Origin of the sequence: Alteromonas sp. MB-3u-76, assembly GCF_002831605.1 — a bacterium.
In the GTDB taxonomy this organism is placed as follows: Bacteria; Pseudomonadota; Gammaproteobacteria; order Enterobacterales; family Alteromonadaceae; genus Alteromonas; species Alteromonas hispanica.
Genome location: NZ_CP025115.1, coordinates 2,825,217 through 2,882,887, shown reverse-complemented (window position 1 = coordinate 2,882,887; position 57,671 = coordinate 2,825,217). Strand labels below are relative to the sequence as shown.

At 44.6% G+C, this 57,671-nt stretch carries 51 protein-coding genes, 10 tRNA genes, 3 rRNA genes and 1 other annotated feature (2 of these 65 cut by a window edge); of the genes, 29 read left to right on the top strand and 35 right to left on the bottom strand.

Annotated features, from left to right (window positions below; genetic code table 11):
* Window positions 1-346, top strand: the end of a protein-coding gene (dld, locus tag CW735_RS12875; RefSeq protein ID WP_442857511.1) for a D-lactate dehydrogenase. The gene continues 1,361 nt to the left of window position 1, outside the view; 346 of the gene's 1,707 nt are visible here — the last part of the coding sequence; its start codon lies off the left edge, out of view; the stop codon is at window positions 344-346.
* A 36-nt stretch (window positions 347-382) separates the two neighbouring features.
* Here dld and prsT read toward each other — a convergent pair whose 3' ends face one another.
* The 3 genes from prsT to xdp1 (CW735_RS12860) form a co-directional block, all read right to left on the bottom strand.
* Window positions 383-3,196 carry an XrtA/PEP-CTERM system TPR-repeat protein PrsT gene (gene prsT, locus CW735_RS12870; protein ID WP_100972506.1) on the bottom strand — a complete coding sequence of 938 codons (2,814 nt, stop codon included), beginning with the start codon at window positions 3,194-3,196 and terminating at the stop codon, window positions 383-385.
* A gap of 102 nt (window positions 3,197-3,298) precedes the next feature.
* Window positions 3,299-4,150: an exosortase-dependent surface protein XDP1 gene (xdp1, locus tag CW735_RS12865; protein ID WP_100972504.1), complete on the bottom strand. Its 852-nt coding sequence runs from the start codon at window positions 4,148-4,150 to the stop codon at window positions 3,299-3,301.
* A gap of 155 nt (window positions 4,151-4,305) precedes the next feature.
* Window positions 4,306-5,253 carry an exosortase-dependent surface protein XDP1 gene (gene xdp1 / locus CW735_RS12860; protein WP_071980062.1) on the bottom strand — a complete coding sequence of 316 codons (948 nt, stop codon included), beginning with the start codon at window positions 5,251-5,253 and terminating at the stop codon, window positions 4,306-4,308.
* Between the two features lie 358 nt (window positions 5,254-5,611).
* On the opposite strand from xdp1 (CW735_RS12860), the gene pssA reads away from it, so the two are divergent.
* The 6 genes from pssA (at window position 5,612) to rrf (ending at window position 12,868) form a co-directional block, all read left to right on the top strand.
* Window positions 5,612-6,421 carry a CDP-diacylglycerol--serine O-phosphatidyltransferase gene (gene pssA / locus CW735_RS12855; protein ID WP_100972502.1) on the top strand — a complete coding sequence of 270 codons (810 nt, stop codon included), beginning with the start codon at window positions 5,612-5,614 and terminating at the stop codon, window positions 6,419-6,421.
* A gap of 484 nt (window positions 6,422-6,905) precedes the next feature.
* Window positions 6,906-8,438: ribosomal RNA gene (locus CW735_RS12850) — 16S ribosomal RNA — on the top strand.
* An 80-nt stretch (window positions 8,439-8,518) separates the two neighbouring features.
* Window positions 8,519-8,594 (top strand) — tRNA-Ala (locus CW735_RS12845).
* 127 nt (window positions 8,595-8,721) lie between these two features.
* Window positions 8,722-8,798 (top strand) — tRNA-Ile (locus CW735_RS12840).
* 639 nt (window positions 8,799-9,437) lie between these two features.
* Window positions 9,438-12,536: ribosomal RNA gene (locus CW735_RS12835) — 23S ribosomal RNA — on the top strand.
* 216 nt (window positions 12,537-12,752) lie between these two features.
* A 5S ribosomal RNA gene (gene rrf, locus CW735_RS12830) occupies window positions 12,753-12,868 on the top strand.
* The 16S, 23S and 5S rRNA genes sit together here with 2 tRNA genes alongside, the layout of an rRNA operon.
* Before the next feature lie 175 nt (window positions 12,869-13,043).
* Here the strand turns inward: rrf and tnpC are convergent.
* From tnpC to CW735_RS12810, 4 genes are all read right to left on the bottom strand, one after another.
* Window positions 13,044-14,546: an IS66 family transposase gene (gene tnpC / locus CW735_RS12825; protein WP_100971755.1), complete on the bottom strand. Its 1,503-nt coding sequence runs from the start codon at window positions 14,544-14,546 to the stop codon at window positions 13,044-13,046.
* Window positions 14,547-14,632: 86 nt separating this feature from the next.
* Window positions 14,633-14,983 carry an IS66 family insertion sequence element accessory protein TnpB gene (gene tnpB / locus CW735_RS12820; RefSeq protein WP_100971818.1) on the bottom strand — a complete coding sequence of 117 codons (351 nt, stop codon included), beginning with the start codon at window positions 14,981-14,983 and terminating at the stop codon, window positions 14,633-14,635.
* On the bottom strand, window positions 14,980-15,300 hold the full coding sequence (gene tnpA / locus CW735_RS12815) for an IS66 family insertion sequence element accessory protein TnpA (protein WP_100971820.1): 321 nt from the start codon (window positions 15,298-15,300) through the stop codon (window positions 14,980-14,982). The genes tnpB and tnpA overlap by 4 nt, the downstream gene beginning before the upstream one ends.
* Window positions 15,301-15,737: 437 nt before the next feature.
* Window positions 15,738-16,499, bottom strand: coding sequence for an IS5 family transposase (locus CW735_RS12810; protein ID WP_100970740.1), 762 nt, complete (start codon window positions 16,497-16,499; stop codon window positions 15,738-15,740).
* A 120-nt stretch (window positions 16,500-16,619) separates the two neighbouring features.
* Between CW735_RS12810 and CW735_RS12805 the strand changes: the two genes are divergently transcribed.
* The 13 genes from CW735_RS12805 (at window position 16,620) to CW735_RS12750 (ending at window position 29,517) form a co-directional block, all read left to right on the top strand.
* On the top strand, window positions 16,620-17,360 hold the full coding sequence (locus tag CW735_RS12805) for a hypothetical protein (RefSeq protein WP_157812690.1): 741 nt from the start codon (window positions 16,620-16,622) through the stop codon (window positions 17,358-17,360).
* 224 nt (window positions 17,361-17,584) lie between these two features.
* The gene (locus CW735_RS12800; protein ID WP_100972498.1) at window positions 17,585-18,076 is read left to right on the top strand and encodes an HvfA family oxazolone/thioamide-modified RiPP metallophore; all 492 of its coding nucleotides are present in this window, start codon (window positions 17,585-17,587) and stop codon (window positions 18,074-18,076) included.
* Between the two features lie 77 nt (window positions 18,077-18,153).
* A complete protein-coding gene (locus tag CW735_RS12795) occupies window positions 18,154-19,005 on the top strand; it encodes an HvfB family MNIO-type RiPP peptide maturase (protein WP_100972495.1) in 852 nt (283 codons plus the stop codon).
* Entirely contained in the window at window positions 19,002-19,763 is a 762-nt protein-coding gene (locus CW735_RS12790; protein WP_071979331.1) for an HvfC family RiPP maturation protein, read from the top strand. Before CW735_RS12795 ends, CW735_RS12790 begins: the two co-directional genes overlap by 4 nt.
* Window positions 19,764-20,110: 347 nt before the next feature.
* Window positions 20,111-20,647: an adenine phosphoribosyltransferase gene (apt, locus tag CW735_RS12785; protein WP_071979330.1), complete on the top strand. Its 537-nt coding sequence runs from the start codon at window positions 20,111-20,113 to the stop codon at window positions 20,645-20,647.
* Between the two features lie 60 nt (window positions 20,648-20,707).
* A complete protein-coding gene (gene dnaX, locus CW735_RS12780) occupies window positions 20,708-23,677 on the top strand; it encodes a DNA polymerase III subunit gamma/tau (RefSeq protein WP_100972493.1) in 2,970 nt (989 codons plus the stop codon).
* Between the two features lie 38 nt (window positions 23,678-23,715).
* Window positions 23,716-24,042, top strand: coding sequence for a YbaB/EbfC family nucleoid-associated protein (locus CW735_RS12775; RefSeq protein ID WP_071979328.1), 327 nt, complete (start codon window positions 23,716-23,718; stop codon window positions 24,040-24,042).
* A 119-nt stretch (window positions 24,043-24,161) separates the two neighbouring features.
* On the top strand, window positions 24,162-24,293 hold the full coding sequence (locus CW735_RS20025) for a hypothetical protein (protein WP_269748015.1): 132 nt from the start codon (window positions 24,162-24,164) through the stop codon (window positions 24,291-24,293).
* A gap of 104 nt (window positions 24,294-24,397) precedes the next feature.
* Window positions 24,398-25,339 carry a hypothetical protein gene (locus tag CW735_RS12770; protein ID WP_100972491.1) on the top strand — a complete coding sequence of 314 codons (942 nt, stop codon included), beginning with the start codon at window positions 24,398-24,400 and terminating at the stop codon, window positions 25,337-25,339.
* Window positions 25,340-25,346: 7 nt separating this feature from the next.
* On the top strand, window positions 25,347-25,946 hold the full coding sequence (gene recR, locus CW735_RS12765) for a recombination mediator RecR (protein WP_071979327.1): 600 nt from the start codon (window positions 25,347-25,349) through the stop codon (window positions 25,944-25,946).
* A 106-nt stretch (window positions 25,947-26,052) separates the two neighbouring features.
* Complete coding sequence (gene htpG / locus CW735_RS12760; protein WP_071979326.1) at window positions 26,053-27,975, top strand: molecular chaperone HtpG; 1,923 nt, start codon at window positions 26,053-26,055, stop codon at window positions 27,973-27,975.
* A gap of 284 nt (window positions 27,976-28,259) precedes the next feature.
* Window positions 28,260-28,904, top strand: coding sequence for an adenylate kinase (gene adk, locus CW735_RS12755; protein ID WP_071979325.1), 645 nt, complete (start codon window positions 28,260-28,262; stop codon window positions 28,902-28,904).
* A 217-nt stretch (window positions 28,905-29,121) separates the two neighbouring features.
* The gene (locus CW735_RS12750; RefSeq protein WP_071979324.1) at window positions 29,122-29,517 is read left to right on the top strand and encodes an MAPEG family protein; all 396 of its coding nucleotides are present in this window, start codon (window positions 29,122-29,124) and stop codon (window positions 29,515-29,517) included.
* A 96-nt stretch (window positions 29,518-29,613) separates the two neighbouring features.
* Here CW735_RS12750 and hisIE read toward each other — a convergent pair whose 3' ends face one another.
* From hisIE to hisG, 8 genes are read right to left on the bottom strand one after another with little or no spacing between them, the layout of a single operon-like run.
* Window positions 29,614-30,231 carry a bifunctional phosphoribosyl-AMP cyclohydrolase/phosphoribosyl-ATP diphosphatase HisIE gene (gene hisIE / locus CW735_RS12745; RefSeq protein WP_100972489.1) on the bottom strand — a complete coding sequence of 206 codons (618 nt, stop codon included), beginning with the start codon at window positions 30,229-30,231 and terminating at the stop codon, window positions 29,614-29,616.
* Window positions 30,228-31,040, bottom strand: coding sequence for an imidazole glycerol phosphate synthase subunit HisF (hisF, locus tag CW735_RS12740; protein WP_100972487.1), 813 nt, complete (start codon window positions 31,038-31,040; stop codon window positions 30,228-30,230). Before hisF ends, hisIE begins: the two co-directional genes overlap by 4 nt.
* Window positions 31,022-31,759 (bottom strand): 1-(5-phosphoribosyl)-5-[(5-phosphoribosylamino)methylideneamino]imidazole-4-carboxamide isomerase, encoded by a 738-nt coding sequence (gene hisA, locus CW735_RS12735; protein ID WP_071979321.1) that lies wholly within the window; start codon window positions 31,757-31,759, stop codon window positions 31,022-31,024. The genes hisF and hisA overlap by 19 nt, the downstream gene beginning before the upstream one ends.
* Entirely contained in the window at window positions 31,759-32,388 is a 630-nt protein-coding gene (gene hisH, locus CW735_RS12730) for an imidazole glycerol phosphate synthase subunit HisH (RefSeq protein WP_071979320.1), read from the bottom strand. Before hisH ends, hisA begins: the two co-directional genes overlap by 1 nt.
* Window positions 32,388-33,458 carry a bifunctional histidinol-phosphatase/imidazoleglycerol-phosphate dehydratase HisB gene (gene hisB, locus CW735_RS12725; RefSeq protein ID WP_071979319.1) on the bottom strand — a complete coding sequence of 357 codons (1,071 nt, stop codon included), beginning with the start codon at window positions 33,456-33,458 and terminating at the stop codon, window positions 32,388-32,390. The genes hisH and hisB overlap by 1 nt, the downstream gene beginning before the upstream one ends.
* On the bottom strand, window positions 33,455-34,534 hold the full coding sequence (hisC, locus tag CW735_RS12720) for a histidinol-phosphate transaminase (protein WP_100972485.1): 1,080 nt from the start codon (window positions 34,532-34,534) through the stop codon (window positions 33,455-33,457). The genes hisB and hisC overlap by 4 nt, the downstream gene beginning before the upstream one ends.
* Window positions 34,534-35,838: a histidinol dehydrogenase gene (gene hisD / locus CW735_RS12715; protein ID WP_100972483.1), complete on the bottom strand. Its 1,305-nt coding sequence runs from the start codon at window positions 35,836-35,838 to the stop codon at window positions 34,534-34,536. Before hisD ends, hisC begins: the two co-directional genes overlap by 1 nt.
* Before the next feature lie 12 nt (window positions 35,839-35,850).
* Complete coding sequence (gene hisG / locus CW735_RS12710; RefSeq protein WP_100972481.1) at window positions 35,851-36,753, bottom strand: ATP phosphoribosyltransferase; 903 nt, start codon at window positions 36,751-36,753, stop codon at window positions 35,851-35,853.
* Window positions 36,754-36,803: 50 nt separating this feature from the next.
* Window positions 36,804-36,919 (bottom strand) — a sequence feature (His leader region).
* Between the two features lie 277 nt (window positions 36,920-37,196).
* Between hisG and CW735_RS12705 the strand changes: the two genes are divergently transcribed.
* Window positions 37,197-37,445, top strand: a complete 249-nt coding sequence (locus CW735_RS12705) for a hypothetical protein (RefSeq protein WP_100972479.1) — start codon at window positions 37,197-37,199, stop codon at window positions 37,443-37,445.
* Between the two features lie 104 nt (window positions 37,446-37,549).
* On the opposite strand, the gene CW735_RS12700 is transcribed toward CW735_RS12705, so the two are convergent.
* The 3 genes from CW735_RS12700 to CW735_RS12690 form a co-directional block, all read right to left on the bottom strand.
* Complete coding sequence (locus tag CW735_RS12700; RefSeq protein ID WP_071979314.1) at window positions 37,550-38,122, bottom strand: YSC84-related protein; 573 nt, start codon at window positions 38,120-38,122, stop codon at window positions 37,550-37,552.
* A gap of 215 nt (window positions 38,123-38,337) precedes the next feature.
* The gene (locus tag CW735_RS12695) at window positions 38,338-38,583 is read right to left on the bottom strand and encodes a DUF6482 family protein (protein WP_071979313.1); all 246 of its coding nucleotides are present in this window, start codon (window positions 38,581-38,583) and stop codon (window positions 38,338-38,340) included.
* 83 nt (window positions 38,584-38,666) lie between these two features.
* Window positions 38,667-39,149 carry a DUF2244 domain-containing protein gene (locus CW735_RS12690; RefSeq protein ID WP_100972477.1) on the bottom strand — a complete coding sequence of 161 codons (483 nt, stop codon included), beginning with the start codon at window positions 39,147-39,149 and terminating at the stop codon, window positions 38,667-38,669.
* 213 nt (window positions 39,150-39,362) lie between these two features.
* Between CW735_RS12690 and CW735_RS12685 the strand changes: the two genes are divergently transcribed.
* The 6 genes from CW735_RS12685 to CW735_RS12660 all read left to right on the top strand — a co-directional run bounded on the left by CW735_RS12685 (window position 39,363) and on the right by CW735_RS12660 (window position 45,800).
* A complete protein-coding gene (locus tag CW735_RS12685; RefSeq protein ID WP_071979311.1) occupies window positions 39,363-40,280 on the top strand; it encodes a sulfite exporter TauE/SafE family protein in 918 nt (305 codons plus the stop codon).
* Window positions 40,281-40,323: 43 nt separating this feature from the next.
* Window positions 40,324-41,628 (top strand): alpha-amylase family glycosyl hydrolase, encoded by a 1,305-nt coding sequence (locus CW735_RS12680; protein WP_100972475.1) that lies wholly within the window; start codon window positions 40,324-40,326, stop codon window positions 41,626-41,628.
* Window positions 41,629-41,729: 101 nt separating this feature from the next.
* On the top strand, window positions 41,730-43,649 hold the full coding sequence (locus tag CW735_RS12675) for an ATP-dependent DNA helicase (protein WP_100972473.1): 1,920 nt from the start codon (window positions 41,730-41,732) through the stop codon (window positions 43,647-43,649).
* Between the two features lie 15 nt (window positions 43,650-43,664).
* On the top strand, window positions 43,665-44,390 hold the full coding sequence (gene tsaB, locus CW735_RS12670; RefSeq protein WP_071979308.1) for a tRNA (adenosine(37)-N6)-threonylcarbamoyltransferase complex dimerization subunit type 1 TsaB: 726 nt from the start codon (window positions 43,665-43,667) through the stop codon (window positions 44,388-44,390).
* 81 nt (window positions 44,391-44,471) lie between these two features.
* Window positions 44,472-44,768, top strand: coding sequence for a hypothetical protein (locus CW735_RS12665; RefSeq protein WP_071981206.1), 297 nt, complete (start codon window positions 44,472-44,474; stop codon window positions 44,766-44,768).
* A gap of 321 nt (window positions 44,769-45,089) precedes the next feature.
* Window positions 45,090-45,800: a Slp family lipoprotein gene (locus CW735_RS12660; protein ID WP_071979307.1), complete on the top strand. Its 711-nt coding sequence runs from the start codon at window positions 45,090-45,092 to the stop codon at window positions 45,798-45,800.
* Between the two features lie 137 nt (window positions 45,801-45,937).
* Here CW735_RS12660 and CW735_RS12655 read toward each other — a convergent pair whose 3' ends face one another.
* From CW735_RS12655 to CW735_RS12590, 14 genes are all read right to left on the bottom strand, one after another.
* Entirely contained in the window at window positions 45,938-47,344 is a 1,407-nt protein-coding gene (locus tag CW735_RS12655) for an alanine/glycine:cation symporter family protein (protein WP_071979306.1), read from the bottom strand.
* Between the two features lie 305 nt (window positions 47,345-47,649).
* Window positions 47,650-47,725: transfer RNA gene (locus tag CW735_RS12650), tRNA-Gln, on the bottom strand.
* 16 nt (window positions 47,726-47,741) lie between these two features.
* Window positions 47,742-47,818, bottom strand: a tRNA-Met gene (locus tag CW735_RS12645).
* A gap of 52 nt (window positions 47,819-47,870) precedes the next feature.
* Window positions 47,871-47,946 (bottom strand) — tRNA-Gln (locus CW735_RS12640).
* Between the two features lie 2 nt (window positions 47,947-47,948).
* Window positions 47,949-48,033, bottom strand: a tRNA-Leu gene (locus CW735_RS12635).
* A 23-nt stretch (window positions 48,034-48,056) separates the two neighbouring features.
* Window positions 48,057-48,132: transfer RNA gene (locus CW735_RS12630), tRNA-Gln, on the bottom strand.
* 4 nt (window positions 48,133-48,136) lie between these two features.
* Window positions 48,137-48,221: transfer RNA gene (locus tag CW735_RS12625), tRNA-Leu, on the bottom strand.
* A gap of 34 nt (window positions 48,222-48,255) precedes the next feature.
* Window positions 48,256-48,332 (bottom strand) — tRNA-Met (locus tag CW735_RS12620).
* Window positions 48,333-48,520: 188 nt separating this feature from the next.
* Window positions 48,521-49,528: a peptidylprolyl isomerase gene (locus CW735_RS12615; protein WP_100972471.1), complete on the bottom strand. Its 1,008-nt coding sequence runs from the start codon at window positions 49,526-49,528 to the stop codon at window positions 48,521-48,523.
* A 187-nt stretch (window positions 49,529-49,715) separates the two neighbouring features.
* Window positions 49,716-50,807: a redox-regulated ATPase YchF gene (ychF, locus tag CW735_RS12610; protein ID WP_071979305.1), complete on the bottom strand. Its 1,092-nt coding sequence runs from the start codon at window positions 50,805-50,807 to the stop codon at window positions 49,716-49,718.
* A gap of 41 nt (window positions 50,808-50,848) precedes the next feature.
* Window positions 50,849-51,430, bottom strand: a complete 582-nt coding sequence (gene pth / locus CW735_RS12605) for an aminoacyl-tRNA hydrolase (RefSeq protein ID WP_100972469.1) — start codon at window positions 51,428-51,430, stop codon at window positions 50,849-50,851.
* A gap of 5 nt (window positions 51,431-51,435) precedes the next feature.
* Window positions 51,436-52,068, bottom strand: a complete 633-nt coding sequence (locus tag CW735_RS12600) for a 50S ribosomal protein L25/general stress protein Ctc (RefSeq protein WP_100972467.1) — start codon at window positions 52,066-52,068, stop codon at window positions 51,436-51,438.
* Between the two features lie 257 nt (window positions 52,069-52,325).
* Entirely contained in the window at window positions 52,326-53,327 is a 1,002-nt protein-coding gene (gene ahr, locus CW735_RS12595) for an NADPH-dependent aldehyde reductase Ahr (protein WP_071979302.1), read from the bottom strand.
* A gap of 130 nt (window positions 53,328-53,457) precedes the next feature.
* Window positions 53,458-53,952 carry a ribose-phosphate pyrophosphokinase gene (locus CW735_RS12590; protein WP_071979301.1) on the bottom strand — a complete coding sequence of 165 codons (495 nt, stop codon included), beginning with the start codon at window positions 53,950-53,952 and terminating at the stop codon, window positions 53,458-53,460.
* Between the two features lie 210 nt (window positions 53,953-54,162).
* Between CW735_RS12590 and CW735_RS12585 the strand changes: the two genes are divergently transcribed.
* The gene (locus CW735_RS12585) at window positions 54,163-55,209 is read left to right on the top strand and encodes an NAD(P)-dependent alcohol dehydrogenase (protein ID WP_100972465.1); all 1,047 of its coding nucleotides are present in this window, start codon (window positions 54,163-54,165) and stop codon (window positions 55,207-55,209) included.
* Window positions 55,210-55,392: 183 nt separating this feature from the next.
* On the top strand, window positions 55,393-56,124 hold the full coding sequence (locus tag CW735_RS12580) for an alpha/beta fold hydrolase (protein ID WP_100972463.1): 732 nt from the start codon (window positions 55,393-55,395) through the stop codon (window positions 56,122-56,124).
* A gap of 130 nt (window positions 56,125-56,254) precedes the next feature.
* On the opposite strand, the gene CW735_RS12575 is transcribed toward CW735_RS12580, so the two are convergent.
* The 3 genes from CW735_RS12575 to ispE form a co-directional block, all read right to left on the bottom strand.
* A complete protein-coding gene (locus CW735_RS12575; protein WP_071979298.1) occupies window positions 56,255-57,202 on the bottom strand; it encodes a ribose-phosphate pyrophosphokinase in 948 nt (315 codons plus the stop codon).
* 34 nt (window positions 57,203-57,236) lie between these two features.
* Window positions 57,237-57,312: transfer RNA gene (locus CW735_RS12570), tRNA-Gln, on the bottom strand.
* 32 nt (window positions 57,313-57,344) lie between these two features.
* Window positions 57,345-57,671 carry the final stretch of a 4-(cytidine 5'-diphospho)-2-C-methyl-D-erythritol kinase gene (ispE, locus tag CW735_RS12565; protein ID WP_442857491.1) on the bottom strand. The gene runs 549 nt beyond the window's last position, so the window shows 327 of its 876 coding nt (coding positions 550-876); the start codon falls outside the window, past its right edge; its stop codon occupies window positions 57,345-57,347.

The window sequence follows — 57,671 nt, the reverse complement described above, 5'->3', positions numbered from 1 at the left end:
GGATATTGCACTTAGGCGCAATGACGAAGACTGGCTGGAAACACTACCTGCGCATATCTCAGAGCATATTGATAAATCTCTCTACTACGGACACTTTTTCTGCCACGTATTTCATCAAGACTACGTGCTTAAAAAGGACGCAGATGCCAAACAAGTTAAAGCTGATATGCTCGCATTGCTCGACACCCGTGGAGCCAAATATCCAGCTGAGCATAACGTAGGGCATTTGTATAAAGCGGAAGATGGTCTTCAAAAGTTCTACCGAGAGCTAGACCCCACCAATACCTTTAATCCAGGCATTGGTGGGATGGATAAGTATGCAAGAAATTGTGCGTGCTGTGTGTAGCTGACGAACTACTCATGCCCAATTGTGCAGCGCTTTTTATAGGCTCTCCAATAGTGCCCTTGCTTGAGGGCGCTTGAAGAATGGGCGCTCTACATTTACCGCATACTCAAGTTCTTTCTTCGCTTCATCGATTCTGTTGAGTTTTGCGAGGGTATAGCCAAGGTGATAGCGAATATTTGGATCTTTAGCATCTCTGGCAAAAGCGTCTCTAAGCATTTTTAAGCTTTGCTCATACTCACCTCGCAGCGCCTTTATATGGCCATAGGTATTTAGAATACTTGCTGAGTTTGGTTGGAGCTCAAAGGCTTTTTGCGCATAGTTTCTCGCGGTAACGAGTGAATTCTCTATGCTCATTATTGCCAGTCGATTATAGGCTTCTGCTGGGTTAAGCAAATTAGGCTCTTCAACCAACTCTTCATATAAAGTAGTCGACTCTTCAAAATCTCGGATAAAAAATAAATACTGCGCCAATAAATTTTTGGCCAGTAGGTTGTTGCCGTTTTCTTTTACCATCTCTCGGGCAGTGCTTAGAAAAACATCCACAAACTGTTCGTTGAGAGCATAGCTATAGATAGCAATGAAAGCTTGGGCAAAACTTGGATCAATAGCTAATGCGCGTTTATAAGCGTTAACTGCGGACTCGCTTTTGTCTAGGTTAGCATTAAGCCTACCCGTCAAGAAATGATAGACCGGACTCTGCTGCTGCTCTTTCGATAGGCTGCTCAGTAATGTTTTCGCTTTCTCATTGTTTTGTAGGTCTAGTAGAAGGCTCGCGTAGCGTAAGGTAACAAACGTATTGCCGTTGGAAATTTCATAGGCTCTTGCCATGGCAGCCTCTGCTGCTTCGTTGTTACCAATAGCGCGAACCTGCTCCATATAAGTGATTAACTTACCCACATCATTGTTGATAAAGTTGCGAACAATACTTAATGTTTTCTCTGCATCAGCGCGTTCGTTGGTTTGTATTTGCAATGCAGCCTTACGAAGAAGATAGTCTGCATTATCAAAATCATCTTTTAGCAGTAGATCTAAGTGATACAGCGCATTTTTGGTGTCGCCCTGCTGTTGATATAAAGATGAAAGGCGTTCTCTTGCCGCCATGTTTGATGGTGATAGCGTGAGAATATCTAGATAAATCTGTTTAGCCTTATCTAACTCACCTTCTTTTGAAAGGTTAAATGCTTTGAGCATCAATGTTTCGTTGTGCTGAGGAGATAGCGTTAATAGCTCTTCGATAAGCTGATTAGACTGCTCAACATTGCCTAATCTACTTTGCGTGGCGGCTAAATTAAATTTCGCTGGGAATAACGTAGGGTTTTGTTTCAGCGCTTTTTCGATATTGGTTTTTGCGTCTTCAAGAAGTCCCTGACGTATTAGAATTCCGGCCTTCAAGTTATACACTTCGGCTTCATTAGGAAATAAGGCACTAAGGAGCTCTGCGCCGTTCAATGCTTTATCAAATTTTTCGGCTTGCAAGTTCATTAGCGAATAAGTAAATAGGAATCCTCCGTTATCACGGTACGCTGGTAGATTGTCTTCTAATATAGAAAGTGCCTCTTCTCGCTTGCCTCTTGCGGCCATCAGCTTAATTTTGAAAAGCTGTAACTTGCCTTCGTTAGGATATTTATACTCTAAGTTTTGCAGTAAACGTTCCGCTTTAAACGCTTTGTTTTGGCTTATAAAAAGATTGCCAAGCATAAGTGCTGAATCGGGGTCTTCCATAAGCGATTCCTGATGACGTTCAAGTAGTAGTAGCGCTTGCTTATCCTGCTGTGTGGCCATATAAACCTGACTTAGCATCAACACTGCTTGCAGATCGTCAGGCTCTTTTTGCAAGTAAGAAGTGAAATCCTTCGCTGCAGTTTCCATATTGTTATTGAAAAAGTTAGTTAGCCCGCTGATGTACAAAAGCATAGGTTGTGAGGTAATAAGTTCTGGGTCTAGCTGCGCCATAAACTCATTCAGCTCTTTTAGCTTTTCATTATCTATCGCCTGTTCGTTGTCTCTACTTTGAAGCCAGCTGTTGAGAAGTATGGCAAGCGGATCATTCGGTGTATCTTCAATAATCTCGTCTACAAACACTTTAGCGGTGTCGTAGTCTTTAGCTTCTAAATAGAGGTCTACGAGATTACGCAGAGCAATGGGATCGTCCCGATTAAAGGTTAATGCTTTTTGTAAGTGTGCAGTTGCTGCATCCTTGTCGCCCTGCCGATAAGCAAGTTGGCCTTTCAATCGCCACGTTATGGCGTTTTCTGGCTCTACATCCATAGCTCTGTTGATGAGTGTCGACGCCTTCGTTAAATCTTCGTTTTGAAGAGCAATTGAGGCTAAACCATTTATCGCAGGCACAAAGTTGGGGGCGCGAGATAAGAGTGCGTTGTAATCTTTAAGGGCACAGGCTTCATCTTCTAAACGAATGCATGCAGTGGCGCGGATAAGCAGCCATTCTTGCTCAGAGTCACCCGAGAGTTTGTCTAGCTCTTCAAAGTCGACGATATCTTGGTATTTGTTCAAAAACAGCCAGGTATTCCCTAGAGGCTCAGCGACTAAGTTTATATCGGCCCCCATTTCTAGAGCTTCTACAAACTCTATTTCAGCTGCGGTAAGGTAACCATTGATAAGTAGGATTTCTCCCATCAGAATTTTAGCGGCTAAATTTTCAGGGTCTTTTTGCAGGCTATTTTTAAGGTGTATATACGCTTCGTCATACTCACTTTGATTGAACGCAGTTAACGCCTTCTCGTAATCCTCTGATGTTGTGGCAAAACCGTTCACGGTGAAAAAAGAGGTGGCGATGACAGAGAAGAGAGCGCGTTTAACAAAGCGCTTTTTATTATTAAACAAGTTCATAGTTACCTTTGGGTTTGCCTTACTCAAGCATAAAAATAGCATAAAAAAAGGTGGCCTAAGCCACCTTCTAAAGATACGTGTTTTTTAATTGTTTTAAAACAATTAAGCGCGACGTTTGCGTCTGTAAAGCACTAAACCAAGACCTAAGCTCATTAACGCGAGTGCTCCGGGCTCGCTGACTTGGGCTGGTGGAGTAGTGTTATTAACCTGTTTAGTATTAAACTGAATTGATGATATTTTAAACGCATCATTGTTCTCATCCCCACCAATATCCCCGAAGGCTTTGTTATAAGCGCCAACAAGCCAGTAATTGGAATATTCGTTATCTAAAGAACTTAAGTCTGCTACACCGTTATTTTTGCCACCTGTAATATTGAAAGAGGCTGATATCGCATTGAGAGCTATAGTGCCCCACGATTCTCCTTCTATCTCAGGCGCGCCTTCGATAGATACAACAGAAACTTGCTGATCCTCACCATTATTAGCATTCCATCCAAAATCGATTTGAGAGACATTTACTTCTGAATCAAAAGAAAACAACAGATATTCAAATGAATTTACAGGTGTTTCGTTTACTTCCTCACCATAATTGTCAATGGTTTGGTGATCGCCTGGTGACTCCAAGTTATTTCTTATTCCATAACCATACCCATCAACAAGTTGAGCTGTTGCAGATTCTATAGTGTCAAGGTCTTCAGTTGTTTCAACAGATGTGTTTCTACAAAAAATCCAGACACAAGTTCTTCCAGAATTAGTTTGTACAGATATTGCGGTATCCGCCCATGCAGATATCGCAACATTTACTCCATCAATATCTATTCCAGAGGGGCTCAATACACCAGACGCATCATGCTCCATGAGGTCATATGAATACTCTTTTATTAATGTGTCTTCAGCATTTACTAGACTGATTTGCAAGGCAACCAAAACAAAAAAGGAAATCAATTTTTTCATTAATATATACTACTACAACAACTACAGATATTGCTTGAAAGCACAGAGTGTGCCAGTTTTAACCTTTTGTTTTTGCTCGATAATATTTGAATGAAGTTTTGTGGAGTAAAAAAAACTGACAGGTTGTACCACTTGTCATTGATCTAAAGTCTAGTTTAGTTAAACAGAGTTTTACGACGCAACATTGCAAACAAAGAACAAGCCATTAGCAAGCCCACAGTGCCAGGTTCTGACACTTCAGTTGTGTTTGATGTTTCCGCAATTTCCTTAACAGAAAAATCAACAGCTGCTAATTTAAACGCATCATTTCCAACACGCCCACCAATATTGCCGAAAACAGTATTGTATGCACCAACTAGCCAGTAATTTGCGGCATCTTTAAATGTGAAATTGGCCGCATAATCAGAATTCCCAGAGCTTTTTATGTCAAATGAACCTGTAGTTAGCGCATCGTCCACAATATTGCTCCACGTGCTGGTGCCCGACGTTAGTATCGACGTATTATTAAGTGCTGCAACTGAAACTTGGCTATCGTCTAAATTAGCGAGCCATGAGAATCCAGCACCCGTAAGCGTGACTGCTTTATCAAAAGATAACAAAACAAAATCATAATCACGTTCAACATTTGTTATGCCACTAAAATAGGCATTGTTGCTACCTTGGCTGTAGTGGTTTACGTTATCGATAGCATGATCAGACCATCCGTAATAACCGGCTTCATCATTATTTGTAACGCCATATGCCCACTTGTCAGATATTTTTTCTAAGCTAGCTCCAACAACAACTTCGTTGTGAATATTTTGCGTATCTGCAAAGGCTGCTAGTGAAATTTTCACTCCATTAACTGTTACATTAGAGTTTGCAGCATTAGTTCCATAAGATACGCCATCGGCCACTAGGTCATACGGTTTGTTTGTATCGTTGCTATATGTATTTTCTTTTAAAGAGGAGTTGCAAGCGTGTTTCGCACTCTTTGAATTACAGTTTTTATAAAAGTCTTTATTTTTCTTTGCGTAGGCTGGAGATGCGGTCACTGTAAATGCGAACAATAGAGGTAAAACTAGAAATATTTGACCTAATTTTGAATTGCAAGATTTGTACATAGTAAGACTCCTGAAGCCCAGCTTGTGATTGGCGCTCTGAAATGAGTGCTTGGCACTCAATATGGCGTGTACTAAACGCGCATTGATGAATACATATGATAAATAAATGGATTAGAGAGTTAGGTATGTACCTTGATACTTTGTTATTGCTTATAGGCAATAACCGTGCAGACAAACAGATTTATTTTGTGTGAAAACGAGGGAGGTAAAGCAAGGAGCTTATTTAGTCACCTCATAAAATATGCGGAAAAGGTACTAATAATGTTTCTTACGAAAGCCAACATTCCTTACTTTACTATGCGCAAACCAATATCTATGGAATAATTACATCATTATATATGTAGAGCTATGAGGACATATGTCTGAACAAAAGCGTAAAGGGATATACTTGCTCCCCAACTTATTAACTACTGCGGGTCTGTTTTCAGGCTTTTTTGCGGTTGTGTCATCTATGAATGGTCGTTTCGAAGCTGCGGCTGTTGCTATCTTTGTCGCCATGATCTTTGACGGGCTCGATGGTCGAGTTGCTCGTATGACTAATACGCAAAGCGACTTCGGGGCTGAATACGACTCTATGGCAGATATGGTGTCGTTTGGTATGGCTCCAGCATTGGTGGCATATAACTGGGGTTTAACCGAGCTAGGTAAGCTGGGCTGGCTTGCTGCGTTTGTTTATGTAGCAGGAGCCGCGTTGAGGTTGGCAAGATTTAATACGCAAGTAGGTATAGCAGACAAACGCTTCTTCCAAGGGTTAGCAAGCCCAGCAGCTGCGGCGGTCGTATCTGGCCTTGTGTGGGTTGGCGTAGAGTACGATGTTAACGGTACAGACTACGGTATTGTTGTTGCTATAGTAACAGGCCTTGCTGGCTTGTTTATGGTAAGCAATTTTAAATATAACTCTTTTAAAGAAGTGAACTGGCATGGAAAGGTTCCATTTGTCGCGTTGCTACTTGTACTACTTATATTCATTGTGGTGGCAACTGAACCAGCGCTAGTTTTATTTATTGTTTTTGCGTTATATGCACTTGCTGGTCCTATCAATACATTTAGAACAGTTGATAAAGTTACTTTAGATGATGTCGTTGGCGACCATGAAGAAGATGCAGATTTTAAAAGTGCCAAGCGCAATGATGTAGAGCAACCCAGCGATGAACAGAAAAACGGGTAAAGACTTGTTATCTTAATTTCGTCTTGTTTAATACTGCGAGAAGAACCGAGTATTCAACCGAGTATTCAACTTAGATTTCAGCGATAACTGAACATTATGAACAAAAAGCGACCACTCGGTCGCTTTTTTGCTTTTTATTCAAAGAAAGCTATTGACGAAAGCCTGCAGATAAGTAAAATGCGCATCCGCTTCGGGGGAAAAGCCAAACGGCAGAGACCGCGAAGTTAGTCTCTACTACCTTTGTAAGGCAGTAAGGACGGGAGTTTCGAAGAAACGCTTCAGAAAATAAATTTTCAAAAAGTGTTGACAGTAAAAACTTCCAGCGTTTAATGCGCTCCTCACTCGAACAGGGTGAGTCACCAAGAAGCAGCGGCTTACGGTGAGATAGCGACGAAGTCGCTATGTTCTTTAACAATTTAGACAAGACAATCTGTGTGGGCACTCGTTAAGAGTGTCTATACGACGATTCATAATTCGATATATTTAATTGAAGAGTTTGATCATGGCTCAGATTGAACGCTGGCGGCAGGCCTAACACATGCAAGTCGAACGGTAGCAGGATGTGCTTGCACATCGCTGACGAGTGGCGGACGGGTGAGTAATGCTTGGGAACTTGCCTTTGCGAGGGGGATAACAGTTGGAAACGACTGCTAATACCGCATAACGTCTACGGACCAAACGGGGCTTAGGCTCCGGCGCAGAGAGAGGCCCAAGTGAGATTAGCTAGTTGGTGAGGTAAAGGCTCACCAAGGCGACGATCTCTAGCTGTTCTGAGAGGAAGATCAGCCACACTGGGACTGAGACACGGCCCAGACTCCTACGGGAGGCAGCAGTGGGGAATATTGCACAATGGGGGAAACCCTGATGCAGCCATGCCGCGTGTGTGAAGAAGGCCTTCGGGTTGTAAAGCACTTTCAGTTGTGAGGAAAAGTGAGTAGTTAATACCTGCTCACCGTGACGTTAGCAACAGAAGAAGCACCGGCTAACTCCGTGCCAGCAGCCGCGGTAATACGGAGGGTGCGAGCGTTAATCGGAATTACTGGGCGTAAAGCGCACGCAGGCGGTTTGTTAAGCTAGATGTGAAAGCCCCGGGCTCAACCTGGGACGGTCATTTAGAACTGGCAGACTAGAGTCTTGGAGAGGGGAGTGGAATTCCAGGTGTAGCGGTGAAATGCGTAGATATCTGGAGGAACATCAGTGGCGAAGGCGACTCCCTGGCCAAAGACTGACGCTCATGTGCGAAAGTGTGGGTAGCGAACAGGATTAGATACCCTGGTAGTCCACACCGTAAACGCTGTCTACTAGCTGTTTGTGACTTTAAGTCGTGAGTAGCGAAGCTAACGCGATAAGTAGACCGCCTGGGGAGTACGGCCGCAAGGTTAAAACTCAAATGAATTGACGGGGGCCCGCACAAGCGGTGGAGCATGTGGTTTAATTCGATGCAACGCGAAGAACCTTACCTACACTTGACATGCAGAGAACTTTCCAGAGATGGATTGGTGCCTTCGGGAACTCTGACACAGGTGCTGCATGGCTGTCGTCAGCTCGTGTCGTGAGATGTTGGGTTAAGTCCCGCAACGAGCGCAACCCTTGTCCTTAGTTGCCAGCATTTAGTTGGGCACTCTAAGGAGACTGCCGGTGACAAACCGGAGGAAGGTGGGGACGACGTCAAGTCATCATGGCCCTTACGTGTAGGGCTACACACGTGCTACAATGGCATTTACAGAGGGAAGCGAGACAGTGATGTGGAGCGGACCCCTTAAAGAATGTCGTAGTCCGGATTGGAGTCTGCAACTCGACTCCATGAAGTCGGAATCGCTAGTAATCGCAAGTCAGAATATTGCGGTGAATACGTTCCCGGGCCTTGTACACACCGCCCGTCACACCATGGGAGTGGGATGCAAAAGAAGTAGTTAGTTTAACCTTCGGGAGAACGATTACCACTTTGTGTTTCATGACTGGGGTGAAGTCGTAACAAGGTAACCCTAGGGGAACCTGGGGTTGGATCACCTCCTTACCAAAAACGTCGAAAGACGCCTTGATGCAGTGCCTACACAGATTGTTTTGTCTAGAATATAAAGAACGACACAAGTTTATGGGGCTATAGCTCAGCTGGGAGAGCGCCTGATTTGCATTCAGGAGGTCAGCAGTTCGATCCTGCTTAGCTCCACCACTCTTTACCGCAAACACTTATTTCGTAAGTGGTCGTGATAAATAACTTACCGTCGATGTAAAATCGACTTGTTATTTATCTACTCGCTAAAGTGAAGAGATTAGTCGCTTAGGCGCGGATAAACTGAAGGCTTGTAGCTCAGCTGGTTAGAGCGCACCCCTGATAAGGGTGAGGTCGGCAGTTCAAGTCTGCCCAAGCCTACCAATTCTACTTGCTTGCGTTATTTTGAACGCTGCGATACTCATGTGCTAGCGCACACTGCGTTTCTCGCATTCAAACTAACTTTACCAAGCGAATTGGTTGTGGTTTTACGTTACTTGCGTTGCAAGTGGTCGTGAAAAATCGCTTTACCGGAAGCAGAGCTTCCTGACGATTTTGCTACTCGCTAAAGATGGTGGTAGTCAAACAAATCGTTAGCGTATGTGTCGAGATGGACATCAAATCCTAATGAATATTTACTTTTTAAGTAAGCATTGATTAGGGTTTTTTACCCTAAGGGAGCATTTACGATACTCTAGAGAGTAATGTAATTCCTCCTTGCGCAAAAGTCATGACAAAAAGCGTCATGATTTTGCACGATAGTTCTTTAACAATTTGGAAAGCTGATATTAATAGTAATCAATCAGAAGAGTAATTGAGAAGTCGATAGACGCACTTTTTACTCTACTTGACTTGAATTGCTTGTTATCTAAGAGCGCTGAAAAGCGTGCCAATCGGCAAGCCGATTAGCAAGAAGATAGCAAGGCAATTCTTCCGATTAGCTTGTCATGCATACAACATTACCCTTGTCCGATTTCAAAAGGCGGACATGAGGCCGATACTCAAGGCTTTTTAGGGTTGTATGGTTAAGTGACGAAGCGTATACGGTGGATGCCTTGGCAGTTAGAGGCGATGAAGGACGTGTAAGTCTGCGAAAAGCTGTGGTGAGCCGACAAAATGCATTTGAGCCACAGATGTCCGAATGGGGAAACCCACCTGTTTACAGGTATCGTTACATGAATACATAGTGTAACGAGGCGAACGAGGGGAACTGAAACATCTAAGTACCCTTAGGAAAAGAAATCAATTGAGATTCCCCTAGTAGCGGCGAGCGAACGGGGAGCAGCCCTTAAGCTGTTTAGTGTGTAGTGGAATCCTTTGGGAAGAGGAGCGATACAGGGTGATAGCCCCGTACACGTAGCGTGCTTTACAGTGAAATCGAGTAGGTCGGGACACGTGTTATCTTGACTGAATATGGGGGGACCATCCTCCAAGGCTAAATACTCCTAACTGACCGATAGTGAACCAGTACCGTGAGGGAAAGGCGAAAAGAACCCCTGTGAGGGGAGTGAAATAGAACCTGAAACCGTATACGTACAAGCAGTGGGAGCCCCATCACTAAGTGCCTTTAGTGATGTGACTCACAAAGCATAATAGCCAGTTTGATTTAACGTCAACGTTGACCTGCGAAGCAGCCAACGGTAAACCGCAAAAAATCAAGCAGGGTGCTTAGTGATGGGGTGACTGCGTACCTTTTGTATAATGGGTCAGCGACTTATATTTAGTAGCAAGGTTAAGCGAATAGCGGAGCCGTAGCGAAAGCGAGTGTTAACTGCGCGTTGAGTTGCTAGGTATAGACCCGAAACCCGGTGATCTAGCCATGGGCAGGTTGAAGGTTGAGTAACATCAACTGGAGGACCGAACCGACTGACGTTGAAAAGTCAGCGGATGACTTGTGGCTGGGGGTGAAAGGCCAATCAAACCGGGAGATAGCTGGTTCTCCCCGAAATCTATTTAGGTAGAGCCTCGGACGAATTCCATTGGGGGTAGAGCACTGTTAAGGCTAGGGGGTCATCCCGACTTACCAACCCTTTGCAAACTCCGAATACCAATGAGAACTATCCGGGAGACACACGGCGGGTGCTAACGTCCGTCGTGGAGAGGGAAACAACCCAGACCGCCAGCTAAGGTCCCAAAATATTGCTAAGTGGGAAACGATGTGGGAAGGCATAGACAGCTAGGAGGTTGGCTTAGAAGCAGCCACCCTTTAAAGAAAGCGTAATAGCTCACTAGTCGAGTCGGCCTGCGCGGAAGATGTAACGGGGCTAAGCAATATACCGAAGCTGCGGCAGAGGACATCACTTAACTTCATTTATGATGAAAGCTAACAGCATCGTCGCGAAGCGGCCTGCTGGTAAAGCGTTTATCACAGTGGAGTGGGGTTAAGGATGTCCTCTGGGTAGGGGAGCGTTGTGTAAGTGGATGAAGGTGAGTTGTAAAGCTTGCTGGACATATCACAAGTGCGAATGCTGACATGAGTAACGATAATGGGAGTGAAAAACTCCCACGCCGGAAGACCAAGGTTTCCTGTCCCATGCTAATCAGGGCAGGGTAAGTCGGCCCCTAAGGCGAGGCAGAAATGCGTAGTCGATGGGAAACGGATTAATATTTCCGTACTTGTATAATCAGTGATGGAGGGACGGAGAAGGCTAGGCAAGCTTGGCGTTGGTTGTCCAAGTGAAAGTGAGTAGGCTGCGTATTTAGGTAAATCCGGATACGCTCTTTAAAAGAGAAAGGCCGAGACACGAGACGAGCTCCCAAGGGAGTGAAGTTGTTGATGCCCTGCTTCCAGGAAAAGCTTCTAAACTTATGATTATATGAACCGTACCCCAAACCGACACAGGTGGTCAGGTAGAGAATACTAAGGCGCTTGAGAGAACTCGGGTGAAGGAACTCGGCAAAATTGTACCGTAACTTCGGGAGAAGGTACGCCTCTGTTTGTGAACACTTCGCGTGGTAAGCAAATGGAGGCCGCAGTGACCAGGTGGCTGGGACTGTTTATTAAAAACACAGCACTCTGCAAACTCGTAAGAGGACGTATAGGGTGTGACACCTGCCCGGTGCCGGAAGGTTAATTGATGGGGTTAGCGTAAGCGAAGCTCTTGATCGAAGCCCCGGTAAACGGCGGCCGTAACTATAACGGTCCTAAGGTAGCGAAATTCCTTGTCGGGTAAGTTCCGACCTGCACGAATGGTGTAACCATGGCCACGCTGTCTCCACCCGAGACTCAGTGAAATTGAAATCGCAGTGAAGATGCTGTGTACCCGCACCTAGACGGAAAGACCCCGTGAACCTTTACTACAGCTTGGCACTGAACATTGAACCTACATGTGTAGGATAGGTGGGAGGCTTCGAAGCACAGTCGCTAGATTGTGTGGAGCCGTCCTTGAAATACCACCCTTGTATGTTTGATGTTCTAACATTGGTCCCTTATCGGGATTGTGGACAGTGTCTGGTGGGTAGTTTGACTGGGGCGGTCTCCTCCCAAATAGTAACGGAGGAGCACGAAGGTTAGCTAATCACGGTCGGACATCGTGAGGTTAGTGCAATGGCATAAGCTAGCTTAACTGCGAGACAGACACGTCGAGCAGGTACGAAAGTAGGTCATAGTGATCCGGTGGTTCTGTATGGAAGGGCCATCGCTCAACGGATAAAAGGTACTCCGGGGATAACAGGCTGATACCGCCCAAGAGTTCATATCGACGGCGGTGTTTGGCACCTCGATGTCGGCTCATCACATCCTGGGGCTGAAGTCGGTCCCAAGGGTATGGCTGTTCGCCATTTAAAGTGGTACGCGAGCTGGGTTTAGAACGTCGTGAGACAGTTCGGTCCCTATCTGGTGTGGGCGTTGGATGATTGATGGGAGCTGCTCCTAGTACGAGAGGACCGGAGTGGACGAACCGCTGGTGTTCGGGTTGTCATGCCAATGGCATTGCCCGGTAGCTACGTTCGGAACGGATAACCGCTGAAAGCATCTAAGCGGGAAGCCGGCCCAAAGATGAGTCATCCCTGACCTTTAAGGTCTGGAAGGGTTGTTATAGACGATGACGTTGATAGGCAGGGTGTGGAAGCGTTGTAAGGCGTTAAGCTAACCTGTACTAATTGCCCGAGAGGCTTAACCATACAACGCCTAAAAGGCTTCGGTGAGAAGTTGGCGTTGTAAGCAAATTGATAAGCAAATCGATAGGATGTGACAAACAACACTATGTACTGTTGGTCCTCCTTGCGCAAAAGTCATGATAAAAAGCAATCATGATTTTGCACCACAAGTAGAGTGAAAAGTAAGTTACTCACTGATTGAATTAATATCAAACTTTCCTAAATTGTTATCAGTTTTTTCCTGGCAGCCATAGCGATACGGTACCACCTGACTCCATTCCGAACTCAGAAGTGAAACGTATTAGCGCCGATGGTAGTGTGGGGTCTCCCCATGTGAGAGTAGGACACTGCCAGGTCCCATTAAGAAAAACCCGCCTAACGGCGGGTTTTTTGCTTTATAGCATCCCAAAAATCATAAACGGGGTCAGATCCACATTAAGCACTCCTTCAAAGCCTAGCGATACGTTCCTTAAAGACTTAACGTGATGCTAGCCCACGCTAGAGCTTACCGTAAGCGTCCGGCAATCCCACCTAGCGCTTAGTAAACTGCCATGGTAGTAGTTGCTCGATGTTCGACTCTGGCTTGCTGAGTTCATCAAGGCACGTCATCACATACTCGAACACATTGAGGTCGTTGGCCTTAGCGGTTTCGATGATGCTGTAGAGCATTGCGCTGGCGTTTGCGCCTGTGGCGGTTTGGCTAAACAGCCAGTTTTTTCTGCCTATGACGAACGGTTTAATCGCGCGCTCAGCGCGATTATTATCAATACTTAGTTGGCCGTCGAGTGTATAACGAACAAGCTTTTCCCATTGATTCAAGCTGTATTGTATCGCTTCACCTAATTTGGTTTTCGGTAACACTTGTTGAACTGATTTTTCTAGCCATGTGTAGAGCTGATTGAGTAACGGCAGGCTCTTTTCTTGTCGGGCGAGATAGCGCGTTTCCACCGTTTTATCTTTTAGCTGTGTTTCGATGCGGTAGAGTTTTTGGATGTGATTGAGTGCCCAATCTGCTTTGCCACTGCCTTTTTTCCCTGCGCCTTTCTTCGCTTCCATGAACTTGCGACGTGCGTGTGCCCAACAACCGATGAGTGTGGCTTGCGTTTGTTCGTAGCCTTGATAGCCGTCTACTTGTAGGTAGCCGCTATAGCCTTGCAGGAAGTCTACTGCGCATTGCCCAGCCCGACTATTGTGGTAATCGTACAACACGATATTGGATGTCGCTGTATCGGTGATATTACCGCTAGGTGAATCAGCGCCACTGGCGTACAACCACATATAACTGTTCGCTTTTTCAGACTCAACCACCTTCAACGTAGTTTCATCCGCCGCGATAACGGGTTGTTTTAGCAGATGTTGATGAAGCTGGTCATAAAGCGGTTTAAACAACTCAGCACAGCGGATTATCCAGTCCGCTATCGTCTTACGGCTTAATTCGATACCATGCTGTTTAAACATAGATTCTTGACGATACAGCGGTAGCCCATACTGATATTTGCTGGTGATAATTTGGGCTAACAAGCTTGGTGTGGCATAGCCTTTTGGGATAACGCTGTGAGGTACGGGCGCTTGTTTTACCTTATTGCTGATACCGTCTTTCTCACAAGTACGACATGCATATTTAGGACGAACATGCTCAATCACTTTAACCTGAGCAGGGATAAACTGAAGCTTTTCTGACGTATCTTCACCTATGCGATGTAACTCACTCGCACAACAGGCACAGACTTTCTCTTCGTCGCTGATATCGTGAACAATAACTTCGCGGGGCAGGTCTCGAGGCAATGGTTTACGTGTCGGCTTTTTACGAGTGTAGCTAATCGCTTCTTCGGCTATTTCAGTTTCAACAACCAGCTCTTCCGCTTCATTGAACAACTCACCTTGCCCAGGGTGGCCTTCGGTGCTTTTACCGAACTGCTTATGCTGGGCAATACGAAACTGTTCTTCAAGATATTGATACCGCGACATCACCTGCGACAACATCTTTTTCAATGTTGCTGGGTCGTCGGGTAGGTTTTCGATATCAATATTCATGACGTTATTATCATGCAATAAGCCACTGATTACACGACATTATTAAGACTATTTCGTGATCGTTAATCACTACTTATGATCACAGGTTATAAGCCGGATGCATTGTAATGCAACGGCTGATGACCTATGACATCGTAGCCCGATAACAGCCATTGTAGCTGCTGTTCACTCATATGCATCTGTTTTAAGTTCGCATCGACAGGCCATTTAAAGCGATGTTTTTCGAGGCGTTTATACCAGAGTGCGAAGCCCGTTTTATCCCAATAGAGTATTTTGACCTTATCGCGCTTTTTGTTGCAGAAGACGAACAGCGCATCGCGAAACGGATTCAGGTTCATATCCTGCTCAACCACGACAATTAAGCCATTAATCGATTTGCGGAAGTCGACGATATCCATGTACAAGTAAATGTCGGCAGGCTCTACGAACATCTTCATTCGGCCAATGCCTTCATCACAGTAGCAACCCAGTGAGGGTTAATAGTGGTTGGCACGCTAAGTTGAGCGTTTCCCAATTTCAGGAGGAGGTCGCCACCCATTGCTTCGGTGTAGGATTCAACCTTCGTGACTTCACGTTTCACCTGAACAAACTTGCTGCTTGTTCGTTGAAGCCGAATATCGCGACGTCGGGTATAGTAAGTTTGAACGTTAATCTGCTGCTGACGACAAAACTCTACCGCAGTGAGTCCGCTTTGCTTTTGCTGCTCGAATAAGTTGAGCCAGTCTTGCACTTCTCTTCGTTGATATTGAGGCATGGTCATTCTCCTTAGTAAAGAGAACACCATGCCGTAGCTAATTTATGAATTGAATGCGGGGATTACCGGACGGACACAGCTTACCTCCTAACAGGCAAGTGTGCTAATGCGGATCTGACCCTCTTTATCGATTCTAAAAATGGTATGCATAAGAGAGGTTAAAAAATAAACGGGGTCAGATCCACATTAAGCACTCGTTCACAGCCTAGAGATACTTTCCTTATAGATTTAAAGTTATGCTAGCCGACGCTAGAGCTCACCTCTTAACAGGTAAGTGTGCTTATTCGGATCTGACCCCGCTTGTTTCGGGGCAGTTTTTCGTAAAGTTTTTGGTACCTGTGGATACGTTAGTAAATTAGTTGGGATGTGTCTTTTATTAAATATATGTTATATACACTACTACTAGGGTCTGTTGATCTTTGCTGTACATATTTCACTCAGCAGTACATGGGTAGCCACATCATTGAAAATGCCAGTGATACCATGCTGGCATAATTCCTTGCTAATTTTTCATACCTCGTTGATATTGAACGATAATGCTTTATTCGAGCAAAGGCGTTTTCAACAAGGTGACGATATTTATAGAGACACCAATCAACGCTGTCTTTATCTATATCCTGACCATAGTTTCGTTTGGGTATGACTGAAGCACCACCTTTAGCTTCAATATATTTCCTCAAAGTATCACTATCGTACCCTTTGTCGCCGACGAAAATGTTAACTTCTCTTAAGTGATCAACTAGACTTTGAGCGCGAGCGATATCATTTCTCTGGCCTTCTGACAGTTCAAAATATATGGGGAGCCCGCCACTATCCACGGCTAGATGAATTTTTGTTGAGTTACCACCTCGGCTCTTTCCAATGCATTCATTATCAGTAGTAGCAGCTCCGGTACTATGCTGATGAGCTTTAATAATTGAACCGTCAGCAAAGACCCAATCGTAATCAGCTAGTTTAGCTAACTCATTGAATAACATATTCAATAAACCTTTCTTTGACCATAAATTGAATCGGCGATAAACGGCGCTCCATCTGCCAAATTCTGCCGGTAAATCACGCCAAGGAATACCGGTTCTCAGCCGGAATAATATCCCTTCAAACGTCATTCTATGTTCTGGTTTGTTGTAAATGCGGCCAGTGCTCTTCATTACTTGAAGTAGCTTTTGCCACCGCTTATCAGTTAGCATTAGTCTTGGCATGGTAGTGAGTTGTTCTTTTACTTTTGGCGAAGCAAATTATAACTCTTTACCATGCTGTTCAAAAACTAATCACGAAAGATCAACACGCCTTAATAACTAGTTTTAGTGTGTGGCTTTTTAATGCGAACTATGAGCAGTTCTCTTATCTACTTTGTAATATTTTTTATTGTGTTGTTTTCACCCATAGTTAAGGGTGAGGGTGATGTGAATAAAAACGTAAAGTCAGTGACTCTTGGGATCGTAGTTTTTCCTCCGCTTGTCATAAAGGACAACGAGACCGGGAAATGTTCTGGTGAAGTTGTAGAGATGTCTGATGTGCTTCTAAAGCAGTTAGGCTATGACATGAAGATCGAATGTATACCCCCTGCTAGATTATATGAAAGAGTTCGTAAGGGAGAGATCGATCTTACCGTTAACGTCAAAGGCACAGCGGCACTTGATGACAACGCTATGTTTATTGAAAAGCCGGTTACTTTCTTAACATTAATCAGACTTGCTAACACCACACGATTAGATGAGAAGTCCATAGCTGGTATTAGAGGATACGATTACATTGGTGAACGTAACCGCCTAGAAGAGCAGGGATATGTATTTTTCGATATGCCGTCGAGTATAGACTCTATAAGATTATTTTTATTTGATAGAACTGCTAACTTGATTACTTATGAAAGACCGTTTTATCATTTCTTGGGCGACCGAAAAACCGACAGTGATACTGCGTTAATAACGCTAAAAAGAAATATCCCAACTTTTTTCGCCGTGTCTCTAAATAGCCCTCACAAGAAAGACCTCTATAATAAGCTGACAGAATTTAGTCGGTCTTTTAACGAGAGCACAATACTTGAGTATACAAAAAACTAAAGACGCAATGTTTCATGTGAGGTATCAAGCTCAGTTGAGTTGAACTATCTATCTGCGTCCTGAAGAGCACTTGTTAATATATTTTAGTAGCATGCGAGAGTAAGCTGACAGTAGAATGCTTAAAAGTTAATAGTAAGTGAAATAATATTTTACTTTTTCAGGTCTAATACTTTGAACGTGTGCAGTGTGTCTACAACGCGATGTGGAACTTTGAGGAAATAACAATGAAACAAATTAAAAAGTCATCAGTAGCAACAGCCTTAGGAGCGGTAGTTATCGGCTCTTTAACATCAAGTGTAGCTATGGCGGAGTCTAATCCTTTCGCAATTCAGTCTTTAGAGTCTGGATACAGCCAATTTGCCGCCGAAGGTAAGTGTGGTGAAGGCAAGTGCGGCGGTGATAAGGCTGCAAAGGAAGGTAAATGCGGCGGCGATAAAGCAGCCAAAGAAGGCAAATGTGGCGGCGATAAAGCAGCCAAAGAAGGCAAATGCGGCGGCGATAAAGCAGCCAAAGAAGGCAAATGCGGCGGCGATAAAGCAGCCAAAGAAGGAAAATGCGGCGGCGATAAAGCAGCCAAAGAAGGCAAGTGCGGCGGCCATAAGGCTGCAAAAGAAGGCAAATGCGGCGGTAATAAAGCTGCTAAAGAAGGTAAATGTGGCGGCGATAAGGCTGCCAAAGAAGGTAAGTGTGGTGAGGGTAAGTGCGGAAGCATGTAACTAACTTAATAACTATTTGTCTACGCAAGATGGCCGTCTATTGATGGCCATTTTTGTCTTAACCCCCGGAGATAATAGTGAATAAAATTACAGGTGCTGGACTAGGTTTCAGGCGAGAAATGCTAAGTGAAATATTACCAGAAATGCCCAGTGAGGTGGATTTTTGGGAAGTGGCCCCTGAAAATTGGATACCGCTTGGTGGCCTTTATCAAGAACAGTTCAAGCAAGCTTCAACACAGGCTGCATTTAGTAGCCATGGTCTTTCGCTCTCCATTGGAAGTAGTGACAAACTCGACGTTGAGTTCATTAAAACGATCAGACAGTTTTTAGATTCACATAATATTGCCCTTTATAGCGAACATTTGAGTTACTGTTCAGGTCAAGGTCATATGTACGATCTTATGCCTATTCCTTTTACTGAAGAAGCAGTTTGCCATGTAGTCTCACGTATCAAACAAGTGCAGGATATTCTTGAAAGGCCTCTGGTGTTAGAGAATGTTTCTTATTACATAGCGCCTGGGCAAGAAATGTCAGAGCTTGAATTCACCAATGCCATACTTTTAGAATCTGGCTGCTCAATGCTTCTCGATGTGAATAATGTGTATGTTAATAGTATTAATCACGGCTATTGCGCTAGAGAGTTTATTGCAGGTCTTCCATCTCACAAAATTGTTTATGGCCACATTGCTGGGCACTTTGATGAAGCAGTTGATTTAAAAGTTGATACACACGGTGCTGATGTAATAGAACCAGTCTGGGATCTACTGCGCTTTGCCTATAGTACACATGGCGTTTATCCTACTTTACTGGAACGAGACTTTAATATTCCAGCAATGGCGACACTGTTAAATGAAGTTCGCAAGATAAAAGATATTCAGGCGCAAAGCATCTCTGTGAGAGATGCTACAACTTCTGGTATTGCTTTGTGAAAAAATCTTTTGAGCAAACTCAGTACGAGTTCGTGCACGCTATCAAAAATCCGAAAACCTTCACGCCAAAAAATGATGAAGAGGCGAGAAGAGTGGGGGTTTATCAAGCCCTATTTTTCAGTAACATTGATAGTTTTGTTAGCAGTGCGTTTCCAGTTCTTAAATCAATAATTGTCGACCTTCATGGAATAGAAGGATGGCAGCTCGTCGTTAGGCAGTTTTTTAGTGAGCATGAATGTCGTTCTCCTTATTTCAATGAAATCAGTAAAGAGTTCGTCGAGTATTTGTCCATTAATCCAGCCCTGGCCTTAGACTTGCCCGAATTTTCGGCAGAGTTAGCGCATTATGAATGGCTGGAACTAGATGTACAAACGCGAAAAAATAGCGAAGAGGTGCACTTTTATAAACAGGACGATAGCGTAGAAAAGGTAAGAGTATCTCCACTTGCAACGCTAGTCTCTTATTCGTTTCCAGTTCACTTAATTGGCACTGACTTTTTGCCAACGGCTCCCTCACCAGAGCCAGAATATTATGTTGTCTATAGAGATGCTCAACACCATGTTCACTTCGCCCATCTCAATGCAGTAACTGCGTTGTTAGTCCACACACTAGAATTTGAAGAGCAAGGGCTTAGGCTTGACTCATTAGCTCAAAAAGTAAGTGAGAACGTGCCTCACATACCACAACATGCTCTAATTCAGGGAGCGCAGCAAACTGTTATCGATATGCTTAAAAAAGGAATACTAATAGCTGTATAAGTATTTACAGATACGTTTGTTAAACGCCCCTCCATAAACCCCGTGAGGGTAATTGAATGTCAAAATTTTATATTATTTAAAACTTTACTATTCAACTGTTGTTAAAGTGACCGTTTAACCACATTAGCGCTGTCAATCATGCGAGCTTTCGATTAACATTTACCACCATTTTTTTGTTCACAAATATTGTTTAGGTAGTGCAATGGCTAACAATGAAGATTTCAAAGAAGTCTACAACAAGTGGTATTTTTTAGGTTCTTTAGTAACTTTACTCGCTTTACCGTTGATGCATATCATCGCCGGTTGGTTCACGTTCTGGTTATAAAGCAGACATACAAGGCATAATCGTGACTGCAGAATATATAAAATCAGTAGTGAAAACCGTTCCTGACTATCCAAAGCCAGGTATTTTATTTAGAGATGTAACTAGCGTTTTGGAAGATCACAAAGCGTTCAGCAATTGCATTTCGTTGCTAGTTGAGAAATATCAGGGCATGGGGTTTACTAAAATCGCCGGCACTGAAGCACGGGGCTTTTTGTTCGGTGCGCCATTGGCAATTGAGATGGGAATTGGTTTTATACCTGTTCGAAAACCCAACAAGTTACCTCGAGAAGTGGTGAGTGAAAGCTACGAGCTTGAGTACGGCACAGACACTCTTGAGATCCACCGAGATGCGATTGTCCCTGGTGATAAAGTGCTTCTTGTTGACGATCTCTTAGCCACTGGCGGCACAATTGCTGCGTCTGCAAAACTTATTCGCTCTCTGGGCGGAGAAATAAATCACGCAGGGTTTGTTATCAATCTGCCAGATTTAGGTGGTTGCGAGAAACTGGCTGACTTAAACATTGAAAGTTATTCAATTTGCGAATTTGAAGGCGAGTAACAGTCATTCAGAAGAGCACAATGAGGCGTGATGAGGCGTGATGAGGCAAAGAGTACAGCGATGAGTTATCAGGTATTAGCAAGAAAATGGCGTCCCGGTAAGTTCGGTGAACTTGTGGGTCAGGAACATGTTGTTTCAGCCATTTCAAATGCCCTAGATAATGACCGTTTGCATCACGCTTACCTCTTTACGGGCACTCGAGGTGTGGGTAAAACTACCATAGCGCGTATTTTCTCTAAAAGCCTGAATTGCGAGGAAGGACAGGGGGCTAACCCATGTGGTCAATGTGATACTTGCAAAGAGATAGAACACGGTAACTATGTTGACTTACTCGAGATTGATGCGGCATCAAGAACCAAAGTAGAAGACACCCGTGAGCTTTTAGACAACGTTCAGTACAAGCCCACGCGCGGCAGATACAAAGTGTACCTCATAGATGAAGTACACATGCTTTCTAAGCACAGTTTTAATGCGCTTTTGAAAACGCTCGAAGAGCCTCCGCCACATGTGAAATTCTTGCTGGCAACTACTGATCCGCAAAAATTACCCATTACTATTTTGTCCCGTTGTCTTCAATTTAATCTTAAGGCAATGTCTAGAGAGCAAATTGTCGGTCAGCTTTCCCATATTCTGGAACAAGAGAGTTTAAGCTTTGAACCTCAAGCTTTATCGCTTCTGGCGCGCGCGGCACAGGGCAGTATGCGAGATGCATTAAGCTTAACCGACCAAGCAATTGCGCAAGGTGGTAATCAGGTTATTGCCTCGGTGGTAACAGACATGCTTGGGCTGATGGATAAAAATCAGCTGTTAAAGGTTGTTCATGCAGTAGTGAATAAGTCACCCAGTGACGTCATGAACCTGGTTAACGACATTGCAGAGCAAGCGCCAGACTATGACAATGTACATAGTGAACTTGCCAGCATATTGCACCAGGTAGCTCTTACTCAGTGGGTTCCAGAGGCGTGTAAGCTAGAAACTACCTCGGCAAAAGCAATTTTCCAATTAGCGAAAACGATTCCTGCAGAGCAAGTGCAGTTGCTCTATCAAATTGCACTTCAGGGACGAAAGGATTTACCTTTCGCAGCCGACGGTAGAAGCGCATTTGAAATGACATTAATGAGAATGATGTCATTTGCTCCCGCTCCTCCTCCTACTGGTGGTGAAGAGTTAATAGAAAGCGGCGCTAGTGAAAATGAATTACCTGTAAGTTCTCACCGAGAGGTTGAGGGACACCATCAAAGAGAGACTGGTGATCCGGGAAACGTAGGTAAGCAAGAGCAAGCGCCAGAAAGCGACGCTCTTGCAACTTCAACAAATATTCATCAGTCTGAAACCGTCAATACTTCAGAGCGTGAGCTTGAGCAATCAACTAACACCCATTTACACGCTAATGCTCGGGAAGAACAAACGTCACAAATACAACAAAATGTTGATGATGACGCGTCTTCGTTAGAAGAAGGCCATGCAGAAGATCACGCAGAAGGCCATGCACAAGGTCATGCAGAAGATCACGCAGAAGGTCATGCCGAAAGTCATACAGAAGGCCAAGCCGAAAATCATGCTGAAGTATATTCAGAGCAACTGCCAGAAGCACTGCCCGAGGCTAAGCAACAGCTTCACGAAACGTCAGAACCTGCTTCACCTACCCAGCCTTTGCAACAGTACTCAACCACGCAAGAGTCTGAATTACAAAATGCACAGGAGACGAACGATACAAGCACGCCAGATTCTTCATTGCCTTTAGCATCTTATAGCAATGATGAACCGCCTCTTGATGCTTACATGGATGACGTTCCGCCCTCAGAAAGCGACGATTTTTATCCAGTTTCAGATAATGACTTTCAGAATGGAAGCGAACACTATCCTGGAGCTGTAGAAGGTGAGTTTGCACCTCAGAGCGAGAACAAGGCTCCATCCCCTGAAGAACAGTTAAGTGCAACAGCAGATATGCTTGCGCTTAGGCAGAAACTTAAACAGCGAAAAGCCCAAGATAAAGAGAACGAAAAAGCGCAATCTGCAGCAGGCAGTGAGGCCACAATGGCCGAGCAGCGTATGTCAAATACACTGCGCTCGAGGTTTGAAAAGAGCGACTCTGTTGCAGCAAGTTCCGCAAAGCCTATCTCAGAGCCAATCTCAGCGCTGTCCAATTCTGCCCAAGCCTTGCAAGAGCAGCCTATTTCAGAACATTTCACCCAAAAGCGGTCAAATCTTGAGCAGGGGCTAACACAGGAAGCTGGGCTTCCAAATAGTCATGTCGTAGCTGCTCCTCAGCAGCAAGATGACGACTTCCTTGACGCTGAATTTGACAACGATATGCCATTTGCTAATGAAGAGCCTGCTTCAACTTCTCGCGCACAGAAGCAAATCGCATCGCAAGATTTGCCTCCTTGGGAAACATTAGAGCCGGACAGCGGGGCTTTTCAAGAGCCAAGCAGCGAAGTTGGAGGCTTTGCCGAGCCAGAGCAGAGCGAACGTAACAAAGCACAGCAGAGCGAGATTAACCAGGTACAGCAGAGCGAGATCAATGGCGCACAGCAAAATGAGCCTAATGAAGCACAGGAAGTTACAAAGAATAGCAGTAGGCCAGTACTGACTGCTTCTGAATATAACGGTTTAAGTGCGTATTTGGAGGATGGAAGTAAACTTGTCCATGCTAGCCAGATTGATCAATGGAGCAACTTAGTAGAGCAAATGCCTATTGCGGGGCTATTGAAGCAGTTATTTCTTCACGCCTCTTTTTCTCGAAACGGGAGCCAGGTATCACTTGAAATTGACAACAGTCAGTCGCATTTACTTAATGACAGCGCAAAACAGCAGTTACTGGATGCCTTGCACCATGGATTAGGCGAAAACGTAACAATTGATATTTCGCTAGGCGAGCCAGAAATTACGCCATTTTCATTGCAGCAAAATATTCAGGCCATGCGTCAAGCGCATGCACATTCGGTTGTACAAACCGACGAAAAAATTCAAGCGCTGCTGTCGACGTTCGACGCCTCAGTAGTAACCGATTCGGTTAAAGCTCGATAGCAGATAAACTTAATACCAAGATAAAGTGAGAAAACGATATGTTTAAAGGTGGTATGGGCAACATGATGAAACAGGCGCAGCAAATGCAAGATCGCATGCAAAAAGTGCAAGATGATCTGGCTAAGCTGGAAGTTACCGGTGAAGCCGGTGCCGGTATGGTGAAAGTTACTATGACATGTAACCATAACGTTCGTCGTGTGGATATTGATGAGTCGCTAATGGACGACGACAAAGACATGATTGAAGATCTTGTTGCTGCTGCATTCAACGATGCCGTGCGCAGAGTACAAGAAACAAGCAAGGAAAAAATGGCAGAAGTTACGGGTGGCATGTCACTTCCACCAGGTATGAAGTTACCATTTTAAATTGTAGACACTCCGTTTCTATAATTCGATAGTTCATTCAAAAGCCTTGGAACACTCCGAGGCTTTTGTGTTTATAGCATGTCTCGGATACTCGCTAATATGTATTAATGAGTTGTTTAGTGGGGAACTCATTCATAGATATTGAAAAAGATAAAACGTTGGGAATTATCGAACTAATGACGCCCACACTTTACATGAATGACGATGGCAGCTATTGGCTTCACAGAACGCTTATTGACGTGGTGAATTAAACCTGCAAGTTTATTATTGCCAATTTTGCATTCTCCCTTTAAAAGCCGTTATAAATATGACTTCCTCAGCTTTTACGCTGTCTCTAGATAAAAAGGAACCCGTCTTGATCAGAAAAGGTTTGGTCACCTCCACTCTCATTCTTATTGCTATTGCTTTCGTATTAACGGTTTTTAGTATCTATTCCTTATTCAGCATAAAAACAGTGACTGTAGACCCGAAGTTGAGGGAGATATCGGGTATCGAATTTGATAAAAGGAAACGTCTTTGGGCTATTAACGACAGCGGCGATGGGCCTATTCTTTATATGTTGAATAAAGATGGTTCAATTGCCCGTGAAGTTACGGTATCCAATGCGAAAAATGTCGACTGGGAAGACATGACGCAAAATCAGTTTGGCCATTTTTTCCTTGGGGATTTTGGGAACAACAATAATGACAGACGCTGGTTAACAATTTACAAGATTGAAAATCCCATTGATATAAAAACAGACACCACAGAAGCTGAAATTATCAAGTTTACTTACCCTCAAATGGGGGATGGGGAAATAAAGCCTGAAGATAAAAATTACGATTTAGAAGCATTCGTAGAATATAAACGTAATCTTTATCTTTTCACCAAGAACAGAACGAAGCCATTTGATGGGATCACCAAACTTTATAAAGTGGGTGACCATGCCGCTAATTTTAACGCCGAATTCATTGGTGAGTTTAAAACATGTACAACGCTAGAAAAACTGTGTTGGATAACCTCAGCCGCCATTAGTCCCAATAGGAAAAAATTGGTGTTACTAGACTCTACAAGTCTGTGGCTGTTTGAAAATTTTGAGGGCGATAAGTTTTTTAGCGGTGATGTGTCTCGTATTGACCTAGGTATCGTTACGCAAAAAGAAGCCGTAACATTTTACGACGACAATACCTTGGTATTCACCGACGAGGAATTTAAAGGGCTGGTAGGTGGAAACGTTTACGAAGTTAAACTCGACCAAGTGAAGCGTAACGTGATTAAATACGCTCAACAAAAAGATAGAAAAACAACAGCGAAGTAGTCTCATTATGAAGTTTAGTCCGTTACTTGCAGAGTTAATTCAGGCCCTAACGTGCTTACCTGGCGTTGGTAATAAAAGCGCGCAGCGAATGGCATTTCATTTGTTGGAGCGAAATCGCAAAGGCGCAGTAGAGTTAAGTGATGTTTTGCATAACGCTATGGAGCACATTCATCATTGTAAGCGCTGTAGAACGTTCACAGAAGACGAACTATGTGACATATGCCGTCATCCTGAGCGTGAAGCGAGTGGCCTGCTATGCGTGGTAGAGAGCCCCCAAGATGTGTTAGCTATCGAGCAGACACTGAGCTTCAAAGGCCAGTACTTCGTTTTAATGGGGCATCTCTCACCCATTGACGGCGTAGGTCCGGAAGAAATTGGTCTCAACGAGTTAGAAGAGCGCTTTTCCAAGGGCGGAATTTCGGAAGTGATTTTAGCTACCAACCCTACCGTAGAAGGGGAGGCCACGGCACATTATATTGCCCAACTTTGCAGCGCTAATGATATAGAAGCGTCTCGTATCGCTCATGGAGTACCTGTTGGCGGCGAGCTGGAATATATCGATAATAATACGCTTACCCATGCTTTTTCCGGGCGCCGTAAACTTTAGTGAGATAAATTCACAATAAATTTTTGCTCTTGTAGTTGAAAAACACGCCCCGCGTCCTTACCTGTCTATCAGTAACGTGATCCATTCAACGAGGAGATACTGGATTATGGCTGAAGCAGCCCATAAAGAAACCCACGGTTTTCAGACGGAAGTAAAACAGCTTCTACATCTGATGATTCATTCTTTGTATTCAAACAAAGAGATCTTCTTACGCGAGCTAGTGTCGAATGCCGCTGACGCCGCTGATAAGCTGCGTTTTCGCGCATTGGAAAATGATAGTCTCTATGAAAACGATGGCGACTTAAACGTAAAGCTTAGCGTAGACAGCGAAGCAAATACGATAACCATTACCGATAACGGTATTGGTATGACCCGAGATGAAGTGATTGCTAATCTAGGTACAATCGCTAAGTCGGGCACAAAAGACTTCTTTAGCAAGCTGTCTGGTGATAACGCGAAAGATTCTCAATTAATCGGCCAGTTCGGTGTTGGTTTTTACTCTGCGTTCATCGTAGCTGATAAAGTAACCGTACGCTCGCGTGCTGCTGGTGCAGATGCCTCAACAGGTGTTGAGTGGATTTCTGATGGTGAAGGTGAATTCACTATTGCAGAAATTAATAAGCCATCTCGCGGTACAGAAATTACTCTGCATTTACGTGAAGATGAGAAAGAGTTCGCGGATACTTGGCGTTTGCGTTCAATTGTTAGTAAGTACTCTGACCATATCAGCATTCCTGTTCAAATGTGGAAAGACGAAGTACCTGAAAGCGAAGGTCCTGACGGCGAAAAAATTGAAGCTCAGCCAGGTGAGTGGGAAGTTGTCAACAAGGCGACAGCCCTATGGACTCGCGAAAAGTCAGAGATTACTGAAGACGAATATAAAGAGTTTTATAAGCACATTTCACACGACTTTGCCGACCCACTATCTTGGGTACACAACAAAGTTGAAGGTAAAACTGAGTACACCAGTTTGCTATATATACCTTCAAAAGCACCGTTTGATATGTGGAATCGCGAGCAGAATCACGGCTTGAAGCTTTATGTGCAGCGCGTATTCATTATGGATGACGCCGAGCAGTTCATGCCAACCTATCTTCGCTTCGTAAAAGGTCTGTTAGATAGTAATGACCTACCGCTTAACGTTTCTCGTGAGATCCTGCAAGACAACAAAGTCACTCAGGCGTTGCGTCAGGGTTGTACTAAGCGCGTACTTCAGATGCTTGAAAAGATGGCGAAGAACGATGCTGAGAAATACCAAGCATTCTGGAATGAATTTGGTAACGCACTTAAAGAGGGGCCTGCGGAAGATTTCAGTAATCGCGAGAAAATTGCCGGTTTACTTCGCTTCTCATCGACTCATGGCGACTCAGACGCGCAAACAGTATCGCTTGCCGATTACATTGAGCGTATGAAAGAAGGTCAAGACAAGATTTACTACGTGACTGCAGACAGCCTTCAGGCAGCAAAAACTAGCCCGCATCTTGAGATATTCCGCAAGAAAGGCATTGAGGTATTGCTAATGGGCGAGCGCATTGACGAGTGGTTAATGTCTCACCTAACTGAGTTCAACGAAAAGCAGTTTGTTTCAATTGCGAAAGGCGACCTTGACTTAGGCGACTTGGAAGATGAAGAGTCTAAGAAAGCGCAAGAAGAAGCAGAGAACGAAATTAAAGACGTGTTAGAACGTGCAAAAGCGGCATTAGGTGACAAAGTTGTCGATGTTAAGTTTACACATCGTTTAACTGACTCTCCGGCGTGTATTGTTGCCGACGATAACGGCATGACAACGCAGATGATGAAGCTAATGCAAGCTGCTGGTCAAAATGTTCCAGACGTTAAGTATCACTTTGAGCTTAACCCAGAGCATAGCTTAGTGAAGAAGTTAGCAGATACGCAAGACGAAGAACTGTTCAATGAGTGGGTAGGCGTGTTGTTCGACCAAGCCGCGCTATCTGAACAAGGTAGTCTAAAAGACCCGTCTACGTTTGTTCAGAACTTGAACGCGCTGCTGATGAAGCTGGCGAAATAAGTCGATATAAACTTAGGTTTACAGTTAAAAACGGGCTTTACGCCCGTTTTTTTGTGTTTGTCACTACCTCGGTAAAGCTCGTGCAAAATAATGTGCTATATTTCTCAGCCTTTGTGGCTGCGCACGGCTTATGTTCTGGTCATTAATTGACTATAAGCTGAGCGTATATTCGCCATTAGTCGTAAGATTAGCCTCAGGGTACTGCTTATACTTGTCACTATTGTGCTGAATGTGTAAAGTGCCCGAAGTAAAAATTTTAAAAATCATAAGCGGAGAACGCACTCATGCGAATCATTCTTCTCGGCGCTCCTGGCGCGGGTAAGGGCACACAAGCTCAGTTCCTAATGGGCAAATACGGTATTCCACAAATCTCTACAGGCGATATGCTTCGCGCAGCGATAAAAGCTGGTACCGAACTTGGTTTGAAAGCTAAGCAGGTGATGGATGAAGGTAAGCTGGTTTCTGACGATATTATTATCGGCTTGGTGAAAGAGCGCATTGCAATGGACGATTGCAAAGACGGCTTTCTACTAGATGGCTTTCCTCGCACAATTCCGCAAGCAGATGCAATGAAAGAAGCAGGTGTAAAGGTTGACCACTGCATCGAGTTTGACGTTGCTGACGATGTTATTGTTGAGCGAATGGGTGGACGCAGAGTGCATCCAGCATCGGGTAGGGTTTACCACGTTGTATACAATCCACCTAAAGTGGAAGGTAAAGATGACGCAACTGGCGAAGATTTAATTGTTCGTGAAGACGACAAAGAAGAAACAGTTCGTAAGCGTCTTGCTATTTACCACGAACAAACAAAACCGTTGGTTAACTATTACTCAGCAGAGGCGAAAGCAGGTAATTGTGAGTACCACAAGCTAGACGGCAACCGTCCGGTAGATGTGGTAAGTGCAGAACTTGAAGAGCGCTTAAGCTAGTTAGTGATTAAAAATTGAGGAAGGCCGCACAACGCGGCCTTTTTCATACGCGTCTTTTAACAGCCTGCGTATTCAGAGTACGTGCTTGATAGCATTTCGAGTTGAGTAGGGTTTCTCACCCCTAAGAAATGCTTAATAAACAGCTATACGTTGCTAAAATTCCTATGCTACCTTAGCGTCAGTATTCGTAAAAATAATTATAAAGAGTGGAGTTGAGATGGTTTTACCAATCACAGCCTTTTACGCCAGTTTACTCGGTATATGTTATCTGTATTTATCGTTTCTTGTTATCGGAGCTAGACGTCGACACAACGTAAGTTTAGGCGACGGTGGCCATGAAGATTTAGGGCGTTTATCCCGAGCTCATGGTAACTTTAGCGAATATGTTCCTATTACCCTCATCATGATCGCTTGTTTTGAAGCGAATACCGGTCAAGGGTGGGCTGTACATGCATTAGGAAGCGCTATTTTGTTTGGTAGGGTATTGCATGCTTACGGACTGGGAAGACACTCAGGCGTTAGCTGGCAGCGTTTTACAGGTATGATCCTTACCTTCCTAGCAATGCTGGTGACCGCCGTTGGTAATTTAGCGCTCATCCATTTCGGAATGTAGCGTTTAAAAGCCCCAGAAAAGCCTTAGAAAAGCGCTAAAAAAAGCCCGCAAGCGGGCTTTTTTACGTTATTCATTTGACGTTGCATGCCTTAAAAGCTATTTATGACGCTCTTGTAATACGCTAAGCGCATCGTTAAGCGACATATCGCTCGCTTGTAACAGCACAGTTAGGTGGTATAACAAGTCAGCGGCTTCGTTTTTAAGCTCTTCTTTGTCGTGCACTGTTGCGGCTAACGCGGTCTCAACGCCTTCTTCACCCACTTTTTGCGCAATGCGCTTAATGCCTTTGTTATAAAGGCTGGCAGTGTAGCTGCTTTTAGGGTCAGCAGATTTACGAGATGCTAATACTCGCTCTAGGTCGGCTAAAAACGTAAACGCTGGGGTATTGCCTTCAAACCAGCAACTTTCCTTCCCTGTGTGGCAGGTAGGGCCGTTAGGATTTGCGAGAACCAGCAGCGAATCGCTATCGCAATCACAGGCTACACTCACTAAGTCGAGCGTATTACCCGATGTTTCACCTTTCATCCACAAACGCTTTTTGGAGCGGCTGAAGAAGGTTACTTTGCCGCTTTCGAGGGTTTTGGTTAAGGCGTCTTGGTCCATATAGCCTTGCATTAACACCTTGCCAGATAATGCATCTTGCACGATAGCTGGCAAAAGATTATCCATCTTCTCCCATGCCAAGGTATTGGTATTTTCACTTGTAATGATCATGGATTAATTCCTTCTGCCTGCGCTGTTAAGCCATGACGCTTGCGCATAGGGACGCCGTTGGCAGTTAGCTCTGCTTTCAACTCGTCTATATTGATAATGTTCTTGTGAAAGACCGAAGCCGCGAGCGCACCGTCAACGTCAGCTTGTTGGAATACATCAGTAAAATGTGAAATTTCACCGGCTCCGCCTGACGCTATTAAAGGCACATTGCAGGCTTCTCTTACGGCTTTTAACTGCTTAACATCGTAACCGTTGCGCACACCATCTTGGTTCATGCAGTTAAGCACTATTTCACCGGCACCGCGAGATTGCACTTCCTTTATCCAGTCAATCGTCTGCCACTGACTTTTTTGAGTACGACTTTCATCGCCGGTAAACTTATACACTTCGTATTGATTGGTATCTTGGTTGTAAAAGCTATCAATGCCAATTACCACGCATTGTTGACCGTATACGTCGTGCAGTGCATTAATTAGCTCAGGGTTGTTTAAAGCGGGGGAGTTGATAGATATTTTGTCTGCGCCCATTTCAAGAATGCGGCCTGCATCTTCAATACTTTTAATACCACCAGCCACACAAAATGGGATATCAATTACTTGCGCAATACGGCTTACCCAGCTTTTATCAACAACGCGAGCATCAGAACTTGCTGTAATATCGTAAAAAACGAGTTCGTCGGCACCGGCTTTAGCGTATTGCTCTGCAAGTGGAACGATATCACCAATAATTTCGTGGTTTCTAAACTGAACGCCTTTAACAACTTTGCCGTCGCGAACGTCTAAGCAGGGGATTATGCGTTTTGCCAGCATGCAATTGCCTCCTTCACGGTAAATTTACCTTCAAGTAGAGCGCGCCCTAAAATAACGCCATCTACCTTGGTAGGCTTCAGCACTTCAATGTCATTTAGACTGCCGATACCGCCAGATGCCTGCCATTTAACATTTGGAAACTGCGCTGCCATTTCTTCATACAACTCTCTGTTTGCGCCTTGTAAGGTGCCGTCACGGCTTATGTCTGTGCATAAAACATGTTTAGCGCCAACAGTAGCGAAGTCGTTTAGCAAGCCCTCTAAGGCGACGCCCGAGTTTTCTTGCCAGCCATGAGTGGCAATAAGTTTTTCACCACTTTCGCTGATATTAATATCTAGTGCTAGCACGATATGTTCAGGGCCATATTTTTCTACCCAAGACTTTACTAGTTCTGGCTGTTTTACCGCAAGCGAGCCTATCACCACTCGACTCACACCAGCTTCAAGAAGTTGTGCTACCTCGTCTTCAGAACGAATGCCGCCACCTGCTTGAAAGTTCATGCGCTTTGTATCAACCATGGCTTTAATAAGTGCCAACTGTCGCTTGCTAGTATCTTTGGCACCCGTTAAATCCACAATATGAAGCCAGGTAGCGCCTTGGTCAGCGTAGTCATGTACCACGTCGATGGGGTCTAATTCATATTGGGTTTTTTGCTCGTAATCGCCTTGGTACAAACGAACTACGTGTCCGTCGATGAGATCAATTGCTGGAATTATCATTATAAGTTCACAAAGTTGGTAAGAAGTTGTGCGCCAGCCTCGCCGGAGCGCTCTGGGTGAAACTGCACGCCATAAAAATTGTTTTTATTGATGGCAGCAGAAAAAGCGTTGCCATACGTACAACTCGCCAGCGTATGCTCATACTCAGGTACAGCAAAACTGTGCACGAAATAGAAATAGGTATCTTGCGGAATGCCTTTGAATAAGCTCTCGTTGCTATGCGTTACCGTATTCCACCCCATGTGAGGAAGGCGCAAACCATTGGCCTCCATTCTAGCAACATGTCCAGGCATCAAGGATAAACAGCCGATGTCTTCTGTGCCTTGGAAACCACCTTCAGCACTGGTTTCAACCATAAGCTGCATGCCCAAGCAAACGCCTAATACGGGTTGAGTTAGCGATTGAAGAGTGCTCACCAAGCCTTTCTGTTTTATGCTTGCCATCGCTGCGCTGGCAGTTCCTACACCGGGCAGAAATACTTTATCTGCGGCGTTAATCACATTGATATCGTCAGATACATCTACTTCGACACCAAGACGTTCAAGGGCAAATCGCACAGACGAAATATTAGCGCAGCCCGTGTTTACAATAACAATTTTTTGCCGCTGGTTTGTGTTTACCACTGACATTAAAGCGCTCCCTTGCTACTTGGCAACGCATCGCCTTTAAGCGCAATAGCTTGTCTAAGGGCGCGACCAAATACTTTAAATAAGCTTTCTACCTGGTGGTGCGCATTGCCTTCTGTGGTAGACAAGTGTAGCGATAATCCCATGCTTTGTGCTAAAGAGTAAAAGAAATGCGGCACCATCTCTGTAGCCATTTCACCTACCTGATCTCGGCTAAACTCTGCTTCAAACTTGAGGTGAGGGCGGTTAGAAATATCCATAATGCATTCGGCGCGACACTCATCCATAGGTAATGCAAACCCAAAGCGACCAATACCACGTTTATCACCCAGTGCTTTTTTAAGCGCTTCACCAATAGCTAGCGCGGTATCTTCAACGCTGTGGTGATCGTCAATATGAAGGTCGCCATCAACAGACACGTTTAACTCAAACCCGCCGTGAACAGCGATTTGGTCAAGCATATGGTCAAAAAAACCAAGGCCTGTGTGAATAGCAGACTTTTCCTGAGAATCTAAATCTACTCGCACTCTGATGTCGGTTTCAGACGTAGTACGTACCACTTCCGCAATACGCGATGAAGCTAAAATTGACTTTTGAACGTCATTCCAGTTAAGCGTTTCGCGATTGTACTGTAAGCTTTTGATGCCCATGTTTTCACCAAGCTGTACGTCGGTAATTCTATCGCCAATGACATACGAGCGAGTGAAGTCAACACGGCCTTGCTGCAGGTAGTCTTTCACCAAGCCAAGCTTTGGCTTACGGCAGGTGCAGTTATCTTCCTCAAAGTGGGGGCAAATAAGCACATCATCGAAAGTCACACCTTGGCTTTCGAATATCCCCATCATGGCGTTGTGGGCAATCTCAAAATCTTGTTGAGGGAAGCTCTCTGTGCCTAATCCATCTTGGTTTGACACCATAACGAGCTTAAAACCAGCTGCTTTAAGCTTTAACAACACAGGGATAACGTTGGGCTCGAAAACGAGTTTCTCTAAACTGTCTAACTGCTTATCTACGGGCGGCTCTTCAACTAGCGTACCGTCGCGGTCTATAAATAGTATGGCTTGCTGACTCATGCCGCGTCCTCATTATTTTTAAAGTCGTTAATTAACTGCATTAAGCGCTGGTTTTGTTCTTCCGTTCCTATGCTAACGCGTAAGCAATTTTGTAAATTTAGCTGTTTAGATTGGTCGCGAATAAGCATACCTTGGCTAACTAAGTACTGCATTAAAGCGGGCGCTTTCTCATCGCGAAACAGAATAAAATTAGCGCGTCTGTCGCCCAGTAGTTCAATGCCATCAACGGCTTGAAGGGCCTCTGCTAACGCTTCTTTTTCTCTATTAATGGTAGCCACTTGCAGTTCTAGTAACGTAAGCGACTCAGGAGACAGCGCTTTTGCTGCAATCTGTGCTACCGGTTCAGGAATTGGATAGGGCGCAATCACCTTTAATAGCGCCTGAATAACAGGTGCCTGAGCAAGGGTGAAACCACAGCGAAGCCCCGCCAACGCAAATGCCTTAGATAAGGTTCGTAGTACTACCAAGTTAGGATAATTGTTTATCTCGTTTGCCCAAGTGCTATCCGCATCAAATTCAATATACGCTTCATCAACAACCACTAACGCTTTGTCGGCAAAGTGATTGAGCACGGCTTTTATATCCTTGCGGGCTACTGACGTGCCCGTTGGGTTATTGGGTGCGCAAATGAAAATAACGTTCACGTCGTCTTCAGCACATACCGCGTCGACATTTAGACTGAAGTCGTCGTTAAGCGGTACTTTTTTAATGCCTACATCACAGGTTTCTGCGCTTATAGCATACATGCCGTAGGTTGGCGGACAGATAAGAACGTTGTCTTTACCTGGAGTACAAAAGGTACGAATAAGCAACTCAATACCTTCATCGGCACCGCGAGTCACAATAAGTTGCGACTTATCGATACTAGCGTAGCTCGCATAGCCGTTGACAACTGCGTCAGGCTGGCACGACGGATATCGGTTAAAGTTGCTGCTGTCTACGTTGTATTCATTGGCATAAGGCGACTCATTAGCATTGAGCCAGTCTTGACCACCGGAAAATAAACGACGTGCCGATTCGTAAGGCTTCAGCGGCACCAAGTTTTCATTTATCAAATTATCAATGAGCGCAGACATTAGGCGTCTCCTTGCTTAAGTGCTTGCATACGTAAGGCAACAGCCTGTTCATGGGCGTCTAAACCCTCCGCGGCAGCTAATGCCATAATAGCTGGACCCAAATTACGCATGCCATCAGCACTGAGCTCTTGAATAGTAAAACGACGCATAAAATCTAATAGGCCAAGGCTTGAGTAATTTTTTGCATATCCATAGGTTGGCAATACATGGTTGGTACCCGATGCGTAGTCACCGGCAGACTCAGGAGACCATGGGCCTAAAAAGATTGACCCAGCGTGTTTGATCTTCGGCAAATAATCTCGTGCATTCTCAATTTGAACAATGAGGTGCTCAGCCGCATAAGCATTGCTCGCCTCAATGGCTTGCTCAATGGTATCTGCTAAAATATAGCGCGCGTTTTCCATTGCAGGTCGAGCAATATCTGCACGAGATAGCGTGGCTAACTGACGTTCAACTGCCGCTTTCGCTTCCTCAATGAGGGTTTCGCTGTTTGATACCAAAATTGCCTGTGAGTCTGGGCCGTGCTCAGCTTGCGATAATAAGTCTGAAGCCACAAATTCAGGGTTGGCAAACTCATCGGCAAGCACTAGCACTTCAGAAGGACCTGCTGGCATATCAATAGCCGCGCCGTCTGCACGTTGACTAACCTGTTGCTTGGCTTCAGTAACAAAACTATTACCGGGACCAAATATCTTATCAACCTGAGGAATAGACTCAGTTCCCAGTGCCATTGCTGCAACCGCTTGTGCTCCGCCACACAAAAATACGTTGTCGATGCCACATTTTCTGGCTGCATACGCAATCTCAGGGGCTATTAACTGCTGCTTGTTTGGTGGTGTACACAGCAGTTTGTTTTTACAGCCCGCCACTAACGCTGGCACTCCTAGCATGAGTACCGTTGAGGGTAGCGGAGCACTGCCACCTGGAATATACAGTCCAACCGCGTCTAAAGCGGTAAAGCGCAATTCACAATGCACCCCTGGAGTCGTAGTTAGTGAGATATCACTGGGTTTTTGAGCTTCGTGAAACGTTTTGATGTTATTAAACGCTGTGTCGATAGCGTTTGCGACCTCAGGTGTTACCTGAGCCGCCAAAGCATCAATGTTTTCTTGAGAAAGCACAACTTCCGTTAAGTCTGGGCAATCAAACTTGCGAGTGTAATCAAGAACAGCCTTATCGCCCTCTGCTTCAACTCGGGCAATAATTTCGGCCACGGTTTGTTTCAACTGCTGGCTATTGGCCATAGCCGGGCGCGCTAGCGCCTGTTTTTTCTCATTATTAGAAAGAGATGACCAAGTAATCATAATTGTCTGCCTTTAGCCCATCATTTTTTCTATGGGCATTACAAGAATAGAGCTACAACCAAGGGCTTTTAGTTTTTCCATGGTTTCCCAGAACAAGGTTTCTGTAGATACCACATGAATAGCCACTTGCTCTTCGTTGCCAGCAAGAGGAAGTACAGTTGGGTTTTCAGCACCTGGCAACAAGCTTTTCACTTGCTCTAGATACGCCTTAGGCGCGTGCAGCATAATATATTTGCTTTCTTTGGCTAGCAACACACCGTCTACGCGAGGCATCATACGATTGATCAATGCTTGCTTTTCTTCGCTCATTTCGCCGCCAACGCGTTTAATTAATACTGCTTTTGAACGAAATATTTCTTCTTTTTCCACTAAGCCATTTGCTTCTAGCGTTGCGCCCGTTGATACAAGGTCGCAAATAGCATCGGCAACACCAGCGCGAGGGGCAACTTCAACTGAGCCTGTAAGCATGACAGCTTTTGCGTTGATGCCTTTCTCTGCAAAATAGCGCTCTAATAAATACGGGTATGTTGTGGCAACTTCTTTGCCATTAAGTGATTCAACACCGCTGTATTCCATCTCGTTAGGCACAGCGATTGAAAGGCGGCAGCCACCGTAGTCTAGGCGACGAAGTGTTTCATATTCAAAAGGTTTGCCAGCGGCTTTGCGTTCCAGCGACTTTTCTTCAAGTTCATTTTCACCGATAAAACCTAAGTCAACTACGCCGTCCATCACTAAGCCTGGAATATCGTCATCTCGCACGCGCAGTAAATCGATGGGTTCGTTAGTAGAATGCGCAATCAGCAGACGATCACGAATATTCAGTTTTATGCCGATAGCCTTAAGTAGTGCAATGCTATCATCGCTTAAGCGGCCTGATTTCTGTACGGCAATTCGAAGTCTTTTGCTGTTACTCATTAAAACGTTCCTTACACGTTGTGTGTTTACTTGTGATTGCACCTAAAACGAAAAACCCCCGGAAGTTTCCTTCCGAGGGCCGAGAATTCTTATCTGCGCCACTGGAAGGAGACATAGACCTTCCAGCACGAACCTGAAAGGTTATGCTATGTGGTGATGGTGATGTTTCGCAGCGCAATTGATCATATAAAAATTTTGATGTCCTGATTTCGAGCGGGTGAAACATTAGCGGTTTGAAGTAAGTTTTGCAAGGCTAAAGTGAACTCTTTGGTTACATAGCGTCTAAATTAATGTACATATAATAAAACGTTTAGTTCTGAATGCGTCTACCGTTAAAAACAGTTAATGTTCTGCGAGCCAGTTATCGCCATTGCGTCAGCTTGCAACAGTTAGCGTAATGGCCCAAAACTAGCCGAATATTTGCAATGGGAGCTACAACTATTATGAGTAACGACCTACTTTTTCCTATTTTGCCGCGCAATACGAAGATTGTTATAGAGGAAGACAAGCGCGTCAAAAAAGTTGAGAAATCAAAAAAGTCACAGCATCTTGCTGAAGATGATGGCGATCAGTTTGATGAAGTTAACCGTGCAGAGGCATTAGAGTATGCCACTAAACATCGTCACGAGAGCAAACAAAAAAGTAACAAAGATGGTGAGGGAGGATTGAAGCACATCGACATAGATGTTTGATTTGCTCAGTTGTACTAGCTCAGTCTAACGCAAACAAGCCTTCCATGGCTTTTTAACAAAGCGCTTCCTGCCTTGTTGTTAGTTACTATATTTAGTTAATCTATTTAATTAAGCTCTTTATCTACCCAAAACTTGGTGCCTTTTACAGTTGCTTGTAAAGCCAGGCCGCTTTCAGTCATGGTATAAACAGTTACATTACCTAAATAGCCCTCACCCTCAGCTGATGCGCCTTTGTTACCTGCTTTTGCTGCTGCATCTGCATTACCGCCAACTGTCCAGCCGTTTTCAATAAAGTACGACATCGCCTTTTGTGAATGGAACACCATCACAACTCGATAGTCTTTTGCACCAAGGCCAAATCCTACGCCGCCTTCTGCCATATTCATGTACGTCTTATTCCCTGTAACGTTGTTGTTTACAACGCCATAGCCGGTACCTGCTGCAAAAAAGATAACGTTAACATTTGCATTGGTAAAAACCGCATAACCTGCCGCATCTCTTATTTGAGAGCGGGTGTCTGGCTTTTCACTGTAAAGGCGAGTAAGGGCATTCTGCTGCATATCGAGAATCGCCTGTCTCTTTTCAGCTACAGTGCCATCACCCATCGAGGCGCAGGCGCTCACTAGTAATACCGTACTTGCTAAAACCAGATTTTTTAATAACTTGTTATAGGACATGTCTTTTCTCCAAACCGATAGGCTGCTACCAGCGTCGTGTACGTGGCGCTTTCACGCGTATTTATGAACAAGGTGCTAATATTTACAAATGAGGTAGAAATAAGGCAGCACTTATTCGTACCATCTACCTCTTAACAATACACGGGCAGCAAAAAGCGGGCCGATTTGAAAATTTGGTTCTAAAGCGAGTTGTTAGCTGAGATGATTTCGCTACTCTATAATTCTATCTCTAACTCTAACGCGCCTGGATGATCAGTTTGTCCAACCATTTCCTCGTAAGGTGTATTCTGTCTAAGCCATACGTGTTCGAAGGTTTGGGTGTCGAAATGCTCTTTAATTTCGTTCAAGCAATGAAATGTCTTTGGTTGTTCGCTTCTATCCCGTACCAAAGCACGTGATGCCCCAATGCCGGTGGATACCAGATAGTTACCGCCTTCTAACGATTCGATGTACAAGTTCATAGCAGAATTACTCCTTAACGTTACATAATGTTTAGTCGAAAAATCGGAAAAGTGATCATTAATAATGCTTCATCAATGAGTCGTTACCACCACTTGTTTCTACACATCAGTAATCCTAGGTTTACAAGCTCTTTAGAAAGTTTGTCTCTGTCTGTTTCGTTTAAAAAGCTTCCTACTTCGCATTCTTTATCATCATCTTTTATGATGACCCGTGGTAAGCGCCCAAAATGGGGGTCTTGAATAAAGTAGAGGTAAGACGTTGCTTTTGCCATAACCGTGCGGGTGCCCTGAGAGGTGGTTACCTCAATCGTGTTTCCTCCTATTGTGATATCCTCCCATCGGTAAGTAGCGCGAGACGTTAAATACATGACAAGAGCTAATGCGAATACTTCAGCACCGGCGAATGGAAGAATGACCCAGGCGCCAACCACCGCCCAAGAAGTGGCTATTGAGCTTACAAAAAGTGCAAACACCATCATAAGAAACTTGGTTTGCTTCCAAGTTGCCGAACGGTTGGGCGTTACATGTATAATGGTGTCGTCATTTTGTGTCGATACTACTATCATAGCGAGGCTTCACACGTCACAGGGTTTCATGTAGCAGTGCTACATACTCTGATAAAAAATAAACGTGATGTCTTATACGTCTGAGTTTTAGAGTTTAGATTTAAAACTAGAACAAAATTTGTTCAGTGAGTTTGTGGCGATTAATCTTTGCCGCTGTTTTGTGACCATTTATTGCTCACTGAATTCGAGTTCTTCACCGCAGGAAGTATACATTTGCCAAGGTCTTTTCATCTCTCTCGTTTTACACATCAACACAGCGTTGTAATTTTGGTTTTTTTCGCGTGGATAGCGCTTGTCTTTTCTCAAGATAACGCGTTAACGTTATGGCTAAACTATGGCTTTTTTAGCGCAGTTGGTGTTGTCGGCGCTATTTTTGCGAACGCTACAGGTGCTGGTGGTGGAGTTGTTTTCGTTCCTTTTTTTGCCTATCTGTCTTTTTCGCCAGAAAGTATTGTAGCCACCAGTTTTGCCATCCAATGCTGCGGCATGACTGCTGGTGCTATTACTTGGACGCGTTTTTTCAGAAAAGAACATAGAAACGACAGACAGTGGGCGGCATTACCAAGTGCGCTAGTACTCTCTGTACCTCCCGCTATTTGTGGCGTTGTTTTTTCTCAATATTCTGAACACGGGCCTAAGCTCCTTTCTTATATCCTAGGAGGTCCCGACAACTTGCATTACGTATTTGGTATCTTCTCAATTATTTTGGCGATTGCAATTATCGCATCAATCCCGTTGATGAAGCGCGCTGTTTTTAGTGAAGACATCGAGGGGCGAGATATTGTTTTGCTGCCGGTTATCGGTTTTCTGGGAGGATGCGTAACCGTTTGGCTATCCATTGGCGTTGGTGAACTTGTTGCTGTTTATCTCATTATGCGAGGGTTTAATGTAACCCTGTCAATCGCCGTCGCGGTAATATTGTCGGCGTTAACAGTGTGGTCGGCCGTTCCCTTTCATGTCTTTATTAGTCATGCCATAGTATGGCCTGTGGTTTTATTTGCAGGCATGGGCGCAATCATCGGCGGAGTTGTTGCAAAGTATCTTGTATTGGCCTTTTCTAACCAAGCCTTAAAACTGTTCTTTGGAGTGTGGGTACTTCTGTTAGGCGTTACTAGCTTACCCATTTTTTAAAATCTCTATCTTTTCTACACTTTGCTTTTTTGGGAGTTAGTCTATGGAATTTGACGTAACACCTCGTTCTCTTTACCGCGTTAAGCAACCGAGTTGGTCTTCTCACGCTGTTATCTATCAAGTTAACACCCGCCAATTTAGCGCTACGGGAACCTTTGTAGGAGTAACCGAAAGGCTCGAACATATCAAAGCCCTGGGTGCAGATATTATTTGGCTAATGCCTATTCACCCCATTGGACAGAAAAATAGAAAGGGACAGTTAGGTAGTCCATACGCGGTTAGAGATTTTTTAGCGGTTAATCCTGAATTTGGAAATAAAGAAGACTTAAAGCAACTGGTTGCAAAAGCGCATAGTCTAGACCTAAAAGTCATTTTAGACTGGGTACCTAATCACAGTGCGTGGGATAACCCCCTTGTCGACTCTCATCCTCACTGGTATGCCAAAGACTACAAGGGCGATTTTCGCCCATCGCCATGGTGGGATTGGTCTGACATTATTGAGTTTGATTATGCGCAACCTGACCTCAGGAATTACATGATAAAGGCTATGCGCTATTGGGTAGAGGAATTCGATTTTGATGGGTTTCGTTGCGATGTTGCGGGCTACATACCAAACGACTTTTGGCAGCAAGCCCGCCACGCCCTAGACTCAGTTAAGCCTGTTTTCTTGCTCGCTGAGTGGGAGAACAGAGATTTACACGAGAATGCCTTTAACATGACCTATGCGTGGAGCTGGAACGAAACGCTTCACGAACTTGCTCACGGTAGGTGCAGTCTTGATAGGTTGCGAAAATATTATTCTTGGAATGAAAGAGCATGGCCTCAAAGTGCCTATAGAATGACATTCGTGAGTAACCACGACAAAAATGCCTGGGACGGAACGCAGCGAGAACAATTCGGAGCGGCATTAGAAGCCTGTATTGTACTGTCTGTAATTGGAGAAGGGATGCCGCTCATTCACAATGGACAGGAGGCCGGAGAGTCGAAGCGCTTAGCGTTTTTTGAAAAAGATCCTATTGAATGGAAAGAGCACCCCATTGGCGATTTGTATAAATCTCTTATAAAACTGAAGAAGTCTAAATCATATTTAGGCAACGGTGAGTTTGGTGAACGCATGATCCAAGTTCCTAATTCATGCATGGAACAGGTATTTAGTTTTGTTCGAATGAACCAAGACGACAAAGTATTCGTGGTTATTAATTTCTCTGATAGGCCTCTAACGGTTAACTTTATCGAAAGTCTGCATGTTGGCACTTTGCAGCATTGGGAAAGAAACGAAAGCATGGAATTTTCGAGCGACACATCGTTAACGCTAAAGCCCTGGCAATTTGAGGTATGGCATACCTAATTTAATTGCTTGGGTGTAACTGCTTTTGCGCAATAGGCTTTCTATGCCAACTTTGGCATAATGCGCTCCCTATCACTGCAATGCATCTGAAACGTGAAATAATGCCGACAATCAAAAACGTATTTTCATCCGATGGACTTCTCGCTAAAACCATTAAGGGGTTTGTGCCACGAGAGGCACAAACCGACATGGCTAATGCGGTAAAGCACGCCATCGATACAACCGGCAGTTTGGTGGTTGAGGCCGGCACGGGAACTGGAAAAACGTTTGCTTACTTGGCGCCAGTATTGTTAAGCGGTGGTAAAGCCATAATCTCTACGGGGACTAAGAATCTTCAAGAACAGCTGTTTCACAGAGACTTGCCGCTTGTAAAAAAAGCACTCAGCAGTAAGAGAAAGACCGCATTGTTAAAGGGGCGGTCGAACTATTTATGTTTGCATCGTCTATCCCAGCATGGTGGTAATTCTACGTTAGTCGAGAAAGACGTTTTAGGTCAGCTGTCTGAGGTAAAACGCTGGTCTAGTACCACCAAAAGCGGTGATATGGGAGAGCTTAAATCGCTGCCAGAAGATGCAAGGGTGTTGCCTATGGTGACATCGACTGTTGATAATTGTTTGGGGCGAGAGTGCCCAGACTACGAAGAGTGCTACTTGGTAAAAGCGCGACGAAAAGCGTTGGAAGCAGACGTTATTGTGGTTAATCACCACCTTTTTTTCGCTGATATGGCACTTAAAGATACTGGTTTTGGCGAATTAATTCCCGAAGCGGATGCCATTGTTTTTGATGAGGCCCATCAGATCCCGGACATAGCCAGTGATTACTTTGGTGAGTCGCTATCTACACGTCAAATACAAGACATTGCCAAAGACATTACGCTTCTATTTAGAACCGTGCTAAAAGATGCAGGCCAGCTTGATAAGGCCGCCGACAAATGTCGTATGATCGCATCTGACTTGCGATTACTTTTTCCTCACGATCCTGAAAGAGGTAACTGGGCAGAAGCGCTTAATCGAGATGACGTGCGCCTGCAGGTGGGTAAACTCGCTGAGGCGCTTGGTGTGCTTTACGAAGTGTGTAAAATGCACATTGGGCGAGACAAAGACCTAGATAATATGTACGAGCGGGTCGTATCGACACGCGAGCAGCTCGACGCGCTTATCGACAACAAGCAAGAAAATGTCAGCTTATGGTATGAAACAACGCAGCGCCATATCGTGATGCACCTAACGCCATTATCAATAGCCGCAAAATTCAGACGTTTCGTTGAGTCTGTGCCGCGTGGGTGGGTTTTCACTTCGGCCACGCTTATGGTGAACGGCGGTTTTGAGCATTTTCAGCGCAGAATGGGGTTAGAAAATGCCCAAACGCTAGGGCTAGATAGCCCGTTTAACTACCCCGAGCAAGCCATGCTGTGTGTACCTCGCTACTTGCCCGAGCCCAGCAGTTACTCCATGCGAGAAACCTTACTTAATACGGCTAAGCGATTAATTAAAGCCAGCCGAGGTCGGTGCTTTTTATTATTCACCAGCCACGCTATGTTACGAGAAATCGCCGGTAAGTTGGAAGATGAAATTGATAACCCACTGCTGGTGCAAGGCACCACCACAAAGCAAGCCTTGTTAGATGCCTATTTAGCAGATGAAAAAGCGGTGTTAATGGGCACTGGCGCTTTTTGGGAAGGGGTGGATGTTCGCGGGAATGATTTGGTTTGTGTAATGATAGACAAGTTGCCATTTGCCTCGCCAGACGATCCTTTGCTGCAGGCTCGCATGGAGGATGTTAAAAAACGTGGCGCTAATCCATTTGGTGTAATTCAAATACCGCAGGCTGTTATTACCTTGAAACAGGGGGCAGGGCGCCTTATTCGGGACCCGACCGATAAAGGTGTCCTTGTTATTTGCGATAACCGTTTAGTGACCAAGCCCTACGCAAAAACGTTTTTAGGCAGCTTACCAGATATGAAACGCACTCGAAGCCTTGATGAAGTAGAGGCATTCTTAAGTGGCATTGATAAAGAATAATTACTGAGAATTACCATGAATATACTTGCTATTGATACAGCAACAGAAGCGTGTTCAGTCGCTCTTATCGTCGACAATACCGTATTTTCCCATTTTGAAGTATGCCCGCAGCAGCATAGCCAACGGCTACTCCCTATGATTGACAGTATTTTAAAAGAGGCGGAAGTAGAGCTATCTTCACTTGATATGTTGGCGTTTGGCAGAGGGCCTGGAGGCTTTACAGGCGTGAGGATCGCAACAGGCATGATTCAGGGGCTCGCGCTTGGCACAGGGCTAAAGGTAGCCGGTGTGAGCACGCTAAAAGCAATGGCGGTTGAAGTAGCGAAGCATGCTGACGAAAAAGTCGAAGAGAGACTTATTGCTGTAGCGTCAGATGCTCGAATGGGAGAAGTCTACTTCTCTGTTTACAAGCAAATGGGCACAACGGTAGAAGAAGTGATATCAGAGCGCGTTTGCCCTCCCAAGCAAGCGATAGAGCAACTGGAAATAGCCATACAAAGCACTAATTCTGACATGCTTATCGCGGGTACGGGATGGTCTGCATATGACGATTTACACGCATGGGCTGAATCAAGTCGTTCTGTTAAAGCCAACGCAGACGTGACGCTGCCGAATGCCAAATATATGCTTGATGATGCAAAAGCCGCGGCTGACAAAAATTTGACTGCCCATGCCTCTGATGTTGAACCTGTCTACCTTCGAGACAAGGTAACGTGGAAGAAGCTTCCCGGCAGAGAGTAAGCAGACAGGAGATACAGACAGAATAAGTAGAATAAAGTAATCGGCATTATGGGAACGAATTTTGCAAGCACCCACTCTGTCATGAACATTAATACAAATTTTGGCATTGCATCTTCAGATGCCACTCAAAGCAGGGTTTCAAAGCTTTCAAAAGACCCTCAACAAGACAGTAAAGGTCAAGGCGAACCGTCTCAAATTAAGGCGGTCGTTGTTGCGCCTGACGAACAAGGCACAAGCAACGCCAAGGCCTATCAAGATTTCATCAAAGAAGATAGAAATGCCTATTCTCAACAGGCCATTGCCTCATATCAGAGTTTCGAAAAGCAGCAACAGCGCGAATCGATTCAAGATATGTTTGGCGTTGATATATATGCGTAACTTTTATTTAATGTTCGATTTTTGATTGAACTATTTCTGTCAATCACCTGTCCATAGCTTTACCACCGCAAAGGAAATTACTTCTTTGCAGACCCAAGTAACAGATGAATGAGTTTCGCGCGTTATATGCTTTCTCTCCCTTTAAATGTTTAGCAATTTGTAACAGAACTCTAGTGGTGGAAGCATCGTAATAATGCTAAGTTGATACCATAAAGTTAGGGTAAGCATTTGGCGTAGCGGTAATTTATGTTTGCCTAGAATATACTTCCTGTGGCTTTCAAGCAGGGGTTGTTGTTATGTGTTGTATGAAGGAGCGCGCTGATGTCTCGATATTTACTTTTACTAACAGTGTTCATGTTTGCAGGATGTGCAATGGTGCCGGACTCATTGGAAGTCCCTGAGGGAACTGAGTTGGTTTCATACTCTACCGCTGTTACCTCAGGCGCTAGCGCGCAGGGACAAAAAGCACGTTGGGGCGGTATTGTTGTAGGTGTTGAAAACAAGCCTAATAAAACGTTTATCGAACTTGCCCACTTCCCATTAAACCACTATGGCAAGCCTCGTAGTTCGGGCGAAACATCGGGCCGTTTCAAAGTGCAAATAGATGGTTTTGTCGATCCAATTGTATTTGAGGAAGGCCGGACTGCTACGTTCCTAGGTACGTTAGTAACGCCCACAACGGGAATGGTTGGTGAGCAGCCGTATATTTACCCTACTATCGCCGCAGACGATTATCACATGTGGCGCGACCGTGAAGTATATGATGTAAATACATTCTTTTTTAATTACCACACAGGTTGGTACTCACCTTTCTATGGCCTTCGAGGCCCATGGATTGGTGGCGGACCTTGGATCGGCGGTGGCGTATGGGGCAGTCCTTTTATGTTCCCACACTTCAATCGTACCCGCGTTATCCGTTACAGCAATGCGCCTAGGCGGGCTAAGGTTGTGAACATGAACCGCTCACGTCCGTCTACAACAAGTGGTTCGCGACGCTCTGCAATAACAGAGTCTAAAACACAGCAACACTAAAGACAGATAGAAAACAAAGGCGGCATTTAATACAACATAGGGCCTTTTTGCCTTTCTAACAAAGGGCTTTGTACTCTTGGTTTTGCACAGTGGCCTATACATTAATAGGCTTTGTATTAATGCAATGCCATAACAGCCTATTTCCAAATGCCGTCTTCAGACTTACCTTGAATTTCACAGTCGCCGGCTTTGTATTCCACCGTTTCACCACTGTCTTTCTTTTTAAAGTAATCTTTGCTGATAGATACAATGGTCGGGGTCATCCAAACGATCGCGACAATGTTAATAACGGTCATAAGCCCTAACGCCATATCGGCCATGGCCCAAACCTGAGGAAGCGCCGCTTGTGCACCCCAGTAAATCATGCCTAAATAGCCAATTGTGTAAGCGGCTCTTCCTGCGCGGTTATCTAGTTTGAACATATGTAGATTACTTTCGCCGTAGGCATAGTTAGCTACTACCGAGGTAAAAGCAAACAAGCTTATTGCCGCAGCAACAAAGTCAGTGCCACCTTCGCCTAAGTGGCTGCTCATTGCATCTTGTGTTAGCCGTATGCCTTCCATTTGTTCTGAGCTAGAGCCGCCAGCAAGTAAAATGATAAACGCGGTAGAGGTACATAAAATCATCGTATCTAAAAACACGCCCAGCATTTGTATATAGCCCTGAGACACGGGGTGATTAGGGTTTGGCGCCGCACTTGCCGCTGCGTGAGGTACCGAGCCACTGCCGGCCTCGTTTGAATACAGCCCACGCTGAATACCGTTTTTAATGGCTGCGCCTAAAGCACCGGCACCAGCCTCTTGCAGGCCAAATGCAGACTTAATAATATCTAGCAGTAAAGCCGGTAATTCAGAGATATTGATAAACGTAATGGCGAGGGCCACTAACACATAACCTATACCCATAAACGGCACCACAAATTCGGCAAACCTTGCAATACCGCGTAAACCGCCCACCACAATCAATGCGGCAAGTAAGATAATGGCAATACCCACATATTCACTTGGAAACGAATAAGCATTGTTAAGCGCATCGGTTATTGTGTTGGCTTGAACTGCACTGAATACAAAACCATAACCAAAAAATAAGCACAGAGAAAAAGCAACAGCGAGCCAAGTTTTGTTCAAGCCTTGTTTAATATAGTAAGCTGGACCGCCGCGAAATTCGCCGTTTTCGTCTCGCACTTTGTAAAGCTGGCCTAGCACACTTTCAGCAAAGCCGGTGGCCATGCCTAGCAAAGCTATCATCCACATCCAGAATATGGCACCTGAGCCACCTAGCGAGATTGCTACCGCAACGCCGGCTAGGTTACCGGTTCCCACACGGGCTGATAAACTTGTACACAGTGCCTGAAAGGAACTTATCCCTTCTTCGTTCGACGTTTTACTGTTTTTAAGTAGCGCAAACATGTGGCCAAAGTGACGTAACTGCACGCCGCCTAGCTTCACGGTGAACCAAACACCACACACCAGCAGCATAACGATGAGAACTTGGCCATCGCCCCACAAAATATTATTCACAAATGAAACGAATTCGTTTATCACGCACTTTCCTTCGTTATTATTTTTAAAAACTATTAACTATGGCAACAGACACCACGCTTACAGATAGGGATGTATTTTGCGTTGCCCCGTTGAACAAGCCCTGCTGATAGAGGATGAGCGTGCTTGCATGTACGGTGTGTTATTCAAAGAAGTCGGTAATACTAGCATGACACAAACACAAATGAAGCCATAAAAGTATGAGTTAGCATGAAGTATTATGCATAAGTTAAGAAAAATTATGCAGATTTAAGCAACCCTTTATTTAGGGCAATAAAAAACCGCTCAATGAGCGGTTTCTCGAAATATGGCTGGGATAGCAGGACTCGAACCTACGAATGGCGGGATCAAAACCCGCTGCCTTACCAACTTGGCTATATCCCAATAGGTAGGTAAAAGATGGTGGCTACGGCGAGATTCGAACTTGCGACCCCATCATTATGAGTGATGTGCTCTAACCAACTGAGCTACGTAGCCTTTCTTTTGCAAATCATTAAAAAGCCGCTCGTGTGAGCGGCTTTTCAGAATTTGGCTGGGGTAGCAGGACTCGAACCTACGAATGACGGGATCAAAACCCGTTGCCTTACCAACTTGGCTATACCCCAAATGGTGCGGAAGGAGAGACTTGAACTCTCACGCCGTGAAGCACTGGAACCTAAATCCAGCGTGTCTACCAATTCCACCACTCCCGCATAGACACTAGCTGTTACAAAGTTGGCTGGGGTAGCAGGACTCGAACCTACGAATGACGGGATCAAAACCCGTTGCCTTACCAACTTGGCTATACCCCAACTTTGGTGCGGAAGGAGAGACTTGAACTCTCACGCCGTGAAGCACTGGAACCTAAATCCAGCGTGTCTACCAATTCCACCACTCCCGCGCAGCTAGACATTCCTAAAAGAGATATTGAGAAGTGGTGGCTACGGCGAGATTCGAACTTGCGACCCCATCATTATGAGTGATGTGCTCTAACCAACTGAGCTACGTAGCCTTTCATACTTCTCTTCCCTCTCAGGAAGTGGCGCGTATTATGCGTATATGACTCGCACCCGTCAACCCCTTTTTTGCTAACTTTTTTTAAATGGTTAATATGTGCGCGAAGGCGTTCGAATAACATTCAAAAAGCACTGAATTTATACAATCTCTCTACGAAAATGTACAAACATCTGCAAATTCTAACTAGGGCGTAAGTGTAGTTTTGGTTTGGTAATAACAAACATCTACAGGCCTGGGGGTGTATTTTTTATCATGGAAAAACGGATTGTTTAAGGTTTTTCCAGTTTCTATACGCGATGCATATTCTTCATGTTCTGGCAGTTGAATAAAATAACTCGGGTACTGATCATTGTGAACAATTGAGCGTCTTATTGCGCTGTTTTTAGTAACTTGTTGAATTACCCCACCGTACTTGCTGTCGCCTCGAGGCAGCTTTTGCAGCACATCCATTCCTTGTACTACACGACCTATCACCGACATGTTCCTATCGAGATGACGAGGTGCTTGGCCTATAACGATATAAAACTCTGTGGCGGCGGTATCTTTTTCACTGTTTCTGGCAAAAGCAACGGTGCCAGGGCAGTGAAGTCCCCACATCTCGTTACTTTTCCTATCCATGCCAACGGCAAAACCGTCCAAAAAACCCGTTTCTGGTGCGAACATGTCGCGGCTTTCAACCACGGTAGCGTGTTTGGATATTGGTTGGGTAAACTCAGCGGTTAGCTCACTTAATAGCGCTTGTGAAAAGGCGTCTTTGTCGTGCATGTCGTTGCTGCCTCCTTGCGCAACAAAGCCGTCAACCACTCGATAAAAATGCTGCTGATTATAAAAGCCAGCTTTTACCAGTGCTTGAAAACGCTCAACGTGATTAGGTGCAAGGGCAGGGCTAAGCGCAATAACGACTTCACCGTATTCAGTCACAAAGGTAACAGTATTTTCATGAGGCACCTTGTACCAATGTGGGTGACTGTCACTTAACAACGTGGTTTTTAGTGAAGTTGGAGCGTTGTCTGTAACCGCATTTTTAGAAACGGGGCTATTACTTTGAATATCAGTTTTATATTCATTGGCTGTTGCATAAGCGTTAAAGGTAAACAGGCAAGTTGCATAGGCGAGTAAGGCCCAAATAGACCAAGAGCTTTGTTTTACAGTGCGGTTGAGAATGTGTCGTAGGGCGCCAATGAATTGCATGGTTTTACCTTTTATTTTTATAGTCTTTAGTATGTTCTTTATCGCTTTTCTTTTTATATCAGCAGTAGAAAGTAACAACAAATAAAAAAGCCACTCGCAAGAGTGGCCTTTCTGTAAATAGGGTATTAACTGTCAATACTTAACAGTAAAGGAGAAAGCTTAAACGTCTCTAACCCCCCGTTGCGCTTTACACGTTAAATCTGAAGTGAATAACATCACCGTCTTTAACAATGTACTCTTTACCTTCTAAACGCCATTTACCAGCGTCTTTCGCGCCTTGCTCACCGTTAAATTCGATAAAGTGGTCGTAGCTTACTATTTCAGCTCGAATAAACCCTTTTTCGAAATCAGTATGAATTTTGCCTGCCGCTTGCGGTGCTGTAGACCCTTCTGGGAACGTCCATGCGCGCACTTCTTTTACGCCAGCGGTAAAGTAAGTTTGTAAAGTTAGCAATTCATAACCAGAACGAATTACGCGATTAAGACCCGGCTCTTCAAGCCCCATGTCTTGCATGAATTCTTCGCGCTCGTCATCTTCAAGCTCAGCGATATCAGACTCGATAGCAGCACAAACCGCAACAACCGTCGCGTTTTCGCCTTTTGCAATTTCTCGCACTTGATCAAGATACGGATTATTTTCGAAACCGTCTTCATTTACATTGGCAATGTACATGGTTGGCTTAAGAGTAAGCATATTCATGTAGCTGATAGCAGCGTGCTCTTCTTTTGTCAGCTCTAATGAGCGCAACAACAAGCCTTCATCTAAATGAGGCTTAATTTTTTCAAGCACTTTCATTTCAAACTTAGCATCAGCGTCGCCACCTTTCGCGCGTTTTGCAACACGGTGAAGCGCTTTTTCTGTTGTCTCTAAGTCTGAAAGTGCCAGCTCTGTATTAATTACGTCAATGTCGTCTTGCGGGCTTACGCGGCCAGCAACGTGAACAATGTTTTCATCGTCAAAGCAGCGCACTACGTGGCCAATGGCGTCAGTTTCGCGAATGTTCGCCAAAAACTTGTTACCAAGGCCTTCACCTTTTGAGGCGCCTTCAACTAACCCTGCAATGTCAACAAATTCCATAGTTGTCGGAATAACACGCTGAGGATTTACAATTTTTGCCAACTTATCCAAGCGAAGGTCTGGAACAGGTACAACGCCAGTGTTTGGTTCAATGGTACAAAACGGGAAGTTTGCCGCTTCTATGCCTGCTTTTGTTAATGCATTAAAAAGTGTTGATTTACCTACGTTGGGTAGGCCAACAATACCGCATTTAAAACCCATGGTATGGATCCTTGTCTGGAAAAGTTATATCTGGCTTACACTCATGCTTTATGAGCATGGAGTCGATTTTGTGCTTGCTTTAGGTCGTCTTTCAGCAATATTTCGGTGCAGCGTACTGCTTCATCAACGGCGCTTTCTATCGCCGCTTTTTCTTCTGCTGAAGGCTTACCAAGAACATGGCCGGTTACGCGGCTTTTGTGCCCCGGATGACCAATGCCAATTCGCAAGCGAAGAAAATTTTTATTATTACCCATTCTTGCCACAATATCGCGCACACCGTTTTGACTAGAGCTTCCGCCAATTTTGTATTTGGCTACGCCAGGTGGAAGGTCGAGTTCGTCAAATGCCACTAAAATTTGCTCAGGTTCAATTCGATAGAAGTTTGCTAATGCAGCAACAGCTTGACCGCTTTTGTTCATAAACGTAGTGGGGTAGAGAAGTCTTATGTCTTTACCAGCTATCGTAATGCGAGCTGTTTTTCCGAAGAACTTAGATTCAGGTTTTAGCGGGGTATTGTAGGTGTCAGCAAGCTGGTTGAGAAACCATTCGCCGGCATTGTGTCGGGTATTTTCATATTCGGGGCCTGGATTACCCAGACCCACGATAAGGCGAACATCAGCCAAGAGGATTATTCCTCAGTAGCTTCTTCTTCACCGTCTTCATCTGCTTCAGCTGCTTTAGGCGCAGGCTTAACAGTTACAACAGCAAGGTCGTGTGCTTCGTCGTCTTTAGCAAGCTCAACAGAAGAGACACCCGCTGGAAGTGTTAGGTCAGAAAGATGAACAGTTTGACCCATTTCAACGTTAGCAAGATCTACTTCAATGAACTCAGGAAGCGCTTTAGGCTGACACGTTACTTCAATTTCAGTTACGTGGTGCTCAGCAATACCGCCAGCTTTGATAGCAGCAGACTTGTCTTCGTTAATGAAGTGAATTGGTACGTTAGTGTGAACGTCTTGACCAGCAATTACACGTTGGAAGTCGATGTGTGTAATTTTAGGCTTGTACGGGTGACGCTGCATATCTTTTACTAGTACTTCGGTAGCTTTACCGTCTACGTTCAATGTAAGAACGTGAGAGTAGAACGCTTCAAAGTCAGCAGAATTGTTCACTTTGTTGTGATCAAGAGTAATAGATACCGGCGCTTCTTCACCACCGTAAATGATACCAGGAAGCTTGTCTTCGCGACGTAGGCGGCGGCTCGCACCTTTCCCTAGGTCTGTACGAACAGTAGCGTCTAGGTTAAAAATTGAATCAGACATTATATGTCTCCAAAATAAGTTAATGGTGTGGGCTTTTGCGACCAAAACCCACTGTTAACGTGTTATTGGCTGAGTAAACACCCTATTAAAGCTCACCATAATAGAGAGCAATGCGAGGTTTAAACACCATTAATTCACGGCCCCAATTTTTAAGGGCGGCGAATTCTACCACCACGCTGTTAAACTTACAATTACTGCAGTCGTAAAAAAGCGCCGTAGAAGGCGCTTGTTTAGTATTAGGAAACCAGTTACCAGAACTATCTTGTTAACACAATGCGATAATGTGCTTTCCCCTCGCGCAACCGCTCAACGGCTTCATTTATCTGGTCGAACCTAAAGGTTTCTGTGACTGGCTCAATATTATGTTGCTCAGCAAAGTCCAGCATGGTTTTTATTGTGGCAGGGCTGCCAACCGGCGAGCCTGAAACACTTTTCTGTCCACCAATTAAGTTGAACGCACCAATATCAAGAGGCTCAAGTGTAGCGCCAACAAAGTGCAGCCTACCTTTTGGTGCAAGAGTCGATAAATACAGGTTCCAGTCCAGCTTTACATTTACTGTTGAAATGATGAGGTCGAAACGGCCTTCTGCTTGCTTTATTTCATCTTCATCGCGACTATTTATGGTGTCGTGAGCGCCAAGCTCGTGGGCTTCTTTTTTCTTCGACTCGCTAGAGGTAAAAGCAACCACCTTACAGCCCCAAGCGTTCAAAAATTGCAATGCCAAGTGACCTAGACCGCCAATACCCACCACGCCTACTTCAGATGTTGGCTTGATATCGAACTGAACTAATGGATTGAAAACGGTGATGCCGCCGCAAAATAGTGGACCTGCTTTTGTGCTATCCAATTTTTCAGGCAATGGCACTACGGCGCGAGCCTGAGCACGCACTTTTTCAGCAAAGCCACCATGGCGACCGCCAATAGTCATAGAGGCTTGCTGGCATAAATTATGGTCGCCTTCTTCACACGTACGACAGCTATTGCAATAACCTGCATGCCAACCAAGACCGACTCGCTGGCCAATTTGTAGCGACGTAACATGAGCGCCTACTTTGCTGATGGTGCCGACCACTTCGTGGCCAGGTACGAATGGGTACTCTGTAATTCCCCATTCATTATCTAGCATGCTTAGGTCGCTGTGGCAGATACCGCAACTCTCTACGTCAATTTCGACATCGTGTGCGTCCAGTTCGCCGGGGTCATATTCAAACTTTTCTAACTTCCCACCGGCTTCTTTTGCTGCGTATGCATTAATCATTGCGCTCTTCCTTAATCGTTGCTGTTAACTTAAATCAATTTTAATAACACGAATTCGTAAAAGAATAATTACGCGTATTTTTGCAATACGATCAATGCTGTTGGCAATGTGATTGACTTAGAAAACACTGTTAGTGGGTGTTTGTTCCATCAATAACTTTACTGGCGTCGAGTACTTTTACGCTTTGTACTTCTAACACAGTACCGAACTGAGTAATTGTCATCATTTGAGGCTTGGTTATGCCCTCAATCTCAACCACTAAGCCGTTTTTTTGGTAAGTTTTATCTAAGCCATGCAGCGTAAAACGATCGCCTTTCTCTGTAATAAAAGCAAAGAATCCGCCTTCAAGTTCTTTGTAAATAATACTTCCTTTTAAGGTTACGTTATCTTTGATATTGACCTCTTTTGCTTCTGCTTGCGTTACTGGTTCAGCTGCCAATTCTGCTGGCGCATCTTTTCTTGCTTCCATTTTTTCAATGGTCGCTTTGTTTTCATCGTATAACTCTTGGTTAGAAACCGTAGACTCAACGTTTTCGTTGTCCTCTGTACACGCAGAGAGGCCGAACACTGTCGCTATGGCAATAAGCATTACTTGGGCTTTTGATTTAACTATCGGGTTTTTCATTTCTACGTCCTTTGTTTTTGTTTTCTAAAAGAATACATGCACTTCTCATAGCACGTAAACTTCTTTTCAACGTATACACCATGACTATGTGACAATAAGGGTATATGCTAATTTGTCACTTAAGTACATTTAATCAAAGCGCTTTGCGATAAAGCGTAGAGCAATTTCAAATTGAAATGCTTAACATTATTAACGAACAAAGAGGTTTATATGAAAACAATTGGCTATGCAGCGCATTCTTCAGACGCCCACATGGAACCGTATCACTTCGAGCGCAGAGCATTGCGCGATAACGACGTGGCCATTGAAATCCTCTATAGCGGAGTGTGTCATTCTGATTTGCATACCGTAAATGGAGATTGGGGCCCTCAGCCCTATCCACTAGTTCCGGGTCATGAAATTGTAGGAAAAGTGATTGATGTGGGCTCGCAAGTTAGTGATTACAGCGTTGGTGACCATGTTGCAGTAGGTTGTATGGTTGATAGCTGTCAAAGTTGTGACCAGTGCGAAAAAAGCGAAGAGCAATACTGCCGTAACGGCATGACGCCGACTTACGGCGCTCCCGATCGCATTTCTGGCGAAACCACACAAGGCGGCTACTCTAAGCACATCGTTGTTCGTCAAGAATTTGTATTGCGAGTGCCTGAAGCTCTAGATCTATCAAAGGCGGCGCCAATTTTGTGTGCCGGTATTACTACGTATTCGCCGTTGAAAACCTGGGATATTAAAGAAGGAAGTCGAGTGGGTGTAATCGGCATGGGCGGCCTTGGTCATATGGCGGTAAAATTAGCCGTAGCCATGGGGGCAGATGTTACCGTTATTTCTCGCTCTAGCTCTAAAGAGAAAGAAGCGAAAGCGAGTGGTGCAAATGATATTTTGGTTTCCACTGATAAAAAGGCAATGAAAGATTCTGCCTGTGCCTTCGACTTAATAATCGACACAGTTCCTGTAAAGCACTCGGTAGACCAATACACACCGTTGTTAGATATTGATGGTACCTTGGTCATCGTTGGTCAAATTGGGCCAATGGAAGAATCGATGACAGCGCCTCTTGTTCTTGGACGTCGTCGCGTAGCGGGTTCTCTTATTGGCGGAATCAAAGAGACCCAAGAAGTATTAGATTTTTGTGCAGAGCACGGCATCCACCCAGAATGTAAAGTGATTAACGCCGACCAAGTGAATGAAGCCTTTGATCATTTAAGAGCCGGTGACGTGGCCCATCGCTTTGTTATTGATATGGCGAGCTTGTCTGTGTAACACGCCCTAGACGTTCGCAGTTATGTAACGGTGGCTTAGCTTTGTATTAGATAAGATAGCCGCTTCATATCTTCGGGCGATTTTTGAATGAATAGCTTTTGCAGGGTTGTGACGCTAAGTCGCCGCCCTGAAATTGATAGAGCGCGGTAAAAAGTCGCGAGAGTAGTGAAAAGGAGTTGAGTTGTGACGCTTGTTTTTGTGCACGGTTCTGGTTGTACCCATCACGTATGGTCTTATCAAACGTCTTTCTTTAATAACAGCATTGCTCTCGATCTTCCCGGGCATCCTAACGGAAATGCACTCACTGACATTGAAGCTATGTTGCAGTGGCTACTATCTGTGCTTGAAGAGCGCAATTTGCATGATGTGGTGCTCGTTGGTCACTCTCTAGGTAGCGCAGTTGTATTAAAAGCCGCTTTAGATATCGCCACTTCTAAAACCGAAAGTCATCGGGCGGCAACTTCCGAGAACAGCAGAATAAAGGGCCTAGTATTAATTGGCGCTGGCGCGAAATTAAAAGTTATGCCGCAGTTTTTAGATGCACTGACTGGGGTGATAGAAAAGGGTGAGGAGTTCCCCGGCTTTTTATTGGCACCAAACCAAACACTGGCTGAACCACTTAGAACTGAGGTGAATACGGCCATGGTGAAAAATGGCGCAGCCGTTACGCTTACCGACTTTTTAATATGCAATAGTTTCGACGTTATGGGCTCATTGCATAAGGTTTCTTTGCCTGTTCAGCTTATTGTGGGCAGTGAAGACGTAATGACCCCCGTTAAATATTCGCATTATTTAAACGAACAGCTTCCAAACGCGAGCCTAAATATTATTGATGGTGGTACGCATATGGTATTTGCCGAGCAGCCAGATATTGTCAATCAATGTATAGAAAGCTTTATCGCAAACCTTGATTGATATAATGCCCAGTTTTAGGCTGGAAAGAAGCTCATACAAAAAAAGCGAGCTCGCGCTCGCTTTTTCATAATGCTTTTGTGCGATACTTTTTCGAGCATCTCAAACCAGTATCTTTTACGGATATCCGATTTTAATATTCAAACATCGCTGAGATAGACTCTTCGTTACTGATACGGCGAATGGTTTCCGCAAGCATTTCAGACAACGTAAGCTGTTTGACTTTCCCCATTTTGCGCATTTCTGGGCTTAGTGGGATAGAGTCTGTCACTACAATTTCATCGATAACAGAATCGCGTAAGTTTGTTACTGCGTTTCCTGAGAAGATGGCGTGCGTGGCATAGGCGTAAACTTTTCTTGCACCGTGTGCTTTTAACGCCTCTGCTGCTTTTGCAAGCGTACCGCCAGTATCAATCATGTCGTCCACAATAATACAGTCGCGGTCTTTAACATCACCAATAATGTTCATTACTTGCGCTACGTTCGCTTTAGGGCGACGTTTGTCAATAATGGCTAAGTCGGTATCGTTAAGCAGTTTCGCTGTTGCACGGGCTCTTACCACACCGCCAATGTCGGGTGATACGACAACAGGATCGGCAAAGTCTCGTCTTACCATATCTGCAAGCAGAATTGGTGTACCGAACGCATTATCAACCGGTACATCAAAGAAACCTTGAATTTGCTCAGCGTGAAGGTCAATCGTAAGAACACGATCTACTCCCACGTTTGACAAGAAATCTGCCACAACTTTTGCAGTGATAGGTACTCTTGCTGAACGAACTCGACGGTCTTGACGAGCGTAACCGAAGTAAGGAATGACCGCAGTAATACGACCTGCCGATGCGCGGCGCAATGCGTCGATCATCACAATCAGTTCCATTAGGTTATCGTTGGTAGGGGCACACGTAGACTGGATAATAAAAACGTCCGAACCACGGACGTTTTCATGAATTTCTACGCTTATCTCACCGTCACTGAAACGGCCTACTTTGGCATTTCCAAGTTTGGTGTAGAGACGGTCGGCGACTTTCTGGGCAAGTTCTGGTACGGCATTACCTGCAAAGAGCTTCATATCTGGCACAAGTGATTTCCTCAGTGCGTTGATAAAAGAGATTTGGCTGGGGTAGCAGGACTCGAACCTACGCATAGCGGGATCAAAACCCGCTGCCTTACCAACTTGGCTATACCCCAATTTTTAAGTTCTGTCCGATGTGGCGTTCACGCTATTTATATTGTTCTTTTTTGTTTAATAGTGGTGAGCTATTTACACCTTTTGCAACAAAACCCTGCCACGCATTTGGCAATAATGCTAATACATGTTCTGCTGAAGCTTTGTCGGAAAAAATGGCAAATACGCATGCACCTGTGCCCGTCATTCTCGACGGTGCGTAGTGTAACAACCACTGTAATAATTTTGCAACTTCGGGATGGCAATTAGCGACTAATTGCTGACAATCATTGCGTGTTTCTTCAAATATGTAGTCTTTCCACTGAATAGGGGGTGTGTTTCTAGGTAAATCTTTGGCTTGAAATACTTCTGCTGTGCTTAC

Bases quoted from the DNA above. Each gene is read 5' to 3' on its own strand.
- prsT (WP_100972506.1), bottom strand. From the start codon at position 3,196: ATGAACTTGTTTAATAATAAAAAGCGCTTTGTTAAACGCGCTCTCTTC.
- xdp1 (WP_100972504.1), bottom strand. From the start codon at position 4,150: ATGAAAAAATTGATTTCCTTTTTTGTTTTGGTTGCCTTGCAAATCAGT.
- xdp1 (WP_071980062.1), bottom strand. From the start codon at position 5,253: ATGTACAAATCTTGCAATTCAAAATTAGGTCAAATATTTCTAGTTTTA.
- pssA (WP_100972502.1), top strand. From the start codon at position 5,612: ATGTCTGAACAAAAGCGTAAAGGGATATACTTGCTCCCCAACTTATTA.
- tnpC (WP_100971755.1), bottom strand. From the start codon at position 14,546: ATGAATATTGATATCGAAAACCTACCCGACGACCCAGCAACATTGAAA.
- tnpB (WP_100971818.1), bottom strand. From the start codon at position 14,983: ATGAAGATGTTCGTAGAGCCTGCCGACATTTACTTGTACATGGATATC.
- tnpA (WP_100971820.1), bottom strand. From the start codon at position 15,300: ATGCCTCAATATCAACGAAGAGAAGTGCAAGACTGGCTCAACTTATTC.
- CW735_RS12810 (WP_100970740.1), bottom strand. From the start codon at position 16,499: ATGCCAAGACTAATGCTAACTGATAAGCGGTGGCAAAAGCTACTTCAA.
- CW735_RS12805 (WP_157812690.1), top strand. From the start codon at position 16,620: ATGCGAACTATGAGCAGTTCTCTTATCTACTTTGTAATATTTTTTATT.
- CW735_RS12800 (WP_100972498.1), top strand. From the start codon at position 17,585: ATGAAACAAATTAAAAAGTCATCAGTAGCAACAGCCTTAGGAGCGGTA.
- dnaX (WP_100972493.1), top strand. From the start codon at position 20,708: ATGAGTTATCAGGTATTAGCAAGAAAATGGCGTCCCGGTAAGTTCGGT.
- CW735_RS12775 (WP_071979328.1), top strand. From the start codon at position 23,716: ATGTTTAAAGGTGGTATGGGCAACATGATGAAACAGGCGCAGCAAATG.
- recR (WP_071979327.1), top strand. From the start codon at position 25,347: ATGAAGTTTAGTCCGTTACTTGCAGAGTTAATTCAGGCCCTAACGTGC.
- htpG (WP_071979326.1), top strand. From the start codon at position 26,053: ATGGCTGAAGCAGCCCATAAAGAAACCCACGGTTTTCAGACGGAAGTA.
- adk (WP_071979325.1), top strand. From the start codon at position 28,260: ATGCGAATCATTCTTCTCGGCGCTCCTGGCGCGGGTAAGGGCACACAA.
- CW735_RS12750 (WP_071979324.1), top strand. From the start codon at position 29,122: ATGGTTTTACCAATCACAGCCTTTTACGCCAGTTTACTCGGTATATGT.
- hisIE (WP_100972489.1), bottom strand. From the start codon at position 30,231: ATGATCATTACAAGTGAAAATACCAATACCTTGGCATGGGAGAAGATG.
- hisF (WP_100972487.1), bottom strand. From the start codon at position 31,040: ATGCTGGCAAAACGCATAATCCCCTGCTTAGACGTTCGCGACGGCAAA.
- hisA (WP_071979321.1), bottom strand. From the start codon at position 31,759: ATGATAATTCCAGCAATTGATCTCATCGACGGACACGTAGTTCGTTTG.
- hisH (WP_071979320.1), bottom strand. From the start codon at position 32,388: ATGTCAGTGGTAAACACAAACCAGCGGCAAAAAATTGTTATTGTAAAC.
- hisB (WP_071979319.1), bottom strand. From the start codon at position 33,458: ATGAGTCAGCAAGCCATACTATTTATAGACCGCGACGGTACGCTAGTT.
- hisC (WP_100972485.1), bottom strand. From the start codon at position 34,534: ATGTCTGCGCTCATTGATAATTTGATAAATGAAAACTTGGTGCCGCTG.
- hisD (WP_100972483.1), bottom strand. From the start codon at position 35,838: ATGATTACTTGGTCATCTCTTTCTAATAATGAGAAAAAACAGGCGCTA.
- hisG (WP_100972481.1), bottom strand. From the start codon at position 36,753: ATGAGTAACAGCAAAAGACTTCGAATTGCCGTACAGAAATCAGGCCGC.
- CW735_RS12705 (WP_100972479.1), top strand. From the start codon at position 37,197: ATGAGTAACGACCTACTTTTTCCTATTTTGCCGCGCAATACGAAGATT.
- CW735_RS12700 (WP_071979314.1), bottom strand. From the start codon at position 38,122: ATGTCCTATAACAAGTTATTAAAAAATCTGGTTTTAGCAAGTACGGTA.
- CW735_RS12695 (WP_071979313.1), bottom strand. From the start codon at position 38,583: ATGAACTTGTACATCGAATCGTTAGAAGGCGGTAACTATCTGGTATCC.
- CW735_RS12690 (WP_100972477.1), bottom strand. From the start codon at position 39,149: ATGATAGTAGTATCGACACAAAATGACGACACCATTATACATGTAACG.
- CW735_RS12680 (WP_100972475.1), top strand. From the start codon at position 40,324: ATGGAATTTGACGTAACACCTCGTTCTCTTTACCGCGTTAAGCAACCG.
- CW735_RS12675 (WP_100972473.1), top strand. From the start codon at position 41,730: ATGCCGACAATCAAAAACGTATTTTCATCCGATGGACTTCTCGCTAAA.
- tsaB (WP_071979308.1), top strand. From the start codon at position 43,665: ATGAATATACTTGCTATTGATACAGCAACAGAAGCGTGTTCAGTCGCT.
- CW735_RS12665 (WP_071981206.1), top strand. From the start codon at position 44,472: ATGAACATTAATACAAATTTTGGCATTGCATCTTCAGATGCCACTCAA.
- CW735_RS12660 (WP_071979307.1), top strand. From the start codon at position 45,090: ATGTCTCGATATTTACTTTTACTAACAGTGTTCATGTTTGCAGGATGT.
- CW735_RS12615 (WP_100972471.1), bottom strand. From the start codon at position 49,528: ATGCAATTCATTGGCGCCCTACGACACATTCTCAACCGCACTGTAAAA.
- ychF (WP_071979305.1), bottom strand. From the start codon at position 50,807: ATGGGTTTTAAATGCGGTATTGTTGGCCTACCCAACGTAGGTAAATCA.
- CW735_RS12600 (WP_100972467.1), bottom strand. From the start codon at position 52,068: ATGTCTGATTCAATTTTTAACCTAGACGCTACTGTTCGTACAGACCTA.
- ahr (WP_071979302.1), bottom strand. From the start codon at position 53,327: ATGATTAATGCATACGCAGCAAAAGAAGCCGGTGGGAAGTTAGAAAAG.
- CW735_RS12590 (WP_071979301.1), bottom strand. From the start codon at position 53,952: ATGAAAAACCCGATAGTTAAATCAAAAGCCCAAGTAATGCTTATTGCC.
- CW735_RS12585 (WP_100972465.1), top strand. From the start codon at position 54,163: ATGAAAACAATTGGCTATGCAGCGCATTCTTCAGACGCCCACATGGAA.